57 protein-coding genes and 2 pseudogenes (2 of these 59 cut by a window edge) are annotated in these 57,671 nt (G+C 53.6%); 20 read left to right on the forward strand and 39 right to left on the reverse strand.

Annotated elements, in window-relative coordinates; translation table 11 throughout:
- Both U740_RS00290 and U740_RS00295 read right to left on the reverse strand, forming a co-directional pair.
- On the reverse strand, window positions 1-608 hold the 5' end (the start) of the coding sequence (locus U740_RS00290) for an ABC transporter permease (protein WP_036858384.1). 1,900 nt of this gene lie to the left of the window's left edge; the window shows 608 of its 2,508 coding nt (coding positions 1-608); its start codon is at window positions 606-608; its stop codon lies beyond the left edge, outside the window.
- A complete protein-coding gene (locus U740_RS00295) occupies window positions 605-1,294 on the reverse strand; it encodes an ABC transporter ATP-binding protein (RefSeq protein WP_036858385.1) in 690 nt (229 codons plus the stop codon). Before U740_RS00295 ends, U740_RS00290 begins: the two co-directional genes overlap by 4 nt.
- A 69-nt stretch (window positions 1,295-1,363) precedes the next feature.
- On the opposite strand from U740_RS00295, the gene U740_RS00300 reads away from it, so the two are divergent.
- The 5 genes and pseudogenes from U740_RS00300 to U740_RS00310 all read left to right on the forward strand — a co-directional run bounded on the left by U740_RS00300 (window position 1,364) and on the right by U740_RS00310 (window position 4,619).
- Window positions 1,364-1,978: an arylesterase gene (locus U740_RS00300; protein ID WP_036858386.1), complete on the forward strand. Its 615-nt coding sequence runs from the start codon at window positions 1,364-1,366 to the stop codon at window positions 1,976-1,978.
- Between the two features lie 68 nt (window positions 1,979-2,046).
- A pseudogene (locus tag U740_RS12285) lies at window positions 2,047-2,910 on the forward strand (ATP-binding cassette domain-containing protein); the annotation flags it as partial.
- A 147-nt stretch (window positions 2,911-3,057) separates the two neighbouring features.
- Window positions 3,058-3,384: pseudogene (locus U740_RS12290) on the forward strand (ATP-binding cassette domain-containing protein); the annotation flags it as partial.
- Window positions 3,385-3,459: 75 nt separating this feature from the next.
- Entirely contained in the window at window positions 3,460-3,945 is a 486-nt protein-coding gene (locus U740_RS12295; protein WP_407674727.1) for an ATP-binding cassette domain-containing protein, read from the forward strand.
- Between the two features lie 302 nt (window positions 3,946-4,247).
- Window positions 4,248-4,619, forward strand: coding sequence for a hypothetical protein (locus U740_RS00310; RefSeq protein ID WP_036858388.1), 372 nt, complete (start codon window positions 4,248-4,250; stop codon window positions 4,617-4,619).
- A 92-nt stretch (window positions 4,620-4,711) separates the two neighbouring features.
- Here U740_RS00310 and U740_RS00315 read toward each other — a convergent pair whose 3' ends face one another.
- Together U740_RS00315 and recJ are read right to left on the reverse strand one after the other, a co-directional pair.
- Window positions 4,712-5,200: a globin family protein gene (locus U740_RS00315; RefSeq protein WP_051921091.1), complete on the reverse strand. Its 489-nt coding sequence runs from the start codon at window positions 5,198-5,200 to the stop codon at window positions 4,712-4,714.
- Between the two features lie 150 nt (window positions 5,201-5,350).
- Window positions 5,351-7,081 (reverse strand): single-stranded-DNA-specific exonuclease RecJ, encoded by a 1,731-nt coding sequence (recJ, locus tag U740_RS00320; protein WP_051921557.1) that lies wholly within the window; start codon window positions 7,079-7,081, stop codon window positions 5,351-5,353.
- 159 nt (window positions 7,082-7,240) lie between these two features.
- On the opposite strand from recJ, the gene U740_RS00325 reads away from it, so the two are divergent.
- The gene (locus U740_RS00325) at window positions 7,241-9,214 is read left to right on the forward strand and encodes a 3-hydroxyacyl-CoA dehydrogenase NAD-binding domain-containing protein (RefSeq protein WP_036858389.1); all 1,974 of its coding nucleotides are present in this window, start codon (window positions 7,241-7,243) and stop codon (window positions 9,212-9,214) included.
- Entirely contained in the window at window positions 9,211-10,494 is a 1,284-nt protein-coding gene (locus tag U740_RS00330) for an acetyl-CoA C-acetyltransferase (RefSeq protein ID WP_036858390.1), read from the forward strand. The genes U740_RS00325 and U740_RS00330 overlap by 4 nt, the downstream gene beginning before the upstream one ends.
- A gap of 72 nt (window positions 10,495-10,566) precedes the next feature.
- Here the strand turns inward: U740_RS00330 and U740_RS00335 are convergent, their stop codons facing one another.
- Complete coding sequence (locus U740_RS00335) at window positions 10,567-12,786, reverse strand: lipopolysaccharide kinase InaA family protein (protein ID WP_036858391.1); 2,220 nt, start codon at window positions 12,784-12,786, stop codon at window positions 10,567-10,569.
- Window positions 12,787-13,174: 388 nt separating this feature from the next.
- Window positions 13,175-13,936, reverse strand: a complete 762-nt coding sequence (locus tag U740_RS00345; RefSeq protein ID WP_160172031.1) for an SdiA-regulated domain-containing protein — start codon at window positions 13,934-13,936, stop codon at window positions 13,175-13,177.
- 442 nt (window positions 13,937-14,378) lie between these two features.
- Between U740_RS00345 and ppk1 the strand changes: the two genes are divergently transcribed.
- Window positions 14,379-16,424, forward strand: coding sequence for a polyphosphate kinase 1 (ppk1, locus tag U740_RS00350; RefSeq protein ID WP_036858393.1), 2,046 nt, complete (start codon window positions 14,379-14,381; stop codon window positions 16,422-16,424).
- 23 nt (window positions 16,425-16,447) lie between these two features.
- Here the strand turns inward: ppk1 and thrC are convergent, their stop codons facing one another.
- The 9 genes from thrC to ffh all read right to left on the reverse strand — a co-directional run bounded on the left by thrC (window position 16,448) and on the right by ffh (window position 24,888).
- Window positions 16,448-17,848 (reverse strand): threonine synthase, encoded by a 1,401-nt coding sequence (thrC, locus tag U740_RS00355; protein WP_036858394.1) that lies wholly within the window; start codon window positions 17,846-17,848, stop codon window positions 16,448-16,450.
- 35 nt (window positions 17,849-17,883) lie between these two features.
- The gene (locus U740_RS00360) at window positions 17,884-19,188 is read right to left on the reverse strand and encodes a homoserine dehydrogenase (protein ID WP_036858395.1); all 1,305 of its coding nucleotides are present in this window, start codon (window positions 19,186-19,188) and stop codon (window positions 17,884-17,886) included.
- A 233-nt stretch (window positions 19,189-19,421) separates the two neighbouring features.
- A complete protein-coding gene (locus tag U740_RS00365; RefSeq protein ID WP_036858396.1) occupies window positions 19,422-20,177 on the reverse strand; it encodes a DsbC family protein in 756 nt (251 codons plus the stop codon).
- A gap of 69 nt (window positions 20,178-20,246) precedes the next feature.
- Window positions 20,247-21,149 carry a site-specific tyrosine recombinase XerD gene (gene xerD / locus U740_RS00370; RefSeq protein WP_036858397.1) on the reverse strand — a complete coding sequence of 301 codons (903 nt, stop codon included), beginning with the start codon at window positions 21,147-21,149 and terminating at the stop codon, window positions 20,247-20,249.
- Window positions 21,150-21,273: 124 nt separating this feature from the next.
- A complete protein-coding gene (gene rplS / locus U740_RS00375; protein ID WP_036858398.1) occupies window positions 21,274-21,630 on the reverse strand; it encodes a 50S ribosomal protein L19 in 357 nt (118 codons plus the stop codon).
- A gap of 74 nt (window positions 21,631-21,704) precedes the next feature.
- The gene (gene trmD, locus U740_RS00380) at window positions 21,705-22,454 is read right to left on the reverse strand and encodes a tRNA (guanosine(37)-N1)-methyltransferase TrmD (RefSeq protein ID WP_036858399.1); all 750 of its coding nucleotides are present in this window, start codon (window positions 22,452-22,454) and stop codon (window positions 21,705-21,707) included.
- A gap of 33 nt (window positions 22,455-22,487) precedes the next feature.
- Entirely contained in the window at window positions 22,488-23,027 is a 540-nt protein-coding gene (rimM, locus tag U740_RS00385) for a ribosome maturation factor RimM (RefSeq protein ID WP_036858400.1), read from the reverse strand.
- A 13-nt stretch (window positions 23,028-23,040) separates the two neighbouring features.
- Complete coding sequence (gene rpsP / locus U740_RS00390; protein ID WP_036858401.1) at window positions 23,041-23,289, reverse strand: 30S ribosomal protein S16; 249 nt, start codon at window positions 23,287-23,289, stop codon at window positions 23,041-23,043.
- Between the two features lie 201 nt (window positions 23,290-23,490).
- Complete coding sequence (ffh, locus tag U740_RS00395; protein WP_036860938.1) at window positions 23,491-24,888, reverse strand: signal recognition particle protein; 1,398 nt, start codon at window positions 24,886-24,888, stop codon at window positions 23,491-23,493.
- A gap of 139 nt (window positions 24,889-25,027) precedes the next feature.
- Between ffh and U740_RS00400 the strand changes: the two genes are divergently transcribed.
- Complete coding sequence (locus U740_RS00400; protein ID WP_036858402.1) at window positions 25,028-25,816, forward strand: cytochrome C assembly family protein; 789 nt, start codon at window positions 25,028-25,030, stop codon at window positions 25,814-25,816.
- Between the two features lie 152 nt (window positions 25,817-25,968).
- Window positions 25,969-27,273 carry an HlyC/CorC family transporter gene (locus tag U740_RS00405; RefSeq protein WP_036858403.1) on the forward strand — a complete coding sequence of 435 codons (1,305 nt, stop codon included), beginning with the start codon at window positions 25,969-25,971 and terminating at the stop codon, window positions 27,271-27,273.
- 27 nt (window positions 27,274-27,300) lie between these two features.
- On the opposite strand, the gene U740_RS00410 is transcribed toward U740_RS00405, so the two are convergent.
- Both U740_RS00410 and U740_RS00415 read right to left on the reverse strand, forming a co-directional pair.
- Window positions 27,301-27,483: a DUF1289 domain-containing protein gene (locus U740_RS00410; RefSeq protein WP_036858404.1), complete on the reverse strand. Its 183-nt coding sequence runs from the start codon at window positions 27,481-27,483 to the stop codon at window positions 27,301-27,303.
- A 67-nt stretch (window positions 27,484-27,550) separates the two neighbouring features.
- The gene (locus tag U740_RS00415) at window positions 27,551-28,165 is read right to left on the reverse strand and encodes an NUDIX hydrolase (protein WP_081890777.1); all 615 of its coding nucleotides are present in this window, start codon (window positions 28,163-28,165) and stop codon (window positions 27,551-27,553) included.
- A 72-nt stretch (window positions 28,166-28,237) separates the two neighbouring features.
- Between U740_RS00415 and U740_RS00420 the strand changes: the two genes are divergently transcribed.
- A complete protein-coding gene (locus U740_RS00420; protein ID WP_036858406.1) occupies window positions 28,238-28,798 on the forward strand; it encodes an NUDIX hydrolase in 561 nt (186 codons plus the stop codon).
- On the opposite strand, the gene U740_RS00425 is transcribed toward U740_RS00420, so the two are convergent.
- From U740_RS00425 to efp, 13 genes are all read right to left on the reverse strand, one after another.
- A complete protein-coding gene (locus U740_RS00425) occupies window positions 28,795-29,112 on the reverse strand; it encodes a YqfO family protein (protein WP_036858407.1) in 318 nt (105 codons plus the stop codon). The two genes, U740_RS00420 and U740_RS00425, sit on opposite strands and share 4 nt — an antisense overlap.
- A gap of 42 nt (window positions 29,113-29,154) precedes the next feature.
- Window positions 29,155-29,532 carry a DUF6746 family protein gene (locus tag U740_RS00430; RefSeq protein WP_036858408.1) on the reverse strand — a complete coding sequence of 126 codons (378 nt, stop codon included), beginning with the start codon at window positions 29,530-29,532 and terminating at the stop codon, window positions 29,155-29,157.
- 44 nt (window positions 29,533-29,576) lie between these two features.
- Entirely contained in the window at window positions 29,577-29,987 is a 411-nt protein-coding gene (locus tag U740_RS00435; protein ID WP_036858409.1) for a CBS domain-containing protein, read from the reverse strand.
- Between the two features lie 122 nt (window positions 29,988-30,109).
- Window positions 30,110-31,405 (reverse strand): adenylosuccinate synthase, encoded by a 1,296-nt coding sequence (locus U740_RS00440; protein ID WP_036858410.1) that lies wholly within the window; start codon window positions 31,403-31,405, stop codon window positions 30,110-30,112.
- A 27-nt stretch (window positions 31,406-31,432) separates the two neighbouring features.
- Window positions 31,433-32,611: an ATP phosphoribosyltransferase regulatory subunit gene (locus tag U740_RS00445; RefSeq protein WP_036860939.1), complete on the reverse strand. Its 1,179-nt coding sequence runs from the start codon at window positions 32,609-32,611 to the stop codon at window positions 31,433-31,435.
- A 5-nt stretch (window positions 32,612-32,616) separates the two neighbouring features.
- Complete coding sequence (locus U740_RS00450; protein ID WP_036858411.1) at window positions 32,617-32,805, reverse strand: DUF2065 domain-containing protein; 189 nt, start codon at window positions 32,803-32,805, stop codon at window positions 32,617-32,619.
- Window positions 32,806-32,948: 143 nt separating this feature from the next.
- Window positions 32,949-33,821: a protease modulator HflC gene (gene hflC, locus U740_RS00455; RefSeq protein ID WP_036858412.1), complete on the reverse strand. Its 873-nt coding sequence runs from the start codon at window positions 33,819-33,821 to the stop codon at window positions 32,949-32,951.
- On the reverse strand, window positions 33,821-34,951 hold the full coding sequence (hflK, locus tag U740_RS00460) for an FtsH protease activity modulator HflK (protein WP_036858413.1): 1,131 nt from the start codon (window positions 34,949-34,951) through the stop codon (window positions 33,821-33,823). The genes hflC and hflK overlap by 1 nt, the downstream gene beginning before the upstream one ends.
- Before the next feature lie 154 nt (window positions 34,952-35,105).
- Window positions 35,106-36,428 carry a ribosome rescue GTPase HflX gene (gene hflX, locus U740_RS00465; protein ID WP_036858414.1) on the reverse strand — a complete coding sequence of 441 codons (1,323 nt, stop codon included), beginning with the start codon at window positions 36,426-36,428 and terminating at the stop codon, window positions 35,106-35,108.
- Between the two features lie 12 nt (window positions 36,429-36,440).
- Window positions 36,441-36,689: an RNA chaperone Hfq gene (gene hfq / locus U740_RS00470; RefSeq protein WP_036858415.1), complete on the reverse strand. Its 249-nt coding sequence runs from the start codon at window positions 36,687-36,689 to the stop codon at window positions 36,441-36,443.
- Between the two features lie 104 nt (window positions 36,690-36,793).
- Window positions 36,794-37,795, reverse strand: a complete 1,002-nt coding sequence (gene miaA, locus U740_RS00475; protein WP_036858416.1) for a tRNA (adenosine(37)-N6)-dimethylallyltransferase MiaA — start codon at window positions 37,793-37,795, stop codon at window positions 36,794-36,796.
- Window positions 37,788-38,744 (reverse strand): EF-P lysine aminoacylase EpmA, encoded by a 957-nt coding sequence (epmA, locus tag U740_RS00480; RefSeq protein ID WP_036858417.1) that lies wholly within the window; start codon window positions 38,742-38,744, stop codon window positions 37,788-37,790. Before epmA ends, miaA begins: the two co-directional genes overlap by 8 nt.
- A 107-nt stretch (window positions 38,745-38,851) precedes the next feature.
- Window positions 38,852-39,415, reverse strand: a complete 564-nt coding sequence (gene efp / locus U740_RS00485) for an elongation factor P (protein WP_036858418.1) — start codon at window positions 39,413-39,415, stop codon at window positions 38,852-38,854.
- Between the two features lie 46 nt (window positions 39,416-39,461).
- Between efp and epmB the strand changes: the two genes are divergently transcribed.
- Both epmB and U740_RS00495 read left to right on the forward strand, forming a co-directional pair.
- Complete coding sequence (epmB, locus tag U740_RS00490) at window positions 39,462-40,469, forward strand: EF-P beta-lysylation protein EpmB (protein ID WP_036858419.1); 1,008 nt, start codon at window positions 39,462-39,464, stop codon at window positions 40,467-40,469.
- Between the two features lie 183 nt (window positions 40,470-40,652).
- Window positions 40,653-42,740, forward strand: coding sequence for an EAL domain-containing response regulator (locus U740_RS00495; RefSeq protein WP_036858420.1), 2,088 nt, complete (start codon window positions 40,653-40,655; stop codon window positions 42,738-42,740).
- On the opposite strand, the gene serB is transcribed toward U740_RS00495, so the two are convergent.
- The gene (gene serB / locus U740_RS00500) at window positions 42,741-43,982 is read right to left on the reverse strand and encodes a phosphoserine phosphatase SerB (protein ID WP_272981324.1); all 1,242 of its coding nucleotides are present in this window, start codon (window positions 43,980-43,982) and stop codon (window positions 42,741-42,743) included.
- Between the two features lie 77 nt (window positions 43,983-44,059).
- Between serB and U740_RS00505 the strand changes: the two genes are divergently transcribed.
- The 3 genes from U740_RS00505 to U740_RS11945 all read left to right on the forward strand — a co-directional run bounded on the left by U740_RS00505 (window position 44,060) and on the right by U740_RS11945 (window position 46,204).
- Window positions 44,060-45,307, forward strand: a complete 1,248-nt coding sequence (locus tag U740_RS00505) for a hypothetical protein (RefSeq protein WP_152556759.1) — start codon at window positions 44,060-44,062, stop codon at window positions 45,305-45,307.
- Window positions 45,308-45,617: 310 nt separating this feature from the next.
- On the forward strand, window positions 45,618-45,743 hold the full coding sequence (locus tag U740_RS12265; protein WP_268745559.1) for a hypothetical protein: 126 nt from the start codon (window positions 45,618-45,620) through the stop codon (window positions 45,741-45,743).
- Window positions 45,744-45,757: 14 nt separating this feature from the next.
- Window positions 45,758-46,204, forward strand: coding sequence for an efflux RND transporter periplasmic adaptor subunit (locus tag U740_RS11945; RefSeq protein ID WP_268745569.1), 447 nt, complete (start codon window positions 45,758-45,760; stop codon window positions 46,202-46,204).
- A gap of 90 nt (window positions 46,205-46,294) precedes the next feature.
- On the opposite strand, the gene U740_RS00520 is transcribed toward U740_RS11945, so the two are convergent.
- The 5 genes from U740_RS00520 to U740_RS00540 are packed head-to-tail and all read right to left on the reverse strand — an operon-like array spanning window position 46,295 to window position 51,833.
- Window positions 46,295-46,720 carry a YccF domain-containing protein gene (locus U740_RS00520; protein ID WP_036858425.1) on the reverse strand — a complete coding sequence of 142 codons (426 nt, stop codon included), beginning with the start codon at window positions 46,718-46,720 and terminating at the stop codon, window positions 46,295-46,297.
- Between the two features lie 3 nt (window positions 46,721-46,723).
- Complete coding sequence (mutL, locus tag U740_RS00525) at window positions 46,724-48,520, reverse strand: DNA mismatch repair endonuclease MutL (protein WP_036858426.1); 1,797 nt, start codon at window positions 48,518-48,520, stop codon at window positions 46,724-46,726.
- 10 nt (window positions 48,521-48,530) lie between these two features.
- Complete coding sequence (locus tag U740_RS00530) at window positions 48,531-49,862, reverse strand: N-acetylmuramoyl-L-alanine amidase (protein ID WP_036858427.1); 1,332 nt, start codon at window positions 49,860-49,862, stop codon at window positions 48,531-48,533.
- A 7-nt stretch (window positions 49,863-49,869) separates the two neighbouring features.
- Complete coding sequence (tsaE, locus tag U740_RS00535; RefSeq protein ID WP_036858428.1) at window positions 49,870-50,343, reverse strand: tRNA (adenosine(37)-N6)-threonylcarbamoyltransferase complex ATPase subunit type 1 TsaE; 474 nt, start codon at window positions 50,341-50,343, stop codon at window positions 49,870-49,872.
- Complete coding sequence (locus U740_RS00540; RefSeq protein ID WP_036858429.1) at window positions 50,340-51,833, reverse strand: bifunctional ADP-dependent NAD(P)H-hydrate dehydratase/NAD(P)H-hydrate epimerase; 1,494 nt, start codon at window positions 51,831-51,833, stop codon at window positions 50,340-50,342. The genes tsaE and U740_RS00540 overlap by 4 nt, the downstream gene beginning before the upstream one ends.
- Before the next feature lie 65 nt (window positions 51,834-51,898).
- On the opposite strand from U740_RS00540, the gene queG reads away from it, so the two are divergent.
- A complete protein-coding gene (gene queG, locus U740_RS00545) occupies window positions 51,899-53,011 on the forward strand; it encodes a tRNA epoxyqueuosine(34) reductase QueG (protein WP_036858430.1) in 1,113 nt (370 codons plus the stop codon).
- 49 nt (window positions 53,012-53,060) lie between these two features.
- Here the strand turns inward: queG and orn are convergent, their stop codons facing one another.
- Window positions 53,061-53,636, reverse strand: a complete 576-nt coding sequence (gene orn, locus U740_RS00550; RefSeq protein WP_349677634.1) for an oligoribonuclease — start codon at window positions 53,634-53,636, stop codon at window positions 53,061-53,063.
- On the reverse strand, window positions 53,629-54,693 hold the full coding sequence (locus U740_RS00555; RefSeq protein ID WP_036860941.1) for a mechanosensitive ion channel family protein: 1,065 nt from the start codon (window positions 54,691-54,693) through the stop codon (window positions 53,629-53,631). The genes orn and U740_RS00555 overlap by 8 nt, the downstream gene beginning before the upstream one ends.
- Before the next feature lie 92 nt (window positions 54,694-54,785).
- Here U740_RS00555 and rsgA point away from each other — a divergent pair, with 92 nt between their 5' ends.
- The 3 genes from rsgA to asd are packed head-to-tail and all read left to right on the forward strand — an operon-like array spanning window position 54,786 to window position 57,512.
- Window positions 54,786-55,805, forward strand: coding sequence for a small ribosomal subunit biogenesis GTPase RsgA (gene rsgA, locus U740_RS00560; RefSeq protein ID WP_036858431.1), 1,020 nt, complete (start codon window positions 54,786-54,788; stop codon window positions 55,803-55,805).
- Between the two features lie 52 nt (window positions 55,806-55,857).
- The gene (locus U740_RS00565; protein WP_036858432.1) at window positions 55,858-56,670 is read left to right on the forward strand and encodes a sulfurtransferase; all 813 of its coding nucleotides are present in this window, start codon (window positions 55,858-55,860) and stop codon (window positions 56,668-56,670) included.
- Entirely contained in the window at window positions 56,667-57,512 is an 846-nt protein-coding gene (asd, locus tag U740_RS00570) for an archaetidylserine decarboxylase (protein ID WP_036858433.1), read from the forward strand. The genes U740_RS00565 and asd overlap by 4 nt, the downstream gene beginning before the upstream one ends.
- A 29-nt stretch (window positions 57,513-57,541) precedes the next feature.
- Here asd and U740_RS00575 read toward each other — a convergent pair whose 3' ends face one another.
- Window positions 57,542-57,671, reverse strand: partial view of a cyclic di-GMP phosphodiesterase gene (locus U740_RS00575; protein ID WP_051921093.1) — the final stretch only. The gene runs 1,283 nt beyond the window's last position; only the last 130 of its 1,413 coding nucleotides appear in the window; its start codon lies beyond the right edge, outside the window — the gene reads right to left on this strand; the stop codon is at window positions 57,542-57,544.

The raw sequence follows: 57,671 nt of genomic DNA on the forward strand, positions 1-57,671 counted from the left end.
CCGGGCTGGATCACCCCTGATGCGTTCAAATCCTGCCAGCTCATCAGCACCCGGGCGCCAAACAGGGAGAAAGAGCCGCCACGATCCGGCTCTTCGACAATGACTTTGGTGACTCGCAACGTGACTTCCCCCACCTCCAGCGAGTCACCAAGTTCCATTTTCAGAATAGGCAGAAGACGGCTGTCCACCCAGACCTCACCTGCTGGTGGACCGTGGTTTACCGACTCAAAAAACTCGGGGGTTGTTACAAAAGTGCGCTCGGCCAGTGTCAACAGGCCGCGCAGGGGATAGCCGGACTGCACGGCTTTCACCGCTGCAAGGTGGTTGTTATCCCCGCTGTAGACCATGGAAGCAAACAGTGCCATCTGCACGGTTTCCAAGCGCTCATCATCCGCGCGCCGCAACCAGTCGTCCGGGATGGCACGGCTAGTGCGAACCTGGGCATCCGCGGCCAACAGGTGGCTGGACTCTTTAACCAACGCTTTTTCTACCCTGTCTGCCAGCAGGGCAACCGCAGTCACGACAACCACCGCCATGACCAGCGACCAGAAAATCAGGGCCAATTGACCGCCGCGCCAACTGCGCCACAACAGTTTCCAGGCCATCATTCCGCTGTACCCGACAACACCGTGTCGTTTTCCACCAACAGACCACCCTTTAGCGTCACACGCCGGTGACAACGGCTGGCCAGCGTCGCCTCATGGGTCACCAGCAACAGTGTTGTACCCTCTTCACGGTTCAGCTGGAACAACAAATCATTGATCGTCTTGCCAGTCACCGTATCGAGGTTACCGGTGGGCTCATCGGCAAACAGAATTCTGGGTCGACTGGCAAAGGCGCGCGCCAGCGCAACACGCTGCTGTTCACCACCGGACAACTGGCGGGGATAATGACTGAGTCTGGCGGTTAATCCGACACGGTCCAGGTAACTGCGGGCAATTTCGGTGGCACTGCTATCACCCCGCAACTCCAATGGTAACGAGACGTTTTCCAGCGCCGTCAGACTGGGCAGCAAATGAAATGATTGAAAGACAAACCCCACATAGCGGGCACGCATGGCAGCCCGCCCCTCCTCGGTCATGGCCGTGATATCTTCCCCGTTCACCCTGACCACCCCGGCGCTGGGTGTATCCAGACCCGCCAGGATTCCCAACAGCGTAGACTTGCCTGATCCGGAAGGCCCGATAATTGCCAGTGCCTCTCCGTCAATCACGGTCAGGTTGATATCGTCCAGAATTCGCAGAACACCCTCGGAAGTGGTCACTTCCTTGGTAATATGATTCGCTTCAATCATTGATCACTTCCATTTACCGACAAACGCCATACACTGTAACAGTTATCTGTCACCCTCAAATTTGTTGCCATGATCCGCTGCTGTATTGCCCTGATTTTATCGCTTGTGCTGCTCACCGCCCACAGCGCCACCCTGTTGGTTCTGGGTGACAGCATCAGTGCCGGTTATGGTATTGATGCCGGCAAGGGCTGGGTGGACCTGATGCAACATCAACTCGGCGATGAACATCGGGTCATCAACGCCAGTATCAGCGGTGATACCACCGGTGGCGGCCTGTCCCGACTGGATACCCTGATTGACGAACACCAGCCAGATTTTGTGCTGATCGAACTGGGCGGTAACGATGGGCTGCGGGGTTACCCGATTCCGCGCATGGAGCAGAACCTGCGGGCCATGATCGACCTCAGTCGCGCCAATGATAGCCAGCCCATTCTGTTTGGCATGCAAATTCCACCCAATTATGGCAAGCGTTACAGCGATCAGTTCGCCAATGTTTTTCCTAAACTCGCCGCCCAGGAGAACGTACCACTGATTTCTTTCATGTTCGAAGATATCGCCACAGATCAGGCCCTGATTCAGGCGGACGGCATTCATCCGACTGAAACGGCACAACCGCTGATCGTCGAACATGCCATGCGGTTATTGCTGCCACTGCTCAACGGCGAAGCGCCCTGCGACCCTTGAGTCCGCGCCCATATCCCATCACCTGAACTCTGTTAGAATCCCCCCCCAAACCACAGGCCAGCTGTTTCATGACTCTGATCCGGATCGACGATATTTCCATTGAATTTGGCGATGTGCCACTGCTGATCAATGCCCAGCTTACGGTGGAATCCGGTGAACGGATTTGTCTGATCGGCCGCAATGGTGCGGGAAAATCCACTCTGCTGAAAATTCTCACCGGACAGATCAAGCCCGACCACGGCGAAATCCACTTCCGTCGCCACCTCCGCATCAGCCAATTGGAACAGGCCCTGCCGGGGGACCTGGAACGCAATGTTGCGGATGTTGTGCGGGAAGGTCTGGCCGACCAACAATCGCTCATCAACCGGTTTTACCACCAATCCCAACAGAGTCCGGACAAACAGGGAATGCAGGCAATGGAAGACTTGCAGGCCGAGATTGATGCCGGCGGTGGCTGGCAGGTGGACAAACAGGTAGAGACCATCATCAGTCAACTGGAATTGCCCGCCCACAAAACCCTGGCGGAATTATCAGGCGGCTGGCGCAGGCGGGTGGCATTGGGTAAAGCGCTGGTGTCCAATCCTGACCTGCTGTTGCTCGATGAACCCACCAACCACCTGGACATCAGCACGATTGAATGGCTAGAACACCGTGTTCGCAGCTTTCAGGGAGCCGTCATCTTCATTACCCACGATCGCAATTTTTTACAACGGCTGGCCACACGAATCGTCGAGATCGACCGTGGGCACCTGGTCAGCTGGCCCGGCAACTACCAGAATTACCTGACCCTCAAGGAGCAGGCCCTCGAAGAAGAAGAAAGCCGCAATGCCCTGTTTGACAAGAAACTGGCTGAAGAGGAAACCTGGATCCGCCAAGGCGTCAAAGCACGCCGTACGCGCAACGAAGGCCGAGTGCGCTCCCTGCAGGCCATGCGCCAGAACCGCGCACAGCGCGTCAATGTGCAGGGCAAGGCCAAAATCACTGTTGAAACCGCCGAGAACTCCGGGCGCAAAGTGATCGAAGCGCGCAGCGTGTGCCACGGCTATGGCAATGAACAACTGATCGACAACTTCAAGATCAAGATTATGCGCGGTGACCGTATCGGCTTGATCGGCAATAATGGCGTCGGCAAGTCTACCCTGCTGAAAATTCTGCTCGGCCAGATAGAACCTGATGAAGGCTCGGTCAAACTGGGCACCAATATTGAAATCGGCTACTTCGATCAGATCCGGCGGGAGCTGGATACCAGCAAAACCATTGCCGAAAACGTCGGCGACGGCAAAGAGTACATTCGCATTAATGGCAAGGAGCGCCATATTATCGGTTACCTGCGCAACTTTCTGTTCTCGCCCAAACGCGCCATGACCCCGGTCAGCGCCCTGTCCGGCGGCGAGTGCAACCGGGTGCTGCTAGCCAAACTGTTTACGCGTCCCACCAACCTGCTGGTGCTCGACGAACCCACCAACGATCTCGATGTGGAAATGCTCGAAGTTCTCGAGGAGCAACTGGTGGAATACCAGGGCACCCTGATCATCGTCAGCCACGACCGGGAGTTTCTTGATAACGTGGTTACCAGCGTGCTGGTATTCGAGGAAGACGGCAAAATTGAAGAGTACATCGGCGGTTACAGCGATTGGGTCAAACGAGGCAAACACCTCAAAATCGCCGATACGCTGGATCACCCCTCCGGCCACCTTGTGGATCACGAGACCACCTCAACCGCTGCGGCGAAAAAACCCGCCGTCAAACTGAGCTACAAGTTCCAGCGGGAGCTGGACAGCCTCCCGGGCCTGATCGACCAACTGGAGCAAGACATTGCGCTTCTGGAGGAACAGACAGCAGACCCGGACTTTTTTAACCGCCCTTTCACCGAAACCCAGCCGGTGCTGGACCAATTGGCAGAAAAACAACAGGCGCTGGATGCGGCCGCAGAGCGCTGGGTAGAGCTGGAAGAAATGAAGGGTTAATTTCCCGAAACTGATCCAAAAAATTGAAATTGATTTTTTTGTTCCCAGCAAAAACATTTTTGCCGGTCTAATCATCTGAAATTTTTATAATAACCATGACCAAAAGTCATGCTTTCAAGCATGGCTTTTAGATAGCCCTTTCTAAAAATTCCCACCATGATCAACCCAATGCCAAGGCAAAAGCCTTTGGCAGAAACGTGCTTTAGCGACTTGTTAATAATCGGGCGCACAGCGCTTTGCGGAGGACCAATCAGTCGATATAGCGAGTTCAGGCATTCACATCTTCACTACGAGGAATGACCATGACAAAGCATTTTAACCACCTGTTAACTAGGGGCATGACCGTTGAGGTCACCGATCCCAAGCACCCCAGGTCCGCGCATCCGGCCACGTTTCTGGGCCAGGTCTGCTACTGCGACCAGGATCATGCCTGTATCAAAGACCACGATGATCACACCTACAACGTTTATCTGGATGAAATTCTTTGCCTGATGAACTACAAAAACAGTAGCTCCTGTTACTGCCTGCGAATGAGCGAACACGGCTACGACGTAGTGTGCATATTGCCCACCGGTATGGTGGAAACCCTTGCCTCATCACTGGACATAACCACGGCGCTGTACGTGATCGAGCTGTTTTCCACACCCCGCAGCCATCAACCGCTGGCGGCCTGAGCACGCTCAGAGGCAATACTTACCAACACAACCAAAAACGCCCCACTTCCAGTCTTGGCAGTGGGGCAGAGGTCAATTACTGACGGGGCTATTCAGCCTTGAATAACCACCTGAGAGCGGAAGCCTTCGACCAATTTCAATAGTTCGCCCACTTCACGCTGTGGAAATTTCGCGTTATTGAACGATACCGCGCATTCATCGAGAATTACATCAAACTCCCCATCGGTGATTTTCAGTGCGTCATCCACTTCACCGATCTGAACAGGGAACAGCACCGGACCGCCGGTATACTGTACCGCCCAAGCCGTCAACGCCACTTTGGCACTTTCTCTTGAGCCGATACTTTCATGAACCTTTTTTATCCTGGGGTTCGCATTCAGCGTCTTGTTTATATACAGACGATCCACCAGATCATTGACCGTCAAAGCAATCGGATACACACCACCCAGCCGCTCAAACAGCGTCCTCTCAGGTTGGGATTTCGCGGGCGAAGACAACAGCAGCAAACCGGCCAGCAATATTGCAACAGGTAGCAGCAACACTCTGGCAGGACGGGTAACAGGCCATGTAGAACACTTCATTTTCGATCCTTGGAGGAGATAAACATTACAGAGCCATCAAACAGATAGGAGGGAAATTCTACCTGACACACCTTCTTGCTGACGCCAATACTACTACTACAACACCATTATGGGGCCTACCAACTTCTCAACGCTATCTGTTAGACAGCGTTAGCCGAGGTGCTCCACCAGCAACTGCATCGACTCCCTACCCCGCCACAGGTTGATGTCCAGCTTGTAGATCAACCGGACTTTCTCAGCCGCCGGGTCGGGCCAGATGTCTGTGCCCACATTGAACGCGATGGCGTCGATCAACTGTTTTTTGCTTTCATCCAGTGCTAGCAGCAGCTTGAGGTGTTTTTCACCGACGATGCGCTGTTGCACGATATGAAATTCGCCCTCGAACAGCGGTTCGGGAAAGTGCTGCCCCCAAGGGCCAGCCTCCCGCAGCAACCGGGCGGTGTCGATATTGAGTTCAGTGGTATCCAGCACCCCATCGGTGAGGATTTCTGCTTCCAGATCCGCCGGGGTGAGCAATCGACGTACCTCTGCATCAAACGCATCGACAAATTTCAGGTAGTGATCTTTTGGGAGACTCAGCCCTGCCGCCATGGCGTGGCCGCCGAATTTACTGATCAGGCCCGGGTGGCGGCTGGCGACCGCGTCCAGTGCATCCCGAATATGCAGGCCCTTGATGGAGCGGGCAGACCCTTTGTATTCACCGTTGTCGGCATCGGCAAAGACGATGACCGGACGATGCACCCTGTCCTTGATGCGCGAGGCCAGCAGACCCACCACCCCCTGATGCCAGTTGGCATCGAACAGGCACAGCCCCCAGGGTAACTTCTGTTCGTCCAGGTGCAATTGCTCCAGCGCCAACAGCGCTTCCCGCTGCATGTCGGCTTCGATCACCCGGCGGTCGCGGTTCAGTTCATCCAGTTGCAGGGCATATTCCCGCGCCATATAGGGGTCGGTTTCAAGCAGACACTGGATGCCGATGGACATGTCGTCCAGCCGGCCAGCCGCATTGAGCCGGGGCCCAATGGCAAAGCCGAGATCTGATGCCACCAGACGACTGCAATCACGTCCCGCGAGGTCGAGCAGCGCCTGGATGCCCGGCCGGGATTTCCCCGCCCGAATACGCTGCAACCCCTGATGGACCAGAATGCGATTGATCGTATCGAGAGTGACCACATCGGCCACGGTACCCAGTGCCACCAGATCGAGCCATTCGGCCATATTGGGTTCTACCCGCGGCTGATCTGCAAACCAGCCGCGCTCACGGAGTCGCTTGCGGAGGGCGCTCATCAGATAGAACACCACCCCCACCCCGGCGAGGTTTTTGCCGGGAAATTCGCAGCCGTGCTGGTTGGGATTGACGATGGCATCCGCCGCGGGCAGTTGTGCGCCGGGCAGGTGGTGATCGGTGATCAGCACTTTGATACCGGCGGCTTTTGCGGCCTCGACACCGCTGACACTGGAAATACCGTTATCGACCGTGATGATCAGATCCGGTGTTTGCTGTTTGGCCAGTTCGACAATTTCCGGGGTGAGGCCATAACCGTATTCAAAGCGGTTGGGCACGATGTAGCTCACCCGGGAAAATCCCATGGCCCTCAGCGCCAGCAGGGTCAGCGCCGTGCTGGTGGCACCGTCGGCATCAAAATCGCCGATAATGAGCACAGATTGCTGTTCATTGATGGCCTGTTCGAGCAGCGCGACCGCCTCGTCGATCCCGAGCAGACCGTCCGGGCCCGGTAGCCCCTGGAGTGTTCGCGCCAGTGCCCGGTCATTCTCGGCTCCCCGGGCCGCATAAATGCGCTGTAATAACGGCGGAACCGACGGGCTGAATTCGCACCGGGTCAGGTCAACGGTGCGGCGGGTGATATGGGGTTTCGTCATGGCAAAGTGTTCCAGATCCATTTTATGCGGGGGAGCATTTCAATCCGTTGCCAATCCGCTATGATGAATTGATGATAACAACAGACCGACATTGTAAAGCAGGCTGGTATCAGGAAGCACACGAGCCGGCGATGCGATGGGAAAGGAGATGTTTTACCGATGACCGATAACCCTTCGTACAAGCACTGGCAACTGGAGCGGGATAACGAAAATATTGCCTGGCTGGCCATCGACCGTTGCGATGAGAGTGTCAACACCCTGAACAGTGACGTGATGCAGGAACTGGATACCATCCTGTCGGAGCTGGAAACGGCCCTGCCCGCCGGACTGGTCATTTACTCACCGAAAGCCAGCGGCTTTATCGCCGGTGCGGATATCCGCGAATTTGAACAACAGGCTGACCGCGAAGTCGCAAAGGCCGGTATTGAAATGGCCCACCGGGTCTTTGCGCGGCTGGAAGCACTACCCTGCTATTCGGTTGCTGCCATTCATGGCTTTTGTCTCGGCGGGGGTCTGGAGCTGGCACTGGCCTGCAACTACCGGGTGGCACTGGATACCGATAGTACCCGGATCGGTTTCCCGGAAATCCAGTTGGGGATTTTCCCCGGCTTTGGTGGCACCGCACGCAGTATTCGTCTGCTGGGCGGCCGCAAGGCACTGGAGTTGATCCTCAGCGCCCGCTCTCTCAGGGCCCGTGCCGCCCGTGCCGTGGGCCTGATGGACAAGGTGGTATCAGAACACGGCAGCCTGCACTGGGCTGCGCGCAAAGCCATCGTCAAGCAGCGCAAAGGACATCGGGCCAATCGGCTCGAGCAACTGACCAGCCGTCCGGGCATGCGCCAGATCCTGGCCAAAGTCATGGCCCGCGAGGTGGCCAAACGGGCCCGCCCGGAACACTACCCGGCACCCTATACCCTCATTGAGCTCTGGCGTCAGGTGGGCAGCGACTTTGAGGCTTTACTGAGAGGCGAAGCGGACAAGGTCAGTGAATTGCTGATGGGTGATACCTCCCGCCACCTGCGGCGGGTTTTTCGTCTTCAGGAACAGTTAAAGGCCCTGGGCAAATCGGATGACCCCACTGCCAACTGGCGGCCCCACCGCGTGCATGTGGTCGGCGCGGGCGTCATGGGCGGCGACATTGCCGCCTGGTGCGCACTGCGGGGAATGGAAGTCACATTGCAGGACCGGGAGACCAAATATATCGAGCCTGCCCTGAAACGGGCTGAAAAACTGTTCAAGAAAAAATTGCGCAGCACTGCACAGGTTTCTGCGGCGAGCAGCCGTCTGATCGCCGACGTGGACGGAGAAGGGATTGCCCGGGCGGATGTCGTGATTGAGGCGATTTTTGAAAATCTGGAGGCCAAGCAGCAACTCTTTAAGGATCTGGAGGAAAAAGCCCGACCTGACGCCGTACTGGCAACCAACACCTCTGCCATACCACTGCATGAAATTGCACTGGGCTTGCAGCAGCCACAACGCCTGATCGGGCTGCACTTCTTTAATCCGGTAGCAAAGATGCCGCTGGTGGAAGTGGTGCGGGGCGAGCAGTCCAATCCCGCGGATATTCAAAAAGGCTGCCTGTTCAGCAATCGTATCGGCAAATTTCCCTTGCCGGTCAACAGCGCTCCCGGCTTTCTGGTCAATCGTGTGCTGGCCCCGTATATGCTGGAGGCTATCAATCTGCTGGAGGAAGGGCACAGCATGGCCACCGTGGATGAAGCAGCCAAACACTTCGGCATGCCGATGGGACCGGTTGAACTGGTGGATACTGTCGGGCTTGATGTCGCGCTCAGTGTGGTCAAAAAACTCGCACCGGACAGGCAGGAGGCCATTGCGAAACTGGAGGCGCTGATTGTCGAGGGCAAGCTTGGCAAGAAATCCGGCGAGGGCTTTTACCGATGGAAGAAAGGCAAGCCTGACATAGGCAAGGCCAGTGATATGGTGGCCATGGATATTCTCGGTGACCGCCTCATCAAACCGCTGCTGGCCGAGTGTCAACGCTGCCTGGATGATGCCATTGTCGACAGCGCCGACCTGCTGGACGCCGGGGTCATTTTCGGCACCGGCTTTGCCCCCTTTCTCGGCGGCCCGATGCATTACCTGGAACACCAGCAGTCGGAGGTGAAACCATGAGCCAAACCAAGACCATTCGTCCGGTAGCCATTGTCGGAGCAAACCGTATTCCTTTTTGCCGGGCTGGCACCGGCTATGCTGATCTGACCAACCTCGACATGCTGGTCAGCGCCCTGCAAGGGCTGGTGGATCGTTACAATCTCCATGGGCAACAAATGGATGAGCTGGTGGCGGGCGCTGTGATGACCTTCCCGAAGGATTTCAATCTTGCCCGCGAAGCGCTGTTGGGCACCAGCCTGTCGCCGTTGACTCCCGGTATCACGCTCCAGCAGGCCTGCGGCACCAGCCTGCAAGCAGCCTTTGGCATCGCCTCGAAAATCGCCTGCGGGCAGATTGAGTGCGGCATTGCCGCCGGTACCGACAGTGCCAGCGATGTACCGGTGCTGTTTTCCAGGCGATTCTCCCAACGGCTGGTGGCGCTATCCAAGGCAAAAACCACCCGTCAGAAACTGGCTATCCTGAAAGGCTTTCGCCCTTCCGAGCTCGCCCCTGTGGCCCCCGCCATCAGTGAACCGCGCACGGAACTGAGCATGGGCGAGCACTGTGAATTAATGGCAAAGCAATGGCAGATCGGCCGCGAAGCACAGGATGAGCTGGCGCTGGCCAGCCACCACCGTGCCGAGTCCGCCTACAGCAACTGTTTTTTTGATGACCTGCTGAGCCCCTGTGCGGGCATGTTGCGGGATAACAACCTGCGCCAAGACCTGACGCTGGCGCAGCTCGAAAAGCTAAAACCGTCTTTTGATCGCAGCGCGAAAGGCACCCTGACTGCCGGTAACAGCACGCCGCTGACTGACGGGGCAGCCTCCCTGCTGCTGGCCAGCGAGGAATGGGCCGCCGCCAACAATCTGCCCGTGCTGGCACGTCTCACCCATATGGAAACGGCCGCTGTCGACCATGTGGGTGGTGAGGGCCTGCTGATGGCGCCGACCGTGGCCGTGGCCAATATGCTGAGTCGTGCCGAACTCAGCCTGCAGGATTTCACCCATTATGAAATCCACGAAGCCTTTGCCGCACAGGTGCTCTGCACCCTCAAAGCCTGGGAGGCGGAGGAATACTGCCGGGAAAGGCTGGGCCTGGAAAAAGCGTTAGGCAGTATTGATCGCGACAAACTCAATATGACCGGCAGCAGTCTGGCCATTGGCCATCCTTTTGCCGCGACCGGTGCACGGATAGCCGGGACGCTGGCAAGGCAACTACAGTTGGCGGGACAGGGTCGCGGCCTGATTTCGATCTGCACCGCTGGCGGTATGGGAGTAGCGGCCATCCTGGAGAGATAACTGTAGCGGGGGCCGCTATTGTTTTGCCGAGGGATTCTCACGCTCGCCGGTTACTTTGACCACCTCTCCCGGTTACCTAGAGCTTCCGCTTGAGCGGGCAGCCCCGTTAAGCAATCGCTTGATGGCCTTGCGGCCGAAGCGGCGTTTGAAGGCAGCTTTAAAGTCATACAGATAAAACGGTATGCGGTAATGCCATGGGATAGCGCCTCCGCTCTCAGGCCGTTGCAGATACTGGCCGATCAACTGCTCTCTACCTTCCCAATGGAGCTTGTTGCAGACACGGGACAGATCGGAAAGTCGCTCCAACATGGTGGCGCCGCGATTGAAGAAACGCGCCCGGTTAATGTCGATCAGGGTGAACTGAAGCTCGCCCGCAGGTGATTTTTTAATGAGGATATTGCCACCGGAAAGATCCCGGAAATAAACTCCCCGGCAGTGCATCTCAAACAGGAAACGTCCCAGCTGCCGGTAAGCCTGTTCAGCGGGAATATCCTGAAAGTGGCTGGCACCATCACGAAATGCGGACAGTATTTCCCTAGCCGTAAAATCTGCGTCAACCCGGTCACAGATAAAGTAATTTTCCAGCAGACCCCGATCACCGACTTTTTCGAAATAGGCCAGCGGCATAGCTGTGGGGATACCCCTGCGCAATAATTCTGCAGCGGCAATCCAGCTGCGGCGGGCTTTTGAAGGCCTGTGTCTTTCGAGAAAGCGCTTGTGGGGATGAATCTTCAGCGGTTTTTTTGCCACAACCGCCGTTGCCAGCGCGCCGTCGACTGTCCAGACAGCATTGCGGGCGCGGCGCAAAAGGTTTTCTTTGCTGGGGCCGGGCAAGTGATCGGGATGCAGAACCTTGAAACGCAATGCCGCTTCGGCGGGGCTATTGGCCACCAGCATGCCGTGCCACTGGTCATCATCGTACAGGTAGTATTTCTGATCAGGGATATGCCGGTAAATGTGCTCTATCTGCGCGAGGTCTGGCTCGATCAGCTGCACATCTGCCGTAGCGGGCCAGATCAGATACAAGGGGGCCTCTGAAATCAGTTGCACCTTGCCGGTCAGACAATCTCCGTCGCGATCAAGTAACTCGCTGGCAGCGATATCGCCTTCGCTATAACAGGCCCGCAGCGGCAGTGCTTTGCCATTTTCTGCCCAGGCCACATGAATCAGGTGACGGTCATTGCGGAATGCATGTATCTGCAATCCACCGGTGGTGGCCAGTGCGCCTTCGTAGCGACCGCCTGAGATTTCTGCGATAAAGGTTTTCATGGCCTGGAAGGCCGGGCGAATGCGATAGCTGGCTTCGTCTCCCAGCACCCGATGATAGTGCGTTACCCTCTCCAGCAAAGGGTAGATACCGGTATCATCGTCAATCAGCCCTTCGCGGTTGCACAACATCGGCCCCCAATAGATCTGACGCATCGACCCGGAAGCCGCACACAGCACCATATATCTGGTCAGGTAATCCGCCATCTTCTGTTCACTGTTGACCAATACGCGTTTGATACGGGGCAAGGTCCAGAAAGCGGAGGGAGAGACCAGTTCATCGATACCAAAGTCACTGGTGATCTTCTTGAGAATCCGGCACTTTTTGACCAGATTTACTTTCACAAGCTGCCCGATCCAGTTACCCATCAACCGGTGATCAAATCGCTCCGGCTCCACCACCCGTTCACTAAAAAGGTTATTGGTGTGGATATCGGGCAGCTTGCCTTCCTGCTTTAAACGGGTCAGTACAGCGATATTCCAGAGTGGTTCAAAATCACTGATATTGGGGCCGGCCAGCCTGATATTTCTGGACTTGATTTCGTCGTAGGCAATGCTCCAGCTGGTAAAAAAACTCTCGGTATCATAGCCGGACCAGCGACGGCGATTGATGGTTGAGCCAACCTCAATTGCCCAGAGTCTTTCACCGTAACGGGTGGCAGTTGAGCTGACGAATTCACGCCAGGCCACCTGCCCGGCAGGCGTGTTAATTCGTTTTACTTCCTCAAACGGTTGTACCAGATGCAACAGAACCTGGATGTCGGTGGCCAGCAGACGATCCAGCAGCCGGGCGACCGGGCCTGCCATATCCCCGTAGGTGAAATCGACACGGACCTGGCTGATACCCAGTTCAGCAAGGCGCTCCAGCACATAGTCGTCTACCAGTGGGTTATCCGCGGTGGTGACACCAACACCGATAAAGTCTGTCGGGACAGTGTGGCCGGCAACGGGCAGGTGCCCTCCCGATACCCGCATCCTTCCCGACAGGGTATAAGGCACAGCGTCCAGTATGAATTTGAGATTCATCGTGTCACCGCAGAAAATTCGGGGTAAAAGCATCCCCTGAAGCGCCAGGCGGACTGAAATTGATACATTCTCCACTCACCATTGCATCACCGGGGAGACTCACATCAATGGAGACTGACGGTTTGAATGGCAACTGGCCCTCCTGACAACAGATGAAGCGATGTTCTGATTTGCTGAAAACGGCAAAACCCTTATGACCTGCCATGCATTGTTATCAATTATTCTGGTTGGCAAGGGTATCAGATTCGCGGCTGTGAGGCAGCATAGATCCGTACGCCCTCGCGGATTATGTGACCCTGTGAGCACTGATCGCCAGCAGGGACTACCCCACCGACATAATCCCAGGCTCAATCGCTATGATTAACCGCAGGTTCGTCCCAAGCAGCAGCTACTGTGGAGAAAACCGGTAGAACAGATTTGGCTCACTGACGATGTAGATATTCAGTTCAGAGTCTACAGCTACGCCCTCCGCCTGGGGGATGGTGCTCACCAGACCACTCCTGCCCGCTCGCAAATCCAGCAAACTGATGGATTGTCTTTCATCATTGTATTCCACCAGCATATGGGATTCATCGCTCAAAAATAACTTATGCCCCACACCCCTGACATGGGTGATTGATGAAAGATCCCTCATAAAAAGCTCCGGCGAGTCCGGTGATTTTATCTCGCGAATACCGATATTCATTGGCTCACCCACAACGAAACTGACAAACCCGGTGATTTCAATCACCCGCATCGGATTTCGCTCTTTTACCACCAGCAAGCGTTGCCCGTCATCATCCCAGGAAAGACCTTCAAAACCCTTGTTGGTATCACTGCCGATCCCGACCACCAGGGTCGGTACCCCCTCGGTATGGACTCTTTCCACGCCATCGGGAATGTCGACAACCAGCAAGCGGGGGGTTCGCTCTTCGGCAATCACATAACGATCACCACTGACGTGTGTAAAACCTTCCATATCCCTGACACCCTCGATCCGGATTGAACGCAACAGTTCACCTTCTAGGGAAAGCTCCACCACCACCGGATCACTGTTTAACAGTGCCCAGAGGGTATTTTTTTCAAGGTTATAAGTCAGTGCTGAGAGATCGTCCTCAAGCGCCGGGATTGTCTTGCCATCAATGGTTACCCGGTAGCGCGACAGATCCATTGCAACTTCAGGCAGCGCTGCTTTACTTAAACGAAAAGCGTGCCAGGAAAGCACCCCGGCGTGCCAGGCATTCAAAACCGGTTTGTGTAAAGAGAACGCCAAGGCAAATATGAAAAGTACCAAACACACCATTAAAAATCGCTTCACAAGCCAGCCTTTCATCAACAAACACACACCCATTGGAGCGCTGAGTATTATGGTGAAAACAACGGTCTTGTCCATGTGAGAATGACCCATTGAACAGGTATCCATGGTGTGACAGCTGGGCCTGAAGCTGGAGATGGGATGACTTTCTGGCTCACACAAAATATGAGGCAGTCAGTGACATTCCACGACACACTGTCATTCGCCTGTCACTTTAATGTCATACAAAGACCGACAGAACACGCTATGCTGATTTGGCAAAACGTTATAAATCATCACAGGTAGTATCAGGTCGCGCATGAAAAAATACCCAATTTACCCGAAAGAACTGAGCTGGCTTGCCTTCAATGAGCGTGTTATTCAGGAAGCTGAGGATGAAGAAAATCCTGTGATTGACCGGGTGCATTTTCTCGGTATTTTTTCTGATAATCAGGATGAGTTTTTCAAAGTTCGAGTGGCTGATGTCAGGCGCAAGGTGTTGATTGAACAGATCGCGGGCTCGGCAAAGGACAGCAAACAGCTCCTGCGCGATATCAACAAGGGCATTGCCAGACTTTCGGTGCGGTTTGACCGGGCATTCCGAGCCGTTCTTGCAGAGTTACAGAAACGACGCATCTATTTTTTAATGCCGGAGGATCTCTCTGCCAGTCAGGGTGAGTGGGTTCGCGAACATTTTCGTGCGCAAGTGCTACCCCGCATTGTGCCAATCCTGGTCACCCCGGAAATTGATCTGTCGAAAGTGCTGCGGGATGGCGCCAACTACCTGGTAGTGGAAATTGGCAAGAAAGATGGGGTCGGCTATGCCCTGCTGGAAGTGCCGGATACCAGCAGTCGTTTTTTGAGATTGCCAAATGACCAGAGAAACCGACGTCGGCATTTTATGATTATCGATGAGGCCATTCGGTACTGCCTGGATATGGTGCTGGTGGACTTTTTCCGCTATCACAGCCTCAATGCCTGGTCGATGAAGTTTTCCCGGGACGCCGAGTACACACTCGACGATGAAATTGACAGAAGTCTTGTGGAAAAAATGTCGATCGGGCTAAAGCAACGCCTTCAGGCCAATCCTGTCAGACTGACCTTCGACCGGGAAATGCCTACCGAAATGATTGACATGCTGAAAAGCAAGTTTGGCTTTGCCAAAGGCGACAGCATTATTCCGGGGGGCCGCTACCGCAACTTTCGCGACTTTATCGGCTTTGCCAATCCCGGCGAAAAATACCTCGCCAATCAGCCAGTTTCCGCCCTGTCTGTCAGTCAGTTTGACCGCGCCAAAAACACTTTTGATGCGATTGATCAGGGCGACATCCTGCTCTATTACCCCTATCAAAAATTCAATTATTTTGTGGAATTATTACGCCAGGCTGCATTTGATCCCAACGTCATCTCCATAAAAATTAATATCTATCGTGTGGCAAAAGACTCCAGGGTGGTGGAGTGCCTGATGGATGCGGCGCGCAATGGCAAACAGGTCACTGTGAATGTGGAACTGAAAGCCCGTTTTGATGAAAAGCAGAACCTGGAACTCTCCGAAAAGCTCGCCGAGGCTGGCATTACGGTCATGCTGGGCGTACCGGGCCTCAAGGTACATTCAAAGTTGTGTCTGATTGCCAGAGAGACCCAGCATGGAGAGCAACTCTATGCCCACATTGGCACGGGCAACTTCAACGAGAAGACCGCTGAAATTTACACGGACTTTTCCCTCTTCACCTGCCATCAGAATATTTGTGAGGAAGTGCGCAATGTCTTCAACTTTATTGAGTACAGCTTCAAGCACTACGACTTCAAATACCTGCAGGTCTCGCCCTTCAACAACCGACGAAAAATCCGCGCCCTGATTAACCGTGAGATTCATGCCGCCAAATCTGGCCGGAAAGCCGTTATCAGCCTGAAGCTCAATAATCTGGTGGACGACAGTATCATCAGGCAACTCTATGCGGCGAGCCAAGCCGGCGTCAAAATCCGCATGATTGTCAGGGGAATGTGTGCGCTTAAACCCGGCATCAAGGGGTTGTCAGAGAATATTTCAATCATCAGTATCGTGGACCGGTTTCTGGAACATCCCCGCTGCCTGGTTTTCCACAATGGCGGTGATCCCGAGGTTTATCTGTCATCGGCGGACTGGATGACCCGCAACCTCGATTACCGGCTTGAAGTGGGCGTACCCATTCTGGACGCCACCTTGAAAAAGCGCGTGATTGATATTCTAGAAATCCAGTTCAGCGATCGCTGCAAGGCCCGCGTCATTGATGAACAGCAAAGCAACAGCTATGTAAAACGGGGTAACAAGAAAAAAGTACGCTCACAAATGGCCATTTACGACTATCTTAAAAAACTGAAATAGTCGTCTCTGCCCCCTCCCGCCCTTTAACGGCGAATATGTTCAGCCATGTATTGCTGCACTGAGGCGATCTCGTTGGGCTGCACGGAATAGCGCTCCTCGCGTTCAAACAGATCGGCCATGTGATGCGGCAGAGGTGGATCCTGCTGGTAGCCGGCCTTGCGCACCGCCTCGGGAAATTTCGCCGGATGGGCCGTGGCCAGACAGACCATCGGGATATCCAGGCGGCGGCGTGTGTGACGCGCTGCGGCGACGCCAATAGCGGTATGAGGGTCGAGTAAATAACCGTTTTTCTGCCACATATCATGAATGACCGCCACCATGGACTCATCATCCAGTCGGTAGCTGGTAAACAACTTCCGCGCACTGGCCAGTGCAGTCTCGCTGAGCTGCAGATTGCCGGTTTTTTTGAAGTCGGCCATCAGCGCAGCAAGGGCGGCCCCATCCCGGTCATAAAGGTCGAACAGCATCCGCTCGAAATTACTGGATACCATAATATCCATGGATGGCGACAGACTGTGTACCAGTTGGTGCAGGCTGTGGTCATTGGCACTGATACAGCGGTGCAGAATGTCATTGGCATTGGTACCAATCACCAACTGATCAATCGGCAGACCCATGCGGCTGGCCAGATAACCGGCAAAAATGTCGCCGAAGTTGCCGGTAGGCACGGAGAACGCCACCGGGCGATGGGGAGCACCCAGCGCCAGGCCGGCATAAAAATAGTAGACGATCTGGGCCATGATGCGCGCCCAGTTGATCGAGTTGACCGCCACCAGCTGGCGCCCTTCCGGCAGGAAAGACTGATCGCTAAAACTGGCTTTCACCATGTTCTGGCAATCGTCGAAGTTACCCTTTAGGGCGATGTTAAAGACATTATCTTCCAACACAGTGGTCATCTGGCGGCGCTGTACTTCGGATACCCGTTGATAGGGATGAAGAATAAAGATATCCACGTTGTCACTGTGGCGACAGCCTTCAATCGCAGCCGAGCCGGTGTCACCGGAGGTCGCGCCCATGATCGCGACACGCTGGTTGCGCTTCTTAAGAACATAGTCCAGCAGGTGGCCGAGGAACTGCAGGGCAAAGTCCTTGAAGGCCAGCGTCGGTCCCTGAAACAGTTCGAGAATAAATTCGTTGTGGCCACTTTGAATGAGAGGCGCGATGGCATCGTGACGAAAGGTGCTGTAAGCCTTATCGATCAATTCCCGCAGCGTGTCATCCGGAACCTCTCCGGCCATGAACGGTGACATCACTTTGAAAGCCAGCTCCTGATAGGACAGGCCAGACCAGCTGGCAATTTCTTCCCGGGAAAACTGCGGCAGGGTTTCGGGCACATAAAGACCGCCATCAGTGGCCAAACCGGCCAGTACTGCATCTTCGAAACTCAATACCGGGGCCTGCCCGCGGGTGCTGATATAGTTCACGCTTGATACCTGTGCTGTTTTTGAAACGGAAAACGCTAGCCCAGTGATTCCACACGAATCCTGACAATATCACCCTCGGTCGTGGGCAACTGTTGAATCTTGTCTACCGCTTCATCGAGTTTCTTCACCACGGCGCGGTCGGTGAGGATAATCAGCGGCACATAGTCCTCGCCATCATCTGCCTCTTTCTGGATAACGGCCTCAATACTGATTTTGGCATCACTGAGAATCTGGGTAATTTTTGATAAAACCCCCGGCACATCGCGCGCGGTGATACGCAAATAGTAGGCAGTTTCGACCTCTTCGATAGACAGTACCTTAATATCACTCAACTGATCTGGCTGAAAACCCAGGTGGGGTACCCGATGCTCCGGATCAGCCGTCAGGGTGCGGGCCAGGTCGACAATATCGGCAATCACAGCAGAGGCCGTAGGTTCTGCCCCCGCGCCGGGACCGTAATACAGTGTGGGGCCCACGGCATCACCCTTGACCACCACAGCATTCATTACACCATCGACATTGGCGAGCAGTCGTTTGCGGGGGATCAAGGTGGGGTGAACCCGCAGTTCAATACCACCATTGTTGCGACGGGCAATGCCTAGATGCTTGATCTGATAGCCGAGTTGCCGGGCATAGGCCACATCCTGGGTGTCCAGGTTGCTGATACCCTCGGTAAAGACTTTTTCGAATTGCAACGGGATACCAAAAGCGAGGGAGGCCAGAATAACCAGCTTATGGGCCGCATCGATTCCTTCCACATCAAAAGTCGGGTCAGCCTCTGCATAACCACGCTGCTGAGCCTCCACCAGCACATCGTCAAAGGCGCGGCCCTTGTCCCGCATTTCTGTCAATATAAAGTTGCCGGTGCCATTGACTATCCCCGCCAGCCACTCAATGCGGTTGGCCGAAAGTCCTTCCCTGATCGCCTTGATAATAGGAATGCCGCCTGCGACAGAGGCTTCGAATGCAACGGTGACACCTTTAACCCTCGCGGCATTAAAAATCTCGTTACCGTGCTCGGCGATCAGCGCCTTGTTCGCCGTGACCACATGCTTGCCATGCTCAATGGCATCGAGAATCAGTTCGCGTGCAACCGTGATGCCACCAATCAGCTCCACCAGAATATCGACATCGGGATTGCGGGCAACCGCAAATACATCTTCGGTAACCGGGGTATCGCCGAGCTCGCAAGCGGGATTGGGGCGCCTGCTTGCCACCTGCACTATCTCAATGCGGCACCCCGCTCTGGCATTGATTACGTCACCATTGCGCTGCAACACATTAAATGTGCCACTACCTACTGTTCCGAGGCCACACAGGCCAACTTTTACTGAGTTCAATCGATTTGCCTCGGTGTTAACCGGTTTAATTCGGTGCCAGCTGGGGTAATACCGTTTTGTAGCCCGTGACAGGCACGTTTATATCGCGGTATCACTAAAGCGGCCACCACGATAACCGTTCACTGCGCAAGCGCAGTACTCAAACCAGCAGACTGATAAAGGTTCGCAACCTTAATTGGCAGTAAAGGGACTGTCAATCTACCAGCAATGATTTGGTCACGCCGGTTACCGTTTTAACCATCACTATTTTCATCAAGCCCCATGATTGTCAGCAATTCAGCCGCCGGGCTGTAGCCGGGCAACAAAGCGCCGTCCTCCAGGATCAGGGCCGGGGTACCGGTGATGCCTATTTTCTGACCGAGCAGGAAGTGGCTGGCAACGGGGTTATCCTTGCAGACGTTCTCTGTTATCGGCTGACGGTTTTTCAGGGCAGTGAGTGCGGCCAGCTTGTCTTTGGCACACCATGCAGAAGCTATCTTGCGATAGGAGGGGGAGTCCAGTCCGGCCCTGGGAAAGGCCAGATAGCGAACCTCCACGCCAGCCATGTTCAGCTCGGGTACGGTTTCAATATGAAGTTTGCGGCAATAACCACAATCCACATCGGTGAATACATGAAGAATATAGCGGCGCACATCAGCAGCCGGGAAAACAATCATGTCTTTCGTTGCCAACGAGTCCAGCATTTCCTTGCGCAATTTCGCCGCAGCCAGATCCTTGATCGGCGCGAACATTCCCGGAAGGGCCTGATACATGTCGCCCGTAATAATGTAATCACCGGTTTTATTGGCGTAAAAGAATTGGGTACCGTTAATTCGCACGCGGTAAAGTCCGTCGATGGGCGAAGTTTCCACTGCACCGTATTCCAGATCAGGGCGCGCCTGCTGCAATTTGTCGATGATGGTCTTACGTGTCTCTTCTGACACATCGGCAGCATATGCGTTGGGTAGTAGTATCAGGACAATTATTGTGCCCAGCATTTTTTTTATCATCGCGGATTTCTCTTGTCAGGTTCAGCATGGCTGATCAGGTATTGAGTCTTAATGGCCAAAAGGGTTCACTTACCCTCTCGGGTGGTGTTCTGCATGCAGCGCCTTGATGCGGGTACTGGCTATGTGGGTGTAGATCTGTGTGGTGGAAAGATCACTGTGCCCGAGCAGTAATTGTACCACCCTGAGATCGGCTCCGTGATTCAGCAGATGGGTCGCAAATGCGTGGCGAAGTGTGTGTGGCGACAGGGGTTTTTCAATGCCGGCCTGGCTGGCGTAACCCTTGATTCGATGCCAGAAAGTTTGCCGGGTCATCTGCCGGGCACGGCGACTGGGGAACAGCACATCACTTTGTACAGCGCCCAATATCAGGGGCCGGGCTTCCCGCATGAAGCGCTCCAGCCAACTCATCGCCTCCTCGCCCATGGGCACCATCCGCTCCTTGCCACCCTTACCTGTCACTCTCACCACACCCTGGCGCAGATTGGCCTGATAAAGGGTCAGCCCCACCAGCTCAGAGACCCTTAGGCCCGTAGCATACAGCACTTCCAGCATGGTGCGATCACGCAGACCCAGCAACGAATCGGTATCCGGCTGATTCAACAGCGCCTCCACATCCATTTCTGTAAGGCTTTTTGGGAGCGGACGACCCAACTTGGGGTTTTCCACCATCGCAACGGGGTCTTCGACAAGCCGGTTTTCCCGAAGTAAATAACGGTAGAGTCCCCGCATACAGGATAACTGTCTGGCCGCCGAACGGGCCGACACACCCTGTTCAAAACGGCGGGCAAGGTAGCGCTGCACATCGGCAGCCCCCAACCCGATCAGAGACAAATCCTCCCGCGATGCCCAAATGGCCAGCGCCTCAAGATCGCGTCGATAGGCTTCCAGGGTATTGCGGCTCAGGCCCTTTTCCATCCAGAGGGCATCGAGATAATTGTCTATCAGGTGTTGGTCGATCGATGTCGGCGCCATGAGTTACTCTAACCGGGCTCAATGCATGGAACAATCATCAAAAATTACAGACAATCCTGAAAGCAACTTTTAACCATAAAAAAAGGCACCAACCTGTGGTGCCTTTTTGCATTGAGGAATGAACTCAGTTGAGCTTTTCCTTGATACGTGCAGCCTTGCCCGACAGTTCGCGCAAGTAGTAAAGTTTGGCTTGGCGCACATCACCACGACGCTTGACCTGCACACTCTCAACCAGCGGGCTGAAAGTCTGGAAGGTCCGCTCAACGCCAACACCATTGGAAATTTTGCGAACAGTGAATGCAGAATTCAATCCACGATTGCGCTTGCCAATCACCACACCCTCAAATGCCTGCAGGCGCTCGCGGGTGCCCTCTTTAACCTTGACCTGAACAACGACTGTATCGCCTGGGGCAAACGGTGGCAGTTGTTTGCTCATTTGTTCTGTTTCAATCGCAGTAATAATCGAATTTTTGTTACTCACGGTTTGCTCCTCAGCTTTTGTTGGTTGGTGGCATGCCACCTTTTTGAGTAGCGTCGCACAGAGAGGAAAACGACTCAGTCACTTTCATCTGCCGACTCTTTGACAATCCTGTCCATTAACTGTTGTTGCTCGTCACTGAGCACCAGCTTTTCCAGCAGTTCCGGGCGCCGCTGCCAGGTTCTGTACAACGACTGTTTTAACCGCCACTGCCGTATTTTTTCATGGTTGCCAGACAGTAACACTTCTGGCACTTTAAAATCCTGATACTGCTCCGGCCGCGTGTAATGGGGGCAGTCCAGCAGACCATCGGCAAAGGAATCCTGATCTGCCGAGTCCTCATGCCCCAATGCGCCGGGCAGTTGCCGAATCAATGCATCAAGCACCACCATGGCGGGCAGCTCACCGCCACTGAGCACGTAGTCCCCGATGGACCACTCCTGATCCACTTCCAGCTGGATCAATCGCTCATCAACCCCTTCATAACGCCCGGCAACCAGTATCAGATCACCCTGTGCTGCCAACGCATTAACACCAGTCTGATCCAGCACACGGCCTTGGGGAGAGAGGTACACCACTGTGGCCGGGCCCCCTATCCATGTACGTGCGACGTCGATGGCCTTGCGCAAAGGCTCGATCATCATCACCATTCCAGGACCGCCACCGTAAGGGCGGCTATCTACTGTCTGGTGCCTGTCACTGGTGTGGGTTCTCGGATTGAAAAACGCCACTTCCAGCAAGCCCTGCCTGATTGCCCTACTGCTGATACCGTAGTCGGTGAGGGCAGCAAACATTTCGGGGAAAAGTGTAACCAGTGCTACTTTCATGGCCGGTTAACCTTTGGGCTATCCCCCCGATTATTAAAAAGCCGGATCCCAGTCCACCTCTATCTTGCCGGCGCCGAGATCAACGTTTAATACAAATTGATCTATGTAGGGAATCAACCGCTCTTCCTGATCCAGGCTCTTGCCATCCCCTTTCACAACCAGCACATCATTGGCACCGGTTTCCATCAGGGAGTCGACGATGCCAAGCCTGACGCCCTGAGAGGTCACAACAAGCATCCCTTCAAGCTGGTGCCAATAATATTGGCCATCAGCAAGAACCGGCAGTTGCGCTTTTGCCACGCAGATGTCCCGCTGGCAATAAGCTCTGGCCTGATCTCTGTCGTCAATCTCCGCCAGGTGAACCATCAGTCCCTTGGCAGTGGAACGCTGTTCTGTGACCTTCAATTTCTGCCAATGATCAGCAATCTTCAGCCACCAGGGTTGGTAATCAAAAATGTTACCGCCCGGCTCGGTGAAGGAGTGAATTTTTACCCAACCCTTCACACCATGAACTGCCGTTATGCGCCCGACGACCACTGGGTCAATCGGGTCCACACTTTGCTGGGCGCTCATGGTCTTAGTCTTATCAGGCTTGCTTGGCTGCTTCTTTCACTAACTGGGAAACGCGATCAGACAACATGGCGCCTTCGCTCACCCAGTGTTGCACACGATCCACATCCACTCGCAGACGCTCTTCGAGGCCACGGGCAACCGGGTTAAAAAAACCGATGCGTTCGATGTAACGACTATCACGGGCCCTGCGGCTGTCAGTGACATGTATATGATAGAACGGACGCTTTTTTGAGCCTCCGCGAGCCAGACGAATTGTTACCATGAAAACTCTCTTCTGTATTTAGTTTCAAATTACAGCCGGTCGATCCCTCATCACTCAGGAACAAGACCACGCCCGGTCTCTCGAACAGGCACCTGTGAAAGGCGCGGGATTATAGCGAAAACACGCAACCGTGTATAGCTGGAAAGTATAGTGGGGAAAAGCTCTATCCGGAGGCGGGATTCAGCGCTTGGAGAGACCCCGCTAAAAGGGGAATTTCCCACCGCCTGGTGGCATTCCGCCCCCCATACCACCGCCAGTAGGCATGTTGCCTGCCATGCCGCGCATCATCTGCTGCATGCCTTTGCCTTTCATTTTTTTCATCATCTTGCCCATCTGCTTGTGCTGTTTGAGCAGGCGATTCAGATCCTGAAGGTTGGTGCCGGACCCTACCGTTATCCGCCGCTTGCGGGAACCATTCAGCAAGTCGGGGTTTCGCCTTTCCGCAGGCGTCATGGAGTTGATAATGGCCTCCATACGTGAAAACTGCTTCCCCATATTGGCTTGCTCAACCATCTGGCTCATATTGCCCATGCCGGGCAGCTTATCAAGCAGGCCTGAAAACCCGCCCAGGTTCTTCATTTGCTGGAGTTGATCGCGCAGATCATTCAGATCAAACCGTTTGCCCTTGGCAACTTTTTTAGCCAACTGCTCTGCTTTTTTACGGTCGACTTTCTGTTCGACATCTTCGATCAACGACATCATGTCGCCCATGCCGAGAATCCGCGAAGCGATCCGGTCCGGGTGGAACGGCTCTAAGGCATCGGTTTTTTCACCAACACCGAGGAATTTGATCGGCTTGCCGGTTACCTGGCGAACAGAGAGTGCCGCCCCGCCCCGGGCATCGCCGTCCACTTTGGTCAAAATCACCCCCGTCAGGGGCAGTGCTTCGTTAAATGCCTTGGCGGTGGCAACCGCATCCTGACCAATCATTGCATCAATGACGAACAGGGTTTCCACCGGCGACAGTGCTTTGTGTAGCTGCCGGATTTCAGTCATCAGCGCATCATCAATATGCAGGCGGCCAGCCGTGTCCACCAGTAATACATCGATAAATTTTACTTTCGCCGCCTGAACCGCATTGCGTGCAATATCGACAGGTTTCTGATCAGCATGGCTGGCAAAAAACTCAACCCCCACTTCCGACGCGAGAGTTTCCAGCTGTTTAATGGCGGCCGGCCGGTAGATATCGGCACTCACCACCATGACTTTTTTCTTTTCCCGCTCCTTGAGATAGCGGGCCAATTTGGCCACGGAGGTGGTTTTACCTGCACCCTGTAGACCGGCCATCAATACGACAGCCGGCGGCTGCGCAGCCAGATTGAGTGACTCGTTACTGTCACCCATCACATGTTCAAGCTCGGACTGAACGATTTTCAGGAACTGTTGACCGGGATTGAGGCTGCTGCCAACCTGCTGGCCCAGCGCCCTCTCCTTGACACCTTCCACAAAGGTTTTGACAACCGGTAGCGCCACATCCGCTTCCAGCAGTGCCATACGCACTTCACGCAGGGTTTCCTGAATATTATCTTCTGTCAGGCTGGCCTTCCCAGAGATTTTTTTCAGGGAAGCCGATAAACGATCACTGAGATTTTCAAACATTGCCATGGGATTTATTTCGTCTTCACCTTATTTACAGGTGTAGCAGTATAACTGAAAGCACCCGAGTTTTGGGACGGCCTCTTTTCGCTATCCGCTATCTGTGACACACTTTGTCACCTGTTTAAATAGTCACCCCATTATGCTTACAGCTTCTGCCGCCATCGCCCTGTATATCTGCGCGACCCTATTCCAGGCGCTTCAGCTTCGCAAGCATCCCAACTTGCAGCTATCTTCTCTGCAGCTGATTGCCGCTCCTGCATTGGCCCTGCACGGATACACCAGTGCACACTGGATCTTCAGTGACGCCGGTCTCGATTTCGGGCTGTTCCCCATGACCAGCGCCATCATCTTCACCATCAATCTGATTGTTCTTCTCAGTAGTCTCCGAAAACCGGTTCACAGTCTTTTTCTGATCCTTTTCCCTCTGGCGGCACTGATCCTGGCATTGACCCTCCTGATCGGCAGCAGCGCCCCCTTGAGAGAGACTGTGTCTTTACCCATCGGGGCACATATCTTCTTTTCCATTGTGGCCTACAGCCTGCTGACCATCGCTGCGTTTCAGGCGATTTTTATCGCCCTTCAAAACTGGCGGCTGCGCCACAGGCACCTCGGCAGCTGGCTACAGATAGTCCCTCCTTTGCAAACCATGGAAGCATTGCTGTTTGAGGTGCTGTGGGCCGGCTTTGGTCTGTTGACTTTGTCACTGATTACGGGATTTCTGTTTTTTGAGGATTTCTTTGCCCAGCACTTGATTCACAAAACGGTTTTCACTCTTTTTGCCTGGCTGTTTTATGGCATTTTATTGTGGGGGCGACACATCAAGGGATGGCGGGGCAATACAGCCATTCGCTGGACCCTGGTAGGCTTCAGCGCCATGGTGCTGGGCTACTGGGGAAGCAAGTTTGTCCTGGAGGTGATTCTGCGCTGAAAGACGGCCGCCCTTTGTGCCGAGGATAATTTGATACCGGTCCAACCCCCAAGCCCGGCTTACCGCAGAGCCTGACAGCAAGATATGGTTGCCAAGCACAGCAAACTTCTTCAACATACCCTGCCTTAGGTGAATACGAGGTTCCCCCCCCGTTGGACGATACCCCTCTCTGGCTACTATTTAGCGTACTAGCTGGCCTCCTTCTCTTATCCGCTTTTTTCTCCGGCTCTGAAACAGCCATGATGTCACTGAACCGTTACAGGTTGAAACATCTGAGAAAACGACATCTCGGTGCCCGCAAGGCCTACAAGCTGCTAAAACGTCCTGACCGCCTGATCGGTATTATCCTGATCGGCAATAACATGGTGAATATCCTCGCTTCCGCGATCGCCACGGTCATTGCTCTGCGTCTTTACGGCGATGCAGGCATCGCCATCGCCACCTTACTGCTCACGCTGGCGATACTGATTTTTTCCGAGGTCACACCAAAAACAATGGCGGCACTGCACCCGGAAGGAATTGCCTTTACTGCCAGCCACATCCTCAGGCCGCTGTTATTTGTCTTTTATCCGCTGGTCTGGCTGGTGAACCACCTCTCCAACGGCCTACTCAGATTGCTGGGCGTGAATACTACCAAGTCCCTTGATGTGAGCCTCAGCAAAGAGGAAATTCGTACTGTCGTAGACATCTCCAGTGAAAATATCCCCGACCATCAGGATATGCTGATCAATATTCTGGACCTTGAAACGGTCTCCGTGAATGACATCATGGTGCCACGCAATGAAATTGTAGGCTTGGACCTTGAACTGGAAGTTGATCAACTATTAACCACAATCATCAATTCCGGCTACACCCGTCTGCCTGTCTATGTGGGCAACATGAATAATGTATTGGGCATTATTCATGTAAAAACTATCGCCAGACTGCTGCGCTCAGGCAGTGACAGCCTGACCAAAGAGGCCATCAAGCGATTTACCCGGGAACCCTACTTTGTCCCTGAAAACACACCACTCAACAAACAATTGGTGAATTTTCAACAGGCCAAACGCCGAATCGGTCTGGTGGTGGATGAGTATGGTGAAATTGAGGGGCTGGTCACAATGGAGGATATACTGGAGGAGATCGTCGGCGATTTCACCACGAACAGGGCAGAGGACGAACAGGAGGATATCGTCGCCCTGGACAAGAGGATGTTTGACATTGACGGGTCAGCCACCATCCGTGATATAAACAAGGCAAATTCGTGGGATTTGCCAACAGATGGCCCAAAGACAATTAACGGACTGATTCTGGAACACCTGGAAAGCATCCCCGACGGCAACGTGAGTTTTACCATTGGTCGCTATCAGTTTGAAACACTGGAACTGAGTGAAAAAATGGTAGTAAAGGTTCGTGTTAAACAGCGCATAACGCTTCATTCAGGAAACGGTGAACCGGACGATGATGACGAAGATTAAACTCAATCGACAAAATATTCCCGATTACTAGGCAAACGGATTATTTTTACAACCCCGTTCAGCAGCTTTTGCAATTACCTCCAGTCGCTCATCATCGTCCATCAATAACCAGTCACGAATTTCTCTGGCTGTGCGGTGACAGCCGATACACACGTCATCATGATCCAGCGCACAGACAGAAATACAGGGGGAAGAAATCGTTGCTATCATGGGTACGCCTAAAACGTTTGCCTCTCTAATTCGGCAATTATCGAGCCGGCAGGCGTGAAATTGCAAGCTACCTGGATGCCGGCCTCAGATCAGAACAGTCCGGATACACCAGACGGATCCTGGCATCGAGGGAAATGTTGAGGAAATCGGCCAACACCACCAACGAAAAGCCCCAGATACGGTAATCGTCATAGATAAAACAGGGCATATTGAGCGCATAATCCGGACCGACAAAGTAATCGACTGTCAGGTTCGACGGGTCCAGAAAATAAGACACCGGGACTTCAAAAACAGCATCCAGCTCCTCGGGATTGGCGATTAGCACCAAGTCGGGCTCAATAAGCCCCACATAGGGCTTCACCCGCATCAACTGGCGAGTTCGATTGACCGGCAACCCGGCAATGACCTGTACCTGGTGCGGAGACAAATCAATTTCCTCCCGGGTCTCCCGCAATGCCGTCACCAGTAGGTCTTCATCTCCCGGTTCCCACTTGCCACCGGGAAATGCCACTTCTCCCCGGTGTGAATTCAGGTGCTCTGCCCGTTTGGTAAATATAATTTTTGGGTTTGCCGGCTCACGGGTCAGGGCAACCAGAATGGCCGCTTCGACCCCCTCCACCCCAAAGGGTCTGATTCGGTCAACCGGCATAGTATTTAAACGTTCGGTAATCCGTTTTAGCATAACCCTGTTATCCTACTCCCATCGGCATCTGTTGCCGAAAATGTTATTTTCCAATGCAAAGTAAAAGTGTCTATGAATTTTTGCGGTCAGTGTGGCAAACCGGTCAACTTCAAGGTTCCCACCGGAGATAATCGAAAACGCCATGTCTGTGGACATTGCGACACCATTCACTACCAAAACCCCCGAGTGATATCGGGCTGCATTCCTATGGTTAATGACAGAGTATTGCTGTGCAAACGGGCCATTGAGCCCCGTTACGGTATGTGGACCCTGCCAGCCGGTTTTTTGGAAAATGGGGAAACAGTGCTTCAGGGTGCACTGCGGGAATGCTGGGAAGAAGCATTGGCAAAACTGAGTGAGCCTGTGCTGAGCGGGATCTACGATATCCCTCATATCAATCAGGTTTATATCCTGTATCGGGGGTCGCTACACAACCGTAGTTACGGTGCCGGGGACGAATCGCTGGACGTCAGGTTGTTCAGTGAGGCCGATATTCCCTGGGAGGAGCTGGCTTTCCCCGTGATTACCACTGCGTTGAAGCATCATTTTGCAGATTTAAAACAGGGCCTGTCAATCATACACACCGACGTGATCACATCGAGACTTCGCTCCCTCACTAACGCTGCAGACTAGAGGTCGAACTCCGCCAATTGCCATACGTCGTAGGCCGGTTCTTCATAGGGATGAGCACTGATCAGCGCACGGATCGCCTGTTTTATCGCGGCATCATCACAAACCAGTTCAACACGATACTCTGCCTCTTCAGACAGGCTACCCACCTTTCCCAGATAAGGAATGCTACCGGCAAGTGGACGGAACTGGCCGATACCCAACACCTGCCAGCAGCAATTCTCATATTCGCCAATTTTGCCTGCTCCAGTGGCGAAAACAGCCTGTTTAACCGATTCCAGATGCTCGATAGGTACATAGAAAACCAGCTTATACATTGAGCTCCCTGTTATCAGGATAGCGACGCGCGATGAAATGAGTCACTTGATGATCTGGCGCGCATTGTCCAAATAAACCTGACCTTGTTTTTTGACAGTTTCAGGGGCTGAGCGCTCTGAAGCGAGGTGTACCGCTTCAAGGGGTTCCGCTAAGGCAGCGAGCTCGGCCTTGATCTTGGCCAATGCATTTTCCAGCGTGTAGGTGAGCATATGCACTTCATGCATATCCTGTGGCGACAGATGCTCCTGCTGAATAAGACCTTCAAGCTTGCCGTTGTACTCGGAAAAATTGGCCACCGCCTGAGCCAGGGTATCAGCAGGCAATCCTTTGAAGTGCTCAGGGCGGTCCTCTGCCGCCACAACAACACCACTTGCCAGAAATGAAAGTAAAAGAATAAGAGCAGGTTTTAACCGGAACATGTTTTTCCTCGGAGTTAACGCCATATTTGGTGGAAATACCGTGATTAAGTCTGCTTTTCGGGGAACTTCTCAACCCCATTCAGCAGCTGCCGGCAGGTGATCTGGCCGACCAACTTACCCTTATCAACAACCGGGCAGCGACGAAAACCACGCTTCATCATTTGCTGGGCCACATCGACAATATCGGCCTGAGACGTGACTGTAAAAACATCGTGCGTCATCACATCACGTACCGGGCCAACACTGCTTTCCTGATTATATCTGGCACCCAAGATGGCCTTTAAACAGTCCGTTTCGGACAGCACACCCACCAGGTTATTGTCATCATCCACCACACACAACCCGGAAATTTTATTGCTGACAATCAAGTCAATGGCGACGAACAAATCATCCCGTTGATTAACTTTAACTGGGTTGCGAAGCATGTAATCTTTCAGTTCTACCGAGTTCAGCATAAACAGAAGCCTTTTATCCACTACTGTTTTTAGCTTAATAGAGAATCAGGTAACCGGAAACCTTTTGTTGCCACAAAAATGCTGCTCACCGACACGGGACAAGCTGAGGAATACCCGGCGGATCAACAACCAAACGGATGGCGCAGGACAATCGTTTCTACCCGATCCGGACCCGTCGAAATAATATCCACTGGGGTGTGGAGAATCGTTTCAATACGGGCGATATAGGCGCGGGCATTGTCGGGCAGCTCTTCGAGGGATCTGATGCCAATGGTCGATTCATGCCAACCGGGTAGCTCTTCATAAACGGGAACCAGTTTTTCGTAATCATCCGCGTGACTCGGGGTGATCACTTCATTGCCGCTGGCATCCTGATAAGCGATACACACCTTTATGGTTTCAACACCGTCAAGCACATCGAGCTTGGTCAGACAGATACCGGAAACAGAATTGATACGAATAGCCTGTTTCAAAGCCACAGCGTCAAACCAGCCACAGCGTCGCTCACGACCGGTAGTCGCGCCAAACTCATGGCCCTTCTCGCCCAGGTGTTTGCCGACCGTATCAAACAGCTCGGTGGGAAACGGGCCTGAGCCTACCCGGGTGGTGTAGGCCTTTGTGATACCCAGCACATAATCGAGATACAGCGGGCCAAAACCACTGCCTGTGGCCGTACCACCGGCAGTGGTATTCGAAGATGTAACATAGGGATAGGTGCCGTGATCAATATCCAACAGTGAGCCCTGAGCCCCTTCGAACAGAATATTGTCACCCGCTTCGCGAGCATCGTGCAGCAACCCGGTCACGTCCGCCAGCATGGGTGCCAGCTCATCCATCCAGGTAATCGATTGCCGCAGGGTTTCTTCATAGCTGACGGGCTGTTCATGATAGTAGTCCGTGAGCATAAAGTTGTGGTATTCCATCAGACTTTTCAATTTGGTGGCAAACAGCTCACGATTGAATAATTCGCCAAGGCGGATACCCCTTCGCGCCACTTTATCCTCGTAAGCCGGACCGATACCACGCCCGGTGGTACCTATTTTGGCGTCGCCCCTGGCGCGTTCACGTGCCTGATCCAGCGCCATGTGGATCGGCAAGATTAATGGGCAGGCAGGGGACAACCGAAGGCGGTCCCGGACAGGTACGCCTTTATCTTCCAGCTCACAGATTTCATGCAACAATGCCTCTGGAGACAACACCACGCCATTGCCAATCAGACAGGTCACATTATTCCTGAGGATACCTGAAGGTATCAGGTGAAGAACCGTTTTTTTACCTTCAATGACCAGGGTATGGCCGGCATTGTGGCCACCCTGAAAACGGGCTACCACAACCGCTTGATCAGTCAACAGATCGACAATCTTGCCTTTGCCTTCATCGCCCCACTGGGTGCCCAGCACCACGACATTCTTTCCCATGTGTATATCTAACCCTGATAGTGATGGTCAAACTGCAGTTATTTTATAGGTGCCATCCAGCCAAACCAGCTGGCGATCACAATGTAATTCCTGATAATCCGGCTCTTGGCCCGGAAAGCCACAGACCACCCGCTCGCCATTGGAGCGTAACGCTGCTACGGCTTTTCGCCAACCGAGCTCATCACTAACAGGGGCAAAAATACCACCTGCCACCGCCCCGGACAACGCAACCCTGGCCAACGACTGTAAACTCATATTAAAGCCGGTAGCCGGCCGGGAACGACCGAAGCCTTTACCGACATGATCATAGCGCCCGCCATTGCCGATGGCCTGACCAAGCCCCTGATCATAGGCGGCAAACACGATACCCGTATGATAGTGGTAGCCACGCAACTCACTCAAATCGAGATAGAGCACCAGATCGGGGAAGCTTTCGCTGAGCGCACTGACAACCGCCTGCAGCTCATCCAGCGCCAGCTCCACTTCGGCCGGCGCCTCAGCAAATACTTCACGGGCGCGATCCAATACGGAAGCATCACCTGCAAGCCCGACCAGAGCACGGATCATCAGCGCAATTTCTGCATTATCCAGGCACTTCCCGAGCCAGACATCGAGTTCAGGGACCGCTTTACGCTGAAGCAGATCAAATAACTCGGCTTCGCGATCAGCTGACAGTTCAGCCGCTTCAAGCAGGCTGGCATATATCCCCACATGGCCGAGGTCGAGCTGTGGTGTGCCGAGCCCGGCGAGACGCAAAGTCTCCACCATCAAACTGATCACCTCGATATCTGCCTCGAGCCCTGACTCACCATAAAGCTCAACACCAATCTGGATTGGAGAACGACTCTCCAGAGCCTGCTTCGGCCGAGTATAGAGAACTGTTCCTGCATAACAAAGGCGACTGGGGCCATTGCGCCGAAGACTGTGGGCATCCATACGACTGGTTTGGGGAGTCATATCGGCACGAACACCCATCATTCGACCACTGATCTGATCCGTCACCTTAAACGTCATCAGATCGAGATCCGAACCGGTTCCACTGAGCAGCGATTCCGTGAACTCCACCAGCGGCGGGATGACCAGGTCGTAACCCCAGCAGTGATACAAATCCAGCACCTGTCGGCGCAACCGCTCAATCTGTAGCGCCTGATTGGGAAGTATTTCTTCAATGCCATCAGGCAACAACCAGCGATCAGCAACAGTCATCATGACTACCCGTTAATAAAATACAAAGTTCCGGCTCCAAGCAACATACTGAACAAGCCCATCATTCTCATGCTGCGGTCATCAACCTGTGCCAGTAATGCTGCCATATTGCGCCATCGCCCCGGTGCCAGAAAAGGCATGACGCCCTCCAGCACCAACATCAGACAAAACGCCTTGGCTAAATCTACCCACATACAATCGCCCTGCCAGTCACAAAAAAACCGGGCGATCCCGGTCGTGGCATTTTATCACCCCATTTGGCGCACTGCTGCACTTTTTGCCAATCTGACAAAAGCAGCACTCCGCTGGGGGCCATGCAGCGACCCCCCGATACAGATTATTTCCCCTGCTGACTGTTCAGATAGCGGAAGAAATCGCTCTCCGGATCAACCAACAGCACATCACCCTTACTGTTAAATGACTCTGTATAGGCCTTTAAACTGCGCTGAAACGCATAGAACTCGGGGTCCTTGCTAAACGCCGAGGCATAAGTCGCGGTAGCCTCGGCATCGCCCTCACCTCTCGACTCCTCGGCTTCACGATAGGCGTTGGCCATAAGAATCGTGCGTTGCCGGTCGGCATCTGCACGGATTTTTTCTGCCGCTTCAACACCCCTCGAACGAAGCTCCCGGGCCTCTTTTTCACGCTCGGCTTTCATCCGGCTGAACACTTGTCCTCTCACTTCAGAGGGCAGGTCAATTCGTTTGACTCTGACGTCAATTATCTCTATGCCCAATGATAAGCGAACCGTGGCATTCAGGCCGATTTTGATATTTTCCATCAAGGCATCGCGCTCTCCAGATACCACCTCGTGAAGTGTCCGCTCACCAAACTGGTTGCGCAGTCCGTCGTTTACGCGGCTGGACAGCCGATTATGCGCCACGGCCTCATCACCACCGGTGGATTTATAGTAGGTATCTACATCAACAATCCGCCATTTTGTGTAAGCATCCACAATCAGGCGCTTTCTCTCAGAAGTAAAAAAACTGGATGACTCGGCATCAAGTGTCAACACCCGCGCGTCAAACTTGCGGATTTTCTCGGCAAAGGGAATTTTCACATGGAGACCCGGTTTGATATCGACATCAATCAAGCGGCCAAATCTCAATTTGACGGCCCTTTCAGTCTCGGAAACCACATAAAGGGAGCTGCTCATCAATAGCAGAACGGCTGCCAGCAGCACCAGCAAACCTGTTGATCGATTAGTCATTAGCGTACCTCCCTTCGGGGAGTAGAGGAATTTTCCTGCCGGATACGATTCATGACTTCATCGGCAATGCTGTTCAAATCACTGCTCCTCAAGGTGGCCGGCTGACTGGCGGCAGCACCTTTCTCCACAATTTTATCCAGCGGCAGATACAACATATTATTGCCGCCCTCCACGTCGACCAGGACTTTGGAACTGCGCGTCATGACCTGTTGAACCGAATCCAGGTAGAGCCGCTGCCGGGTCACTTCCGGCGCTTTTTGGTATTCTGTTAACAGCGCCTCAAAACGCCGCGTTTCACCCTGCGCCTCAGCCACCACTTGTTCACGGTAGGCCAGCGCCTCTTCAATCATACGCTGCGCTTTACCCCTAGCCTCAGGAATAACACCGTTGGCATAGGATTGCGCTTCATTAACCAGCCGCTCCTGATCTTCACGGGCCTTAATCACATCATCGTAGGCAGCTTTTACTTCAGCGGGCGGCTTGGCCTCCTGGATGTTGATTTTCCGCACGAGAATGCCAGCATCATAACTGTCGAGATACTGCTGCAGCCGGATTTTGACATCATCACCGACTTTTTCACGGCCACTGGAGACCACATCATTCAACAGGGTACTCCCAACCACATGGCGCAAGGCACTGTCTGATGCATGGCGCAAACTGACTTCAGGATCTTTAACATTCAACACAAAGGCTTTGACATCGTTGACGTTATACTGAACAACCAACGGCAACTCGACGATATTTTCATCCAGCGTGAGCATTTGGCCCACCGACGTGTACTGACGTTCTTCCGTGACCCGCACTTTGGTGACACGATCAATCAGAGGCGGATTCCAGTGCAGCCCGGATCCAACGGTGTCCAGATATTTGCCTAGGCGCAGCACTACAGCCTGCTCTTTCTCATCCACCTGATAGAAACCAAACAGCCCCCAGCCAATTACCAAAACAGCGAGGACAACTGCAATCAAACCACCACTGGAACCGTTATTGCCACCATCAGCGGAGCCACCGAACAACTTGCTGAAGCGGGCACGCAGCTTATTGAGCGCCTCATCGAGATCAGGTGGGCCGTCGCCTGAGTTATTGGTGCCCCAGGGATCTTTACCACCACCAGGCTCATTCCAGGCCATATGTTTCTCCGTAGACTCAAGGGTTATTCGCGACCGACGATTGTACCAAGCCACCATTTAAATGCCATGCTTAAGGCAAGCAATATGGCGAAAACAAATCGTTATCTATGAAGCCAGAGGAAACAAAATACGCGACACAACAAATGACATACGGTCAGTGAGGTCTGGTGAGGGAGGGACTTTGACAGGGTTGCCATTGCAAATCGTCGGGCGTCAGCTGCTCAGATTGCAACAGACGGTAAAAATCGGGCCTTGGCATGCAGATTTCTACCAGCATGTTGCCATTATCCGACGGGGACTCTGCAAGCACTGCCTTGCGCTCGTACAGCATGGCACGCAAACGACCCATAGTGGGCAACAATCGGTAAGTATCATGGACAATATCGTTGCTCAGCAATGATGCAATCGCTTGAGCCAAAAGATCAAAACCCTGGCCAGTTTGCGCCGACAGCCAGACGGCTACCGGCTTACCTGCCTCATCAAAATCCAGGCGGGGCGCGGGGTTCTCCAACAAATCAATTTTGTTGTAGACCATTAAAGTCGGCAGCTCCAGAGCGTCTATCTCGCCCAGCACCTCATTCACTCGCGCAATGTTGGTCGACCGCTCATCGCTGTGCGCATCAACCACATGCAACAGTAAAGACGCACTTGCTGCTTCTTCCAGCGTCGCCCGAAAAGCCTCGACCAGTTTGTGTGGCAAATGACTGATAAAACCGACGGTGTCCGCCAGCACAACTGGACCAAAGCCATTGACCTCAAGACGACGCATAGTCGGATCGAGTGTGGCAAACAGCTGATTGGCAACAAAGACCTCCGCATTCGAAAGCCGATTGAACAGTGTGGACTTTCCCGCATTGGTGTAACCCACCAGCGATATGGTTGGCATCTCCGCTCTCAGCCGCGATCGGCGACCCTGATCCCGTTGTCGGCGAACTTTGTCCAGACGGCCGAGAATAGACTTAATTCTGTTGCGCAATAAGCGGCGGTCTGTTTCCAGCTGGGTTTCGCCCGGCCCTCTCAGCCCAATACCACCTTTCTGCCGCTCCAGGTGAGTCCATCCACGAACCAGCCGAGTAGACATATGCTGCAACTGTGCAAGCTCAACCTGCAACTTACCTTCGTGGGTACGCGCACGCTGGGCAAAGATGTCGAGAATCAGGCCGGTGCGATCAAGCACTCTGCATTTTAGTGCAGCCTCGAGATTGCGCTCCTGGCTGGGTGAGAGATTGTGGTTAAAAATAACCAACTCCGCGCAGGTTTGTTGGACAAGCTCCGCCAGCTCATCCAGCTTCCCCTTGCCCACAAAGTACTTGGGATGAGGGGCATTGCGCTGTCCTGCCACCAATGCAACAGGATCACCACCGGCGGAGAGCACCAGTTCTTCGAATTCTCTGGGATCTTCAGGCTCATGTTCAGTGCCAAGAATCAAATGCACCAGAATAGCGGTTTCACCGGATTTGGGGCGATCAAAAAACAATCAGCACTCCACTCACTCAGAGGGATCCATCGAGTCATCTGCAGCCATCGGCAGGCGTACCGGCCGCGAAGGAACAATCGTGGAAATCGCGTGTTTGTAGACCATTTGACTGACCGTATTTTTCAACAGCACGACAAACTGATCAAATGATTCAACCTGGCCCTGCAGCTTGATGCCATTGACCAAAAAAATAGATACGGGAATACGCTCTTTGCGCAACACATTCAAAAAAGGGTCTTGTAGATTATGCCCTTTTGACATTGTTATTCTCCTCAACAAAGGAATAAAAAAACGCCGAAAAACAAAGACTTAAAATAAAATATACTCGGCGAAACCAGCGTCCATACTAAAGGGGATTCATCATACTATCGGTCTTGCTTTTTGTATATGGGTCTCTTTTCAAGGATTTTCAAGCACTCCGAAAGCAAAGATGGCATCTTTTCTGGCTGCCCAGCTTCTGAATCAATAAAAACCTGCTCCAATGCCGGCCAGTTGCGCAACCAAGTCAGTTGTCGCTTGGCTAATTGACGAGTGGCCGCCTGGGCCATATTTGCCATGGCGGGATAATCGATCTCTCCTGAAAGGTATTGCCACATCTGCCGGTAGCCCACAGCGCGCATTGACGGCAGATCGGGATGCAGGTCACCTCGCCGGTACAGCTCTCTGACTTCTTCTTCAAAACCCTGCGCCAGCATTATCTCAAATCGCTGGGCAATACGCCGATGAAGCAGCGCCCGGCAATGGGGGAAAAGCCCGATCTGAGTCAACTGGTATCGCTGAGCAATGGGATCGATCTCACTGCCTGCGCTGGCCTGCTCGCGCTTGAATTGCGAGAGGGTTTTACCGGTAGTGCGATAAACTTCAAGTGCTCGCTGAATGCGGCGAGAATGATTGGGGTGCAGCAGTTTTGCTGTTTCAGGATCTACGGCTGCTAACAACTCGTGCATAAAAGGCCAGCCTCGCCGAGCGGCCTCATCTTCAATCTCGGCACGAATGGCGGGGGCTGCAGGCGGCATATTCCCCAACCCGTCGAGCAGCGACTTGAAGTACAACATGGTGCCGCCCACCAGTAAGGGAATTCGCCCCGCAGCACTGATCTCTGCCATAGCCTGACGGGCATCCCGTGCAAACTCAGCCGCCGAATACGCTTCAGACGGATCTCTAATATTGATCAAGCAGTGCGGCACCGCCGCCAATTGATCTGCTGGAGGTTTGGCAGAGCCAATATCCATACCCCGGTATATCAGTGCGGAGTCCACACTGATTAACTCCACCGGCAAATGCTCTCGCAAGGCGATGGCCAGATCCGTTTTACCTGTGGCCGTTGGCCCCATCAGAAAAATCGCTGGCGGTAGCGTTTCAATCATTTACGTTACACCGCATACCAAATGGGAGAACCTGACGAATATCCGTCAGTGAGAGCAACTGCATCAACAGACGATCGACACCGAGAGCAACTCCGGCGCATGCAGGCAAACCCGCTTCCATGGCATCCAGAAGCTGAAGATCAACCGGCATGGCTGGCTTTCCGGCCGCTGTCCGCAAAGCCAGATCTGATTCAAAACGGGAGCGCTGCTCTACAGCATCTGTCAGCTCATAGTAACCGTTGGCCAGCTCCATTCTGTTCAGGAAAGCCTCAAAGCGTCGCGCCACGGGAACACCTGAGAAATCCTCTCCTCTACAGGCCAAAGCGGCCTGACACAAAGGATAGTCATAAACAAAAACCAGTCCATCGGGGAGTGTCGGCTCGACGCCAAGACTGAACAGAAGATCGAGGCAGCTGTTTCTACTGACCGCAGTAAAGTCACTTCCCGAAAGCGCTGTAGCTTCCTGCTGCAGCACCTCAAGGGATGCTGTATGAGGATCCAGCCCGATGTTCTTCTGAAAAATCTCACGGCAGGACACCTTGATGGGTTCAGTCACTACCCCCAACTCACCCAACAATGAGGACACCTCGTCAATCAGGTCGTGCTCATCCCAACCGGGCCGATACCACTCGAGGAGTGTGAACTCGGGGCTGTGACGCCGACCAGACTCATCATCACGGAAGGCCTTCCCCAAATAATAAATACCGCCACTGCCAGCGGCGAGCAGGCGCTTCATTTGATATTCGGGGGAACTCTGCAGATAGTGGCGCCGACCATTCAGCTCTGCCGGAATCGAATCGATATTGAGATCCGTGACACCGGTTTTTGCCAATACCGGCACATCCACTTCCCAGATGCCGCGAAAGCTGAAGAAGTGGCGTATGGCCGCCATCAGCTCAGCACGACGGCGAAGCGTTTCAAGTGTCGCCGTCGGTTGCCAGTCAGCCATTCCACTTCCTCAACAATTGATGTTTGCCAAAGCCGACAGCATCAACAGCAGAAGGGGTGACCAACGCCACCCCTTTACTATGCATAAACGCGCCGAAAACAGGGCAATCAGGCTCTACTGAGATATTCCCCGGTGCGAGTATCCACCCGCACAACATCGCCAATATTGAGGAATAAAGGCACTTTGACCACAGCACCGGTTACCAGTTTGGCGGGCTTGGTACCCCCCTGGGCGGTGTCCCCCTTCAGGCCCGGATCGGTCTCGACAATTTCCAGCTCCACATGATTGGGTGGCGTCACTGCCAATGGCTGACCGTTGAACAGGGTAACCATCACGGTATCCTGCTCTCTCAACCACTGCACAGCATCGCCTAGGGTTTTACCATCTGCCTGATACTGCTCAAAGGTATCCGGCTCCATGAAATGATAGTGCTCGCCATCATTGTAGAGATACTGCATGTCGCGGTCCGACACATCAGCGGCCTCCAGCGAATCACTGGAGCGAAAAGTCCGCTCCCAGACCCGACCTGTTTTCAGGTTTCGCAAACGAACCCGGTTAAATGCCTGGCCCTTGCCCGGCTTGACAAATTCGTTCTCCACAATGGAACAGGGGTCGCCATCCAGCATGACTTTCAGACCGGCGCGAATTTCGTTGGTAGAATAGGTAGCCATTATTGCCTCAACACTCAGTAAAACTTCCCGGAAAAAAGAGAGCGCTATGATACCCGGTTCTGCGACGAGTTTGGATAGCCCTGGCTGGCAAGAACAATTGACGGCCAGTATTCGCCACCCCAAAGAGCTTTTTGACTTTCTGGAACTGGATGGTACCCACCTCCGGGAGGCGTTGGCTGCCCACAGCGATTTTCAGGTGCGGGTACCCCACGCCTACTTGAGTCGAATCAGAAAAGGCGATCCAAATGACCCCCTGCTTCGACAAATTCTGCCGGTTAGCGAGGAGTTGCTTGCTGTGCCCGGTTACAGCAAGGACCCTTTGGCAGAGCAGCAGGCCAACCCGGTGCCGGGACTGATTCACAAATACCATGGCCGACTTCTGCTGGTCGTCAGCCCAAACTGTGCAGTCAACTGCCGCTATTGTTTCCGTCGCCACTTCCCGTACCAGGAAAACAGGCCGGCGCGGCCGGAATGGCAAAATGCGCTGGACTACATTGCCAGAGACGCTTCTATCAGCGAAGTCATCTATAGTGGCGGCGATCCGCTTGTGACCGGTGATAATCAACTGAGATGGCTCACCGAACAGATCGCCGGCATCAGGCATGTCAAACGATTGAGAATCCACACCCGGCTGCCGGTGGTCATTCCTGACCGGATCACCGACAGCTGCCTGCAATGGCTGACCGGAACACGCCTACAAACTTCTATGGTAATTCACAGCAATCACCCCAATGAGCTGGATGACTCAGTTGGGTCAAGTTTGCTGGCCCTGAAAAGTGCCGGTATCACTGTGATGAACCAGTCCGTGCTGATGGCCGGAATTAATGATGACACCGATACCCTGGCGCAGTTATCCGAGCGCCTGTTTGAATTCGGCACCCTGCCCTATTACCTCCATCAACTGGATAAAATCAGCGGAGCTGCTCACTTTGAGGTCTCTGATGAGACAGCTCGCCAATTGCACAGTCAGTTGCTGGTCAGACTCCCCGGCTACCTCGTCCCCAAACTGGTCAGGGAAATCCCCGGATCACCGAGCAAGGTACCGTTAACTTGAAGTCATGCCGGTCACTGTTTCGCTTTATTCCATTTTTTTGCCGATAATGTGGCACGGCTCGCATTTTAGTCTCAGGGGAAAAACGGTGCTCAGGGATTGGCTGCGTGTTCCTCGGCCTCCATTGCCTTATAATGCGACAATCTAACAAAAACTCACCTTGCACGATTCAGGAGCCCAGCCTAAATGATCCCAGACAGTGCCCTGAAGCTTTTACTGGTTCACGACAGCTTTGAAGAGGCTAACCGCATCGTCAGTTTGTTGCGCAACGCCAACTACCGTGCTGAGTCAAAGCATGTCAATCAGGAAGAAGTACTATCAAAGCTGCTGCAGGAAAAGCCCTGGGATATGATTATTGGTCAATATCAGGGCGAAAACACACCCATTAAGTCCATTTTCTCCCTCATCAGACGTTTTGACCTGGACACCCCCGTAATTCTGATTTCGGAGCAATACAACATCACAGAAATTGTCGAGGGATTGCGCCTGGGCGCTACGGATGTGTTGCCTATGGACGAAGACCAGCAGTTACTGCTGGTGGTCGCAAGAACACTGTTCAACCTTGAACAACGACGTCTGTTGCGTCAGTTCAGGCGTCGGTATGCTGATGCAGAAACCCGTTGCGAAAGACTGCTGGGCTCCTCGGTAGATGCCATCGCGATTATCCAGGAAGGTACTTATCTTTTCACCAATGACAGTTTTGCCCAGCTGTTTGGCCACCTGGAAAGTGACAGCATGCTTTGCCTCCCGGTGATTGACACGATTGCACCAGAGGATCATGCACGCCTCAAGGAGTACCTCCGGCCCATCGACAAAGACGAAGAAATCCCGCTGGAAACCCTACGCTTCACGGGCATCACCAACGATGAAATACCGATTCCAATCGAGGCCAGAATCGCCAAGGTAGATTATCAGGGCGAACCGGCTCTGGAGCTGGTCATCAGTAGGCAGTTTCTGGATGGCCAAGTGAGTACTGGCGACGATCAAGGCACCGAGCCATCCGGTGCAATGAATATTCAGCGCGACAAGGTTATCGAGCTGATCAACAACGCCATTCGGCTCGCCGCGCAGAAGCATAGCTCTTCAGTCCTGCTCTATATCACCCTGGATCGCTACAGCAGTATTCTGGCAGAAATTGGCATACAAAAAACCGAAGAGCTGGTCTCACAACTGGTGGACAAGATCAGGGATGCATCAAGCCAGGATGTCAGTCTCATGCGTTTCAAGGAAGACACGCTGGTGATGATCATGCCCAACACCGGGACCGATGCAGCTCTGATGTTTGCCAACCAACTTTGTGAGACCGTAGGCAAGCATATTTTTCAACTGGGTGAGCAAACCTTTACCCTGACCCTAGGTATCGGGGCATCTGTGATCAGCGAAACCGTTGCCACGGCAGAGGGCTGTATAGAGAAAGCCCTTTCTGCACTCACCGAACTGCACCAAAAAAATAACGGGGACTTCGCCAATGGTGCCAACCTCTATCAATCGGAGATCGGCCCGGAATACTGCGAAGAAGATGTCGAGGAAACTGCCAGAGCCATGCTGGAAGACAAGCTCTTCGAGCTGCTCTACCAACCCATCATCCCACTGCAGGGCAAGCAGGAACAATTTTACGAAGTCTTTATCCAAACCAAGCCGGAAGCCGACGAAAAAGTGCTGCCGGACAACTTTATTGCCAAGGTCTTTAAAACCGATGCGGCCAGAGACATTGACCACTGGGTGATTCTGGAATCATTCAAAGCGCTTTCAGAAAAACTGAAGAGTGCTCCAACCACGCGTCTTTTCATCAACATCTGCAGCCATACCCTGACCGACGAGGGCTTTATCCCCTGGCTGAAAGTGGCACTGAAAGCATCCGGGCTATACCCCAAAAACGTCATCTTCCAGTTGCGTGAAATCGATGTCGCCCGTCAGTACCACCGGTCTGTAGAACTGATTGAAGAGCTGAGCAAAATCAATGGCGATGTCGCGTTATCGCACTTCGGGCTGGCCATTGAACCAATGAAGCTATTGCAAAACCTGTCAGTCAATTATATCAAGTTTGATAGCGTCATCATTGAAAAGGCTTACCAGAACGATGAAAGCCTGGCCGAACTCAAGAGCCTGATCAGTTCACTGAAAATCGAAAATGAACAAATTATTGTCCCCTTTGTGGAGCGGGCAGACATGATACCCATACTCTGGACCTGCGGGGTTCACTACATTCAAGGTCACTTCCTGCAGCCGCCATCTCAACGCATGAACTACGATTTCAGTGACGATGACAACTGATTAGCCCGAGAGCAATTGCTCGTGCTGCCAGAGCAGTGTATCCCGGTCACTCAGGCCCATCAGGTAAAGTATGCCATCCAGGCCCAGCTTCGAGATTGACTGCTTGGCGGTGGCTTTTACCAGCGGTTTCGCCCGAAAGGCGATCCCCAGCCCCGCGATACTGAGCATCGGCAAATCATTGGCGCCATCCCCAACGGCAATCACTTGCTCCAGACTGATATTTTCATTGGCAGCAATTTCACGCAGCAATTGTGCTTTGCGTTGGCCATCAACCACTTCACCGCACACCCGGCCAGTCACCTGGCCGTCAACAACCTCAAGATGGTTGGCATAAATGTAATCAATGCCAAGCTGCTTCTGAATATGCCGTGCAAAGTAATCAAAGCCCCCGGACAGAATAGCCGTTCTATAACCTAACATACGTAGCGTAGACATCAGGTTTTCAGCGCCCTCCGTTAGTTTCAGTCGTGCAGCCACTACCGCCAGCACTGATTCATCCAGCCCTCGCAGTAATTTCATTCGCTCTGCAAAGCTCGCCTTGAAGTCCAATTCGCCGCGCATCGCCGCATCGGTGATGGCTGCCACCTCATCGCCGACTCCAGCCTCCTTGGCCAGCTCATCAATAACCTCCGCTTCAATCAGAGTCGAGTCCATATCAAAGACGACCAGCCGGCGGTTGCGGCGATAAATGTTGTCTTCCTGATAGGCGACATCAATATCCAGCTCAGCAGATAACTCCAACAGGGAGGCGCGCAACGCCGTCAGATCCACCGGAATACCGCGCAGGGAAAACTCCACACAGGCCTTGGTATTGGCCTCGATACGCTCCAGTGGCACTCGCCCGGACAGGCGGGTAATTTTATCAATATTCAGACCTTGCTCTACGGTCACAGCTGTCACTCTCGCAATGTGGTGGGCGGCCACCCGTCGAGCAAGCAGAGTGACAATATGGCGTGGTTTGCCCTGCTGCTCCACCCAGTGCTCATAACTCGATTCGGAAATAGGCTGAAAGCGCACCCGCATATCCATGGCATGGAGGCTGAAGAGAATTTCTTTCTGTACCAAAGCCGATTGCTGGCCGTCGGGAATCATGACCAGAATGCCGAGATTGAGATTATCGTGGATCACCGCCTGACCAATATCCAGAATATCCGCGCCGTGCTCGTCGAGTACCCGGGAGACAGCGCTGGTAATACCAGGCTTGTCTTCTCCGGCAACATTGATCAGTAGAATTTCTCTCACAGTGGCTTCCATTTTTGGTGGGGATCATCACAACCTTATCGGCGCGAGTATTATAGGAGAGCAGCGAATGAGATAGAATGAGCAATAGCCAATCACAGGGATATGTCACCAGCATGGGCCACACCAAACGATCTTTTGACAAACTTATGCCCCTCGCTGCACTCATTTTTTCAGTGCTCACAGGTCTTGCACTGGGACTTACCCATAGCCAGCAGATGAATGCATTGGCTGCACAACAGGAAAACCACCTGGGAAATATACTGGCCGGACAACTCGCAAAAGTGATCCGGGAGCCACTGATCCATCGGGACAGCCTGAGCCTGCAAGTGGAACTGGACGACATGCTCGACATTACTGGCGTAAGTCAGACCGCAGTGTACGACATTGAAAATCAGCTGATTGCCAGATCTGGCGACAATGCCCGACGCTCAATGGACATCAGCCGCTATCGAAGCCCCGTCAGCGTTGATGACAACACAATCGGATTTGTGTCTGTCATTTTGCAGCCCGATTATTATGCAGCACAGACAACCACTGCTACACGAATATTACTGTTGCTGTGGATATTACTGGCCGCCATCCTGATTTTTGTCGCTTTCCGGTTTGGCAAAGGTCTCTCACGCAGATTAACGATATTACTTGAACAATTACCAGACAGCGAAACCGATAAAGGGGACGAACTGGCCCAGCTTGAATACCGAATAGAACCCCTTCTGCGTAAACCTGGTTCCACATTGCACCCTCTATTCGGTCAATCAGTGGCAACCCTTGCGATCGCCTGCCGCAACCTCCCCCGCCTGGAAGCACTACTAAACCAGGAACATTTTAAAACACTGATGGTGAAGCTGGACCAGCTGGTCGAAGGTGCAGAACGCCTCTATGGAGCAACGCGTTTGCCGGGAAGCGACTATCATGTTTATCTGGAGTTTGCCGAGGGTAACAACGACCAGCTATCCCGTGCGATACATTGCGCTGCTGCACTGCTCCGCCTCAGTTCACAGTTACTGGACAAACAGGGCGTCACAGTTGAGCTGACTGCCGCAGTTTCCCAGGGGCGGCAACAGGCTTCACCTTCAATTCTGTTGAGCGAGCGCGAACTCGGCAAGCGATTTGTCGAAATGCAGAGCCTGCTGAATAAAGGTGCAGCGGACGAAATTCTGCTGGCTGAACATACTGATCTTCAACTGGCCGAACTGGATGATATCGATCTATCGCCGCTGGCCGAAGGTAGCGCCGTATACCGGATTAACCATTTGGGTGAACACAGTGAGGCTCGCCTCAAGCGGCAACTGGTGATATTGGGGGAACAACTCAATCCCCTCTAAACATATTCGGGCTGTTTCACTTAAGTTGTGTAACGATAATAAATTCTGCCAGACAATACCCCGCTCTGCTGACTGGGCAACTGAAATATAAGTGATCCATGGCGCCTTTGCAGGGCGTATTAACGGGCTGATAAAAATTCTGGGGAATAAAACATTGCCGTCTGCGCGGAGATCACCAGAAAAACCACCCGTTTCCATTGGCAGGGTTTCCTCCAACTGTCATATTTCCCAATCAGAATATAGCCACTTATTCAGGAGCCGGTCAGCCGGGAAACCGGCTGATACCCGAGTAGCAATCAAGGATCGCCGCATGCACTTCAAGGCAATTGTTCTTGCCCTTTCCCTATACAGCTTGCCACTCGGCATTTTCGCTGCCCCGGCAGCGGTTCCCGTGTTCGTCAAGGCCGCGGCCACCGAGCCGCTCTCCGAAAAATAGAAGCCATCGGCACCCTGAAAGCCAATGAAGCGGTCACGCTCTCCGCCTCTGTCACAGGAACGATCACGGCTATTCACTTTGACGATGGCCAGCTGGTTACACCGTTGGACAGCGTTATGAAGCTCCATATGTCCGTGCCAACCATCTTCCTCAGAAGCGTTCGTTCCGGCATGAAAATCTCAGCAAAAGTACCTGGGCTGGACAACCAACAGGTTGAAGGCGAAGTGACCAGTATCGACTCAAGGGTCGACACCTTTACCCGGGCAGTGATGGTCAGAGCCATGCTACCCAGCGAACAGCAAGCTGAAACCCGGCAACTTTTCTGTGACGTGGCATTTGCCACCGTCTTCACACTGTTTGCCCTGCCGGTCGCCTACAATTTGCAGGGTGGGTTTTCCCGAGGGCCGGGCTTTGTGTCCCAGAAACTGGATCGTGAGCTGGACAACAATCCTCACCACTGATGTCGTTGCAGATACGCCATGTCACCCGATGGCCTGACGGTAATGATTCTTTCAAGTCATACTTGAAAAAATTCCGGGTGACCTATCAGACTATCTCGACCTTGCCGCATTGGCGACATCACTAAAAACAATGGTTTTTCCCACCGGAGCCAGGGCAATGCCAGCCAGTTTCAAGTGCTGAATCCCAAATGGAATGCCGATGATGGTGAGAAATAGTGCCAATGCCACCATGATATGGGCAACCGCCAACCAGAATCCCGCCAGCAGAAACCAGATCACATTACCGAACAGGCCCAGCAAACCTGTGCCAATATCTTCCCGTTTCCGGAGCTCGCTGCGACTGATCGCCTCACGGCCAAAGGGCCACATTGTAAATTGGCCAATCACCAGACAGGATCTACCCCATGGAATCCCGATAATCGTGATAAAGGCGATCAGGCCAATAAACCACCAGGCAAGCCCCATCACCAGACCGCCGAGCACAAACCACAGAATATTTCCGATTGTCCGGATCACAGGCTAACGCCCCCTTAAAAAAAGTCGATCCAGTGCATCCAGTGACATCTGCGTCCAGGTGGGTCGACCATGGTTACACTGACCACTACGCTCTGTGGCCTCCATATCGCGCAACAGGGCATTCATTTCGGTAATACTCAGTTTGCGGTTGGCCCGTACCGAGGAATGGCAGGCCATCGTCGACATGATCTCATCCAGATGCTGCCGAATACGATCACTGCTACCGTGCTTCAGGAGATCAGACAGCACGTCTCTCACTAGCGGCTCGACATCGGCATCGCGGAGCATGGCGGGCACCCGCCGCACAATCAGGCTTTCCGGACCGGCTCTCTGCAGTAAAAAACCCAGATTTTCAAACAGCATCGAGTGCTCATCTGCCCCGTCCGCCTCTGACTGGCTTACCGCCAGGGTAATCGGCACCAACAAGGGCTGGGAGACAAGCGCCTGAGCGTCAAAGGCCTGCTTCATGCGCTCATAGGTAATTCGCTCATGGGCCGCATGCATATCGACCAGTACCAGCCCCTCTGCATTCTCGGCCAGAATATAAATTCCCTTCAGTTGGGCGATAGCGTAACCCAAAGGGGGGGAGGAGCCGTCCGATTCGGATTCAGGATGTAGCTGCTTGTCCTGCCACTCAGTCCCGGGAACGTAGGCGGTCATGGGCTCTGCCACCTCGCTGGTCCCGAACGTTTGCTGTGCCGAAAAGCCCATTGCCGATTGTTCAACCGGTGTGCGCCAATGGGGCTCACTGGGCGTTTGCTCAGTGATGGCAACCTGTGCAGCCGGGGTATCACCGGGCCGGATATCCGCGATCGCACGGTGCAGGCTGCGAAACAGGAAATCGTGTACTGTCCGACTGTCGCGAAAACGCACCTCGTGCTTGGTGGGGTGCACATTGACATCAATCTCTGCGGGATTCGCCTCCAGATAGAGGACAAACGCCGGGTGGCGTCCCTGGTACATCACATCCCGATAGGCCTGACGCACCGCATGGGTGACCAGCTTATCGCGGATACTGCGACCATTGACGTAGAAGTACTGAAGATCCCCCTGACTGCGCGAGAACGTTGGCAAGCCCACCCAGCCCCAGAGTCGCAACCCGGCGGCCTCCAGATCAAGATAGAGCGCATTTTCCATAAACGCCGGGCCGCAAATAGCGGCCACCCGTCGTTCCTGTTCTGCCTGACTGGTGGTGGCGCGGAAATGATGCACGGCCTTGCCGTTATTGTGCAGGGTAAAATCAATCTCGAAATGACTCAGGGCCAGCTTGCGGAGGACTTCGTCGATACGCTTGTACTCGGTGGCCTCGGTTCGCAGAAACTTGCGCCGGGCCGGTGTATTAAAGAACAGATCGCGCACCTCAACTGTGGTGCCCAGTGGATGGGCGACCGGGGCCAGATTCACGGCCATATCACGACCTTCGGCCTCGGCTTTCCAGCCCGGGCCGCTATTCTGGTCATTGGTGGCAATTGCCAGCCGTGACACAGAGGAAATACTGGCCAAAGCCTCACCGCGAAACCCCAGAGTCCCGACCGACTCAAGATCATCAAGCTGTTCAATTTTACTGGTGGCGTGCCGACTGAGTGCCAAAGGCAAGTCATCTGCCGCCATTCCGGAACCGTTATCGCGTACCCTCATCAATTTAATGCCGCCCCGTTCCACATCGATGTCAATGCGACTGGCACCACTATCAATACTGTTTTCCAGTAGCTCCTTTATCACAGACGCCGGGCGTTCAACCACTTCTCCAGCAGCTATCTGATTGGCTAGCCGGGGACTGAGCAGATGTATTTTGGGCATGAAACAATTCTTATGAAGAGGGAATTTTAAGGCGCTGACCAATGTTGATACGGGTATTGGTAAGTCCGTTATGCCTGAGCAATGCATCGACGGAAATATTGTACTTCAGGGCGATATCGGACAGCGTATCACCCCTCGCGATCACATGGACATTTTCACCCATCGACTTTCTCGCAGCCAACAGCGTCCCTGAGGGCGGCGCCTTGCTGAAATGCTGGTGAATTCCGTTATATATTGATCTGGCTATTTTCTGCTGGTAGCCGCGGGTACCCAGTAAGCGCGCCTCATGAGGATTGGAGATAAATCCGGTCTCCACCAGAATGGAAGGAATATCGGGCGATTTAAGCACCATAAAGCCCGCCTGTTCCACACGCTTTTTGTGAAGTCGGGCAACACCCCCCATGTATTTCAGCACTTCCGACCCGGCATCCAGGCTGCTACTGAGGGTCGCGGTCATGGACAGGTCGAGCAATACGCTGGCCAGCATATGATCCTTGTCGTCGAGGCTGACCGAACCGGCACCACCGATTAAATCCGCACGATTTTCCTTACTGGCCAGATAGCGGGCCGTTTCACTGGTAGCACCCCGACGGGACAGGGCAAATACGGAGGCACCATTGGCCGAAGGTTTGGTGAAGGCATCTGCGTGGACCGAAATAAACATGTCTGCACGATGTTCGTGGGCAATGCGCGTCCGATCCCGCAGTGCAATATAGTAATCACCATCCCTGACAAGCCGAGCCTTGAAACCGGGCGTCTGATCAAACAATCTTTTCAGCTCGCGGCTGATCGACATCACTACTTCTTTTTCACGAATGCCGTTGGGGCCCAAAGCTCCAGGGTCTTCACCACCGTGACCTGCATCAATCGATATGATCACATCCCGCTGCCCCAGGGGGGGCGGCTTAACTGATTCCTCTGCGGTACTACGGGCCTCGCCTATTACACGATCGTAGAGATCCAGGACCAACCGGTGCCCATATTGCTCATTCTTCACCAGGGTGAAACTGCGCGGCCTCACCGGAGCACTGAGGTCCAGCACAATTCGCAGATGATGTCCTTCATGCACACCACTGCGAATCCCGGTAATCGGTGAAGTAGAGAAATCCAGTCCGGTAAATGGGGTTTCCAGAGTAGTCCGGTCAATATCAACCACCAGTCTGTGGGGGTTATCAAGATCAAAAACGGTGTGGTTCACCGGCCCGCTGACATCAAAAACCAATCGCGTGTGATCTGGCGCGCGCCACAGCCTAACACCATCCACTGTGGCCGCGGCCAAGGGCTGACAGACACCAACCAGCAGGAACAGAACAGATACGATGATTCGCGCTTTTAACAAAATGCTGCCCTCAACCCGGTTCCGGCAGGGAAGCCAGAACGGTCTCCCCTTTCGGGGTATTACAGGTAATACTCAGACGACGGCCATCCTCAACGGCGGTTATCGTGATCTGCAGATCCGGTAATGGCAACATGCCTGCACCGCGTTCTGGCCATTCCACAAGACAACAGCCACCTTGCGACAGATAATCACGAATACCGATAAATTCCAATTCCTCGGGATCCCCCAGCCGATATAAATCAAAATGATAAACCAATCCATCACCACCGAACTGATAGGGCTCTACCAGTGTATAAGTTGGACTTTTTACCGGCCCCTTGTGGCCAAACGCACCAAGAATACCGCGACACAGGGTAGTTTTGCCCGCGCCCAGATCACCCCTCAGAAAAATCAGCATCGGTGCGACTATTAATTTACCAAGCTGGCGCCCGAACTCCACCATTGCCTGCTCACCTGAGAGCACCTTGACCACTGTTTGACTCATGGGTTCACCAGGCGCCGCAGAGGGCCCAGCAGATCCGTAGCGAGCATACCTCGCTCGCCCTCCACTGCTGCTCGATCGGCGGCCTCGGCATGCAGGCACACGGCCAGCGGCAATGCCATGTCCGCCGACAACCGTTGGGCAATTAATCCCCCAATAATACCACTCAGGACATCGCCCATACCGCCACTGGCCATACCCGGATTGCCGCCGGTACAAACCGCCACTGGCAGCCCGGGGTCAAGACACACCAGTGAACCAGCCCCTTTCAGGACAACCGCACACTGAAATGTTTGCTGTAGAGCACGCACAGCGGCAAACCGGTCGGCCTCCACAGCCTCCACACTGATACCCAGCAACCTCGCGGCCTCACCCGGATGAGGGGTAATTATCCAGTTTGATGGCAAATGGCCTGAAGTCAGTCGAGCCTCACTGAGGATATTCAATGCGTCGGCATCTAGAACGACCGGCAATGCCGTATCCAGCACCTGCTGCAATAGTTGCTCGGACCAGGGCGATCGCCCAAGGCCGGGGCCGACGACCAGTACGGTGGCACGGTCCAGCAACGGCCGAAGTTGTTGTCCCGAGGTCACCGCTCGCACCATCAACTCGGGGCGGCGCGCCAATAGCGCTGCAACATGTTCGGTCCGGGTTGCAACGCTCACCAGCCCGGCCCCCACCCTTAATGCAGCTTCTGCGGCCATACTTACCGCCCCACCAAAACCCCGATCACCGCCAATAATCAGTACATGGCCAAAGGTCCCCTTGTGAGCGTCACGTCGACGGGGCGCCAGCAAGGTCGACCTCAGAAGATCCAGCTCAAGGCGATAAGCCGGGTGAGGCTCTGCCGCCAGAATTTGTTCGGAAACACGCAAATCACTGTAAACCAGCTCTCCACAGAGGGCCGGCCCCCGGCCGGTAAAAAGCCCCTGTTTCAGAGCAATAAAGGTGACCGTAAGGTTCGCCTCGACAGCAGGGCCGATAGCAGCACCCGTATTCGCACAAAGACCCGAGGGAACATCCACCGAGACAACCGGCAAACCACTGTGGTTGATTAATCGGATAGCCTGGGCATAGGGCTCGCGAACCCCACCAGAAAACCCTGTGCCCAGCAGGGCATCCACAATCACACCCGCCGACAGATCCAGGCAATCACTGAACGGGACCATCGTCACACCCGCATCACGTGCATACTCAAACGCTGTGCACGCATCACCACGGAGTTTCCCGGGCGAGCTCATCTCAATCACCCGAACAGGCAGTTGACCCTCGGCCGCCAGCGCCGCCACGATATAGCCGTCACCACCGTTATTTCCCGCACCACAGAAAACCGTCAACGGCAATCCCGGCCAGTGACTGAGAATTTTCTGGAACGTGGCATAACCCGCCCGCTTCATCAATTTGATGCCCGGGGTACCGTTCTGGATGACAGCCTGATCCAGTTGACGGGCTTGGCCGGTCGTAAACAATGGCACTGGCAAATTCTGGTACATAAAATACCGATTATCCCGAGAATATCTGGCAAAATTATACGTCAACTCACCACGGCCGTTCGACTATGTCCAGTGAAACACCCGAGATCGATTACACACAGCTTGCTCTGGACATCAAAGACTGGGGCAGGCAGCTCGGTTTTCAGCAGGTGGCGATCACCGACACAGACTTATCTGAAACCGGACATCAGCTGAATGACTGGCTGGCGGAGGGCCACCAGGGAGAGATGCGCTGGATGAGTGAACACGGCGAGAAGCGCTACCACCCGGAACAATTACTTCCCGGGACACTTCGTGTTATCACGGTCAGAATGGACTATCTGACCGATAACAGCAATATGATCGCGACGCTGAAAGATGAGAGCAAAGCCTACATCTCCCGATACGCGCTGGGCCGCGACTATCACAAACTGATCCGCAATCGGCTGACAACGCTCACTAAAGAGATCGAGAAAGCCGTACCGGGAGCCGTGGTACAACGCCCCTTTGTCGATAGCGCACCGGTTATGGAAAAACCCCTCGCCGTGAAAGCCGGGTTGGGCTGGATGGGCAAACACACCCTGGTGATTAACAGCCAGGCCGGCTCCTGGTTTTTTCTTGGGGAAATCTATACCAGTCTGCCGCTACCGGTGGACCAATCCAGCGAGACAGATCAATGCGGGGAGTGCCAGGCCTGCCTGAAAGTCTGTCCGACCGATGCGTTTCCGGCGCCCTATGTCCTGGATGCGCGACGCTGTATCTCCTACCTCACCATAGAGCAGAAAGGCAGCATTCCAGAGGAGTTTCGCGAACCGATGGGCAACCGGGTATTCGGCTGTGATGACTGTCAGGCCGTCTGCCCCTGGAACAAAGCGGCATCTTTGAGTGACGAGAAAGATTTCACGCCCCGACACAATCTGGACAACCGCGAACTCGCTGAACTTTTTTTGTGGAGTGAACAGGAATTTCTCAAAAAGACCGAAGGGTCGTCCATCAGGCGAGTGGGTTATCAGGGCTGGCTCCGGAACCTAGCCGTTGGCCTTGGCAACGCGCCCACCTCGGAGACAGTGGTCAGCGCCTTGCGAAGCCGCGAGTCACATAGTTCGCCGATGGTGAGAGAGCATGTGGCTTGGGCCTTGGGACAACATCAGCAACAGAAAAGGCGCAAACGAAAAATCATCAATACCCTCAATCGCTAAAGACTGACCTGGAATGAGAACCAGTCCTTCCCCCGAGACAAAGGTTTGATTATTCCGCCTGCGACTCCATGACAAAAAAGACATCCCGATAGTAGGTCAGCTCGGCAATAGAATCCTTGATATCTGCCATGGCGAGATGTGAACTCTGTTTATTGAAGCCTTTCATCAACTCAGGTCGCCAGCGTCTGATGATCTCCTTCACACTGCTGACATCCAGATTGCGATAGTGGAAAAAAGCCTCCAACGACGGCATCTGTCTCGCCAGAAAACGGCGATCCTGACAGATAGAGTTGCCACACATCGGCGATTGCCGTTCATCCAAAAACTGTTTCAAAAAGGCAATGGTCGCCTGCTCCGCCTCTGCCAGCGTCGTTGTACTGTTGCGCACCCGCTCTGTCAGACCCGATTGACCGTGCTGACGTGTATTCCACTCATCCATCCCCGCCAGCATGGTTTCCGGTTGGTGAATGGCCATCACCGGGCCCTCTGCCAGAACATTCAGGTCCTTGTCGGTGACGAGCGTAGCGATCTCGATAATCGCATCTGTCTCGGTATCAAGGCCCGTCATTTCCAGATCTATCCAGATCAGATTGAGGGGGTGCCTGACTGTAGTCATATCATTCATTAGGCTTTTCTTTTGCTATGCGGATTATATTGTCAAGATGCACTAGGCGCTCCTCGCTGCGGCTGATTTCGGCATTGAGTTCGTCCGTTTCGGAATCACCCGAGCCCGGGAGCTGTCCCTTCAGTGTCTTGATCCTTTCTGTAGTCTCCTGAATTTCATGCTCCAGGGTTCCGATCTTCTCTGCCCGATCGGCCTTGTCAAAAATAAGGGCCTCCGGTGCCGTCTCCGGTGGTTCAACGGAGACGGCCTGCTTGGCAGGCGCCATAAACCTCTCGCCGTTATTGAACTGACGCTGATTCATAAATGCCGGGGATACAATCTCGATACCGGCACCATGAAGTTTATCCAGCACCTCGCGACGCAATCTGCTCCGCATCGTCAACAGGTGCTTTACCTCTTCATAGTAACCGGAAATTCGGTAGCTGACGGAAAAGTCGCCAAGTGCCCGAATCTGCATAAACGGCTCTTCCAGCTCTGCTGACAATGCCGCTTCTTTAAGCAGAGGCTCGATTTCATAATGGGGGATATCGTAGCCCAGCGAAAGATCACAGGAAATGATAGTACCAGAAGAACGAATGACTATGACCGGGTTCGCCGCCAGAAACAGGTTTGGCAAAGTAATTAAATCACGATCTTCGGACTGTATTTCGGTGTGAAACAGGCCCCGCTCAGTGACGCGGCCAAAATGCTCGCCAGCACGAATGAAATCACCGTGATGGAAGCTTTTTACTGCCCTTAACATCAAACCCGCCATGGCATTCGCAACAAAGGTTGTCGATGAGATAGCCACCACAACGGACAACAGCAGCCCCAGCAGGCTCAACAGATCACCGCGAGTGGATTCACTCACGGGTAACACCAGGATAACAATCACCAGTGCCAACGCCGTCAGCGCCAACATGGTCACCTGACCGGGAAGCTTCGACTCAGTGGACAAACCCGCGCGACGCAACAGCAGCCAGTTGGCGAGCCACAATCCCAATATTATGATAACCAAGGCCACCAGCAACGGGATAAACCCCGCTAGTGACTGGTAAATTTCCTGAAAATCAATCATCTTTTGTGCCTGTCCCCGGTTGAACATATGCTATATCCTCCGGGGCAACTAAGCCAGCCACTGCGGCTGTCCGGGCAAGAAGAGGAGAAATATTGTCCAAGCGTCATTTAACCAAACAACAGCGCCGACGGATACTGGAGAACCAGCGTCGAGCACAGTCGTCCACTGACAGACCGGATTCGCCGGAGAGCCAGACGACTACAGATGGCCTTGGTCCTGAACAAACCGGCAGAATTACCGCGTGTTATGGCAACCGGGTATTAGTGGAGTCCGACGAGCACAAAGGCGAGGTACACCGCTGCTATTTGCGAGCCAATCTGCCCTCTATTGTCACCGGAGATCGGGTCACCTGGCAGAATGGAGAATCCAATGGCGTGGTGGTAGCCATCAGCCCCCGTAGCTCCGAACTATGCCGACCCGACAACCGCGGCAAGCTGCGACCAGTTGCAGCCAATATCGACTGTATTGCTGTTGTCATAGCCCCTTTTCCCGAACCCCATGCCAACCTGATAGATCGTTACCTGGTCGCTGCTGAACGCCAGGGTATTAAACCCATCCTGATTCTGAACAAAATTGACCTGATTGCCGAAAATCAGCACGAAACACTGGTCAGCCTGATGGATGATTACAAAAAGCTGGGGTATGACTGCCTGCTGGTATCGGCTCATACCGGAAAAGGCATTGACGAACTCACAGACTATTTGAGCACGCGCACCAGTGTCTTTGTCGGGCAATCGGGCGTGGGTAAATCTTCATTGCTGAACAGCATCGCCCCTGGAACAGAAGCAGCTGTGGGAGCACTATCGGAGAGCGCAGCAAAAGGGACACATACCACGACCACAGCACAACTCTTTCATCTACCGAGTGGTGGAGAAGTGATCGATTCGCCGGGTATCCGCGAATTCGGACTCTGGCATCTTGAACCAGACGCCATCGCAGAGGGGTTTGTAGAGTTCAGAGCTTTTCTTGGCTACTGTCGATTCCGCGACTGTCGGCATCAGGGAGAACCCGGTTGTGCTCTGCTCCAGGCCATTGCTTCCGGTAGCATTAGCGCAACTCGCTTCAGTAGCTACCAGCAAATTGTACAGAGCCTAGAATCTGACCAGCAGTAAAGCCATGGGGTTTTTGATGTTACAATCGCGCCTCGCATGAATGGGAGCAATTATGACTGAGTTACCTAAGTTACTGGAACCGGAGTCACTGGTTGAACTGCTTGAACGACCTGACATCCTGCTGATTGATGTTTGCAAAGATGAAATATACAGCCGGAGGCATATCCCCGGCGCTGTGCATGTGTCAACCAAGGAACTGATGAATGGCGGCCAACCATGGCCCAACAAACTGCCCTCCCCCGCGCAATTGGACGCACTGTTTAGTCGAATCGGACTGACAGCCGACAAACATGTAGTGGTGTACGATGATGAAGGAGGTGGCTGGGCAGGTCGGTTGATCTGGACACTCGATGTTATCGGCCATCAAAACTGGTCGTACCTCAACGGCGGACTCATTGCCTGGTACGCCGAGGGTTTCCCCACCACCGATGAAGTTCCTCCACCCGAAGTGGCCGAATTCGAGGCGAATGTTGATCGAGCAGCGATTGTCAGCGCCGAGGATATCATGGCTCTGGATGCTATCAATGATGTACAAATCTGGGATGCCCGCAGTATTGAGGAATATACGGGAGAAAAGGTAATGGCCGAGAAAGGCGGCCATATTCCCGGTGCTATTCATTGCGAGTGGACCAGCCTGATGGATCGCGAACGCAATATGCGGATTCGTCAGGATGCCCTCGAATACCTGACCTCAGTGGGCATCTCTCCCGATAAACCCACCATCACCCACTGCCAGTCGCATCACCGTTCAGGCTTTACCTATCTAGTAGCCCGCCTGCTGGGTTTCAGTAATATTCGCGCCTACGATGGCTCATGGTGGGAGTGGGGAAATCGATCCGACACACCCGTGGAGCAGGGGCGGTGAATGATTTCCTTGCCGAGTGGTTTGTTGCCCTGCAACGGCTGACCCCACAACACCAGCTGTCCCGGCTGGTGTCAAAACTGGCTGAGAGCACCCACCCACGGACAAAAAACCTGCTTATCCGACAATTCATCAAAACCTATAACGTGAATATGGATGAAGCAGTCGGCAGTTCCGACAATGACTACACCAGTTTCAATGATTTTTTCACGCGCTCACTGAAACCCGAGTCGCGCCCACTTGACGACACACCGGGAAGTATCGTTTCACCGGCGGATGGCACTATCAGTCAGCTGGGGGCAATCACCCAGGGACGTATTTTCCAGGCGAAGGGCAGGCATTTTTCAGTGGACGCGTTATTGGGCGAGCACAGCCCTCGGAGCGAACAATTCCTTAATGGGCAGTTTGCAACCATTTATCTGTCTCCCCGAGATTACCACCGGGTACACATGCCCATTCACGGATCACTGGAGTATTGCCGCTACATCCCCGGCAAACTGTTTTCTGTCAATACCACGACAACCCAGCATATCGATGGCCTTTTTGCCCGAAATGAACGCTTGGTAAGTTTTTTCAACACAGAAAGAGGTCCTTGTGCCATTGTCATGGTAGGCGCCATGCTGGTAGCAGGCATTGAGACTGTATGGGGAAATTACTCCCCGGGGAAACTGAAAACAGAGCAGTTTTCGGATAACCAAGTCGCTCTAAAAAAAGGGGAAGAAATGGGCCGATTCAAATTTGGCTCAACTGTTATTCTATTATTTGAAGAAAATTCAGCGAGTTGGGATGAAACCTGCGGGCCTGGAACCACAGTTCAAATGGGGGAAAGAATGGGTCGGTTATAAGGTAATCCAAATTGAATCCCGCAGTCCCATCAGAGACGAAACCGATCCCGAAGCGTGGCATATAGCCCGCCCTGACGAGCTGGCGTTTCAATTTTGGCATCATCAGAAACAACCGATTCCATTACCCGTTGTGCATTTTTCATAAAAATGCCACTGACA

Origin of the sequence: Porticoccus hydrocarbonoclasticus MCTG13d (assembly GCF_000744735.1) — a bacterium.
In the GTDB taxonomy this organism is placed as follows: Bacteria; Pseudomonadota; Gammaproteobacteria; order Pseudomonadales; family Porticoccaceae; genus Porticoccus; species Porticoccus hydrocarbonoclasticus.

What these genes read in the sequence shown, in the direction of transcription:
- hflC (WP_036858412.1), bottom strand. Translation starts at nt 33,821, where the DNA reads ATGACTAATCGATCAACAGGTTTGCTGGTGCTGCTGGCAGCCGTTCTG.
- xerD (WP_036858397.1), bottom strand. Translation starts at nt 21,149, where the DNA reads ATGGCGCCGACATCGATCGACCAACACCTGATAGACAATTATCTCGAT.
- U740_RS00505 (WP_152556759.1), top strand. Translation starts at nt 44,060, where the DNA reads ATGAGCAATAGCCAATCACAGGGATATGTCACCAGCATGGGCCACACC.
- U740_RS00415 (WP_081890777.1), bottom strand. Translation starts at nt 28,165, where the DNA reads ATGCTAAAACGGATTACCGAACGTTTAAATACTATGCCGGTTGACCGA.
- ppk1 (WP_036858393.1), top strand. Translation starts at nt 14,379, where the DNA reads ATGAAAAAATACCCAATTTACCCGAAAGAACTGAGCTGGCTTGCCTTC.
- epmA (WP_036858417.1), bottom strand. Translation starts at nt 38,744, where the DNA reads ATGGCTGACTGGCAACCGACGGCGACACTTGAAACGCTTCGCCGTCGT.
- U740_RS00335 (WP_036858391.1), bottom strand. Translation starts at nt 12,786, where the DNA reads ATGAATCTCAAATTCATACTGGACGCTGTGCCTTATACCCTGTCGGGA.
- epmB (WP_036858419.1), top strand. Translation starts at nt 39,462, where the DNA reads ATGATACCCGGTTCTGCGACGAGTTTGGATAGCCCTGGCTGGCAAGAA.
- U740_RS00325 (WP_036858389.1), top strand. Translation starts at nt 7,241, where the DNA reads ATGACCGATAACCCTTCGTACAAGCACTGGCAACTGGAGCGGGATAAC.
- U740_RS00435 (WP_036858409.1), bottom strand. Translation starts at nt 29,987, where the DNA reads ATGCTGAACTCGGTAGAACTGAAAGATTACATGCTTCGCAACCCAGTT.
- U740_RS12265 (WP_268745559.1), top strand. Translation starts at nt 45,618, where the DNA reads ATGCACTTCAAGGCAATTGTTCTTGCCCTTTCCCTATACAGCTTGCCA.
- U740_RS00425 (WP_036858407.1), bottom strand. Translation starts at nt 29,112, where the DNA reads ATGTATAAGCTGGTTTTCTATGTACCTATCGAGCATCTGGAATCGGTT.
- U740_RS00450 (WP_036858411.1), bottom strand. Translation starts at nt 32,805, where the DNA reads ATGTGGGTAGATTTAGCCAAGGCGTTTTGTCTGATGTTGGTGCTGGAG.
- rimM (WP_036858400.1), bottom strand. Translation starts at nt 23,027, where the DNA reads ATGAGCGCCCAGCAAAGTGTGGACCCGATTGACCCAGTGGTCGTCGGG.
- U740_RS00310 (WP_036858388.1), top strand. Translation starts at nt 4,248, where the DNA reads ATGACAAAGCATTTTAACCACCTGTTAACTAGGGGCATGACCGTTGAG.
- hflK (WP_036858413.1), bottom strand. Translation starts at nt 34,951, where the DNA reads ATGGCCTGGAATGAGCCTGGTGGTGGTAAAGATCCCTGGGGCACCAAT.
- U740_RS00315 (WP_051921091.1), bottom strand. Translation starts at nt 5,200, where the DNA reads ATGAAGTGTTCTACATGGCCTGTTACCCGTCCTGCCAGAGTGTTGCTG.
- U740_RS00495 (WP_036858420.1), top strand. Translation starts at nt 40,653, where the DNA reads ATGATCCCAGACAGTGCCCTGAAGCTTTTACTGGTTCACGACAGCTTT.
- U740_RS00440 (WP_036858410.1), bottom strand. Translation starts at nt 31,405, where the DNA reads ATGGGAAAGAATGTCGTGGTGCTGGGCACCCAGTGGGGCGATGAAGGC.
- U740_RS00565 (WP_036858432.1), top strand. Translation starts at nt 55,858, where the DNA reads ATGACTGAGTTACCTAAGTTACTGGAACCGGAGTCACTGGTTGAACTG.
- U740_RS00365 (WP_036858396.1), bottom strand. Translation starts at nt 20,177, where the DNA reads ATGATAAAAAAAATGCTGGGCACAATAATTGTCCTGATACTACTACCC.
- U740_RS00445 (WP_036860939.1), bottom strand. Translation starts at nt 32,611, where the DNA reads ATGACTGTTGCTGATCGCTGGTTGTTGCCTGATGGCATTGAAGAAATA.
- mutL (WP_036858426.1), bottom strand. Translation starts at nt 48,520, where the DNA reads ATGCCCAAAATACATCTGCTCAGTCCCCGGCTAGCCAATCAGATAGCT.
- U740_RS00420 (WP_036858406.1), top strand. Translation starts at nt 28,238, where the DNA reads ATGAATTTTTGCGGTCAGTGTGGCAAACCGGTCAACTTCAAGGTTCCC.
- U740_RS00400 (WP_036858402.1), top strand. Translation starts at nt 25,028, where the DNA reads ATGCTTACAGCTTCTGCCGCCATCGCCCTGTATATCTGCGCGACCCTA.
- trmD (WP_036858399.1), bottom strand. Translation starts at nt 22,454, where the DNA reads ATGAAAGTAGCACTGGTTACACTTTTCCCCGAAATGTTTGCTGCCCTC.
- hfq (WP_036858415.1), bottom strand. Translation starts at nt 36,689, where the DNA reads ATGTCAAAAGGGCATAATCTACAAGACCCTTTTTTGAATGTGTTGCGC.
- U740_RS00410 (WP_036858404.1), bottom strand. Translation starts at nt 27,483, where the DNA reads ATGATAGCAACGATTTCTTCCCCCTGTATTTCTGTCTGTGCGCTGGAT.
- recJ (WP_051921557.1), bottom strand. Translation starts at nt 7,081, where the DNA reads ATGACGAAACCCCATATCACCCGCCGCACCGTTGACCTGACCCGGTGC.
- U740_RS00295 (WP_036858385.1), bottom strand. Translation starts at nt 1,294, where the DNA reads ATGATTGAAGCGAATCATATTACCAAGGAAGTGACCACTTCCGAGGGT.
- U740_RS00300 (WP_036858386.1), top strand. Translation starts at nt 1,364, where the DNA reads ATGATCCGCTGCTGTATTGCCCTGATTTTATCGCTTGTGCTGCTCACC.
- orn (WP_349677634.1), bottom strand. Translation starts at nt 53,636, where the DNA reads ATGAATGATATGACTACAGTCAGGCACCCCCTCAATCTGATCTGGATA.
- efp (WP_036858418.1), bottom strand. Translation starts at nt 39,415, where the DNA reads ATGGCTACCTATTCTACCAACGAAATTCGCGCCGGTCTGAAAGTCATG.
- U740_RS00555 (WP_036860941.1), bottom strand. Translation starts at nt 54,693, where the DNA reads ATGATTGATTTTCAGGAAATTTACCAGTCACTAGCGGGGTTTATCCCG.
- ffh (WP_036860938.1), bottom strand. Translation starts at nt 24,888, where the DNA reads ATGTTTGAAAATCTCAGTGATCGTTTATCGGCTTCCCTGAAAAAAATC.
- U740_RS00540 (WP_036858429.1), bottom strand. Translation starts at nt 51,833, where the DNA reads ATGTACCAGAATTTGCCAGTGCCATTGTTTACGACCGGCCAAGCCCGT.
- miaA (WP_036858416.1), bottom strand. Translation starts at nt 37,795, where the DNA reads ATGATTGAAACGCTACCGCCAGCGATTTTTCTGATGGGGCCAACGGCC.
- U740_RS00430 (WP_036858408.1), bottom strand. Translation starts at nt 29,532, where the DNA reads ATGTTCCGGTTAAAACCTGCTCTTATTCTTTTACTTTCATTTCTGGCA.
- U740_RS00330 (WP_036858390.1), top strand. Translation starts at nt 9,211, where the DNA reads ATGAGCCAAACCAAGACCATTCGTCCGGTAGCCATTGTCGGAGCAAAC.
- tsaE (WP_036858428.1), bottom strand. Translation starts at nt 50,343, where the DNA reads ATGAGTCAAACAGTGGTCAAGGTGCTCTCAGGTGAGCAGGCAATGGTG.
- U740_RS00345 (WP_160172031.1), bottom strand. Translation starts at nt 13,936, where the DNA reads ATGGATCTGTCGCGCTACCGGGTAACCATTGATGGCAAGACAATCCCG.
- queG (WP_036858430.1), top strand. Translation starts at nt 51,899, where the DNA reads ATGTCCAGTGAAACACCCGAGATCGATTACACACAGCTTGCTCTGGAC.
- U740_RS12295 (WP_407674727.1), top strand. Translation starts at nt 3,460, where the DNA reads ATGCTCGAAGTTCTCGAGGAGCAACTGGTGGAATACCAGGGCACCCTG.
- rpsP (WP_036858401.1), bottom strand. Translation starts at nt 23,289, where the DNA reads ATGGTAACAATTCGTCTGGCTCGCGGAGGCTCAAAAAAGCGTCCGTTC.